Consider the following 55,509-nt stretch of genomic DNA (forward strand, 5'->3'; position numbering starts at 1 on the left):
CCCCAGCCCATACCCGAAATGCGAAGTGGCATTCCGCTTCTGTCCCACGACCAGGCGACGACGAGGCGAACCGCCGTTGCGTGATGACTAGCTGGTTTACAGTTCCCAGGTCAATACCCGTTACCTGGTGAACCTGAGAAGGAATCACGGATTATGCCGACTGAGACGTTCGAGTTTCAGGTGGAAGCTCGCCAGCTTCTGCAGATGATGATCCACTCGATCTACTCGAACAAGGACGTTTTCCTGCGTGAACTCGTCTCCAACGCCTCCGACGCACTCGACAAGCTGCGTCTCCAAGCGCTCCGCGACGACGCGCTCGGCGCGGACGTGTCCGACCTCCACATCGACATCGAGGCCGACAAGCAGGCCCGTACGCTGACCGTGCGGGACAACGGCATCGGCATGTCGCACGACGAAGTGGTCCAGCTCATCGGAACGATCGCGAACTCGGGCACCGCCAAGTTCCTGCGGGAGCTCAAGGACGCCAAGGACGCCGGGGACGCCGCCGCGACCGAAGGGCTTATCGGCCAGTTCGGCATCGGCTTCTACTCCAGCTTCATGGTGGCCGACGAGGTCACGCTGCTGACCCGGCGCGCGGGCGAGAGCCAGGGCACCCGCTGGACGTCGACCGGCGAGGGCACGTACACCATCGAGACCGTCGACGACGCGCCGCAGGGCACCGCGGTCACGCTCCGGCTCAAGCCGGAGGACGCCGAGGACCGGCTGTACGACTACACCTCCCCGTGGAAGATCAGGGAGATCATCAAGCGGTACTCGGACTTCATCACCTGGCCCATCAGGATGACCGCCGAGCCCGCTGCCGGAGCCGACGCCGAGTCCGGTACCGACGACACCGATGACGCGGCCGCGCGCGAGCCCGAGACCGTGAACTCGATGAAGGCGCTGTGGGCGCGCTCGCGGGACGAGGTGAGCGACGACGAGTACCACGAGCTGTACAAGCACATCAGCCACGACTGGACCGACCCGCTGGAGACCATCCGGCTGCAAGCGGAAGGCACCTTCGAGTACCAGGCGCTGCTGTTCATCCCGGCGCGCGCGCCGCAGGACCTGTTCATGCAGGGTTACAAGCGCGGCATCCAGCTCTACGTGAAGCGCGTCTTCATCATGGACGACTGCGAAGCGCTGATGCCGCCCTACCTGCGCTTCGTCAAGGGCGTCGTCGACGCGCAGGACCTGTCGCTCAACGTGTCGCGGGAGATCCTCCAGCAGGACCGCCAGATCCAGCTGATGCACCGGCGGCTGGCGAAGAAGGTGCTGTCCACCATCAAGGACATGATGTCCGGCAGCCCCGACCGCTACGCCACGCTCTGGCGGGAGTTCGGCAGTGTCATCAAGGAGGGGCTGCTCAGCGACTTCGAGAACCGCGACGCCATCCTCGGTGTCTCCTCGTTCGCCTCGACCCATGACGCGGACGAGCCGACGACTCTGCGGCAGTACGTGGAGCGCATGAAGGACGGGCAGCAGCACATCTTCTACATGACGGGCGAGTCCCGGCAGGCCATCGAGAACTCGCCGCACATGGAGGCGTTCCGCGCCAAGGGCATCGAGGTCCTGCTGCTGACCGACCCCGTCGACGAGGTGTGGGTCGGGGCCGTCCCCGAGTTCGACGGCAAGCAGCTGCGCTCCGTCGCCAAGGGTGAGGTGGACCTCGACACCGAGGAGGAGAAGAAGGAGGCGGAGTCCGAGCGCGAGAAGCGGCAGCAGGAGTACGCGGAGCTGCTGACGTGGATGACGGACCGGCTGAGCGAGGACGTGAAGGAGGTACGGCTCTCCTCCCGCCTCACCGTCTCACCGGCGTGCGTCGTCTCGGACACGAACGATGTGACCCCGGCCCTGCAGAACATGTACCGGGCCATGGGCCAGGAGGTCCCCTCCGCCAAGCGCATCCTCGAACTCAACCCCGGGCACCCGCTGGTCAGCGGCCTCAACAAGGCGCACACCGAGCAGAAGGACGACACCGGTCTCCAGGAGGCCGCCGAACTTCTCTACGGCATGGCGCTGCTGGCCGAGGGCGGCGAGCTGACCGACCCCTCGCGCTTCGTCGCGCTGATGGCGGACCGCCTCGAACGCACCTTGTGACTCTCCGGCCCTCCGCTCCTGTCGCCACGGCAGGGGCGGAGTGCCGCGTTCCCAGGTCGGCCATCGTGAGCCGGATAACGGGTAAGCGGTAAGCGGTAACCGCTCAGGAAGCCCGGTGCGGTCCAGCGGGGGCAGGCGGGCCACGCTCTCAGTTCTCTGAGGCATGGTGCGCCTGCCCCCGCAACCGGTCCCAACGTCACCGTCATGGACCTCGCCTCCGCACGCCCGCCGGCCCCGCACGTCCCGCCGACATGGCCCTCACCGACGTGGAATGGCGCCGTGCTTCGCTTACCCCGTGCTTCGCTTGCCCCGTCCTGAACATCCTGAACGCCGTCGTCGCAGGCCGGGCCAGGGTCAACTACGCTGCTAACGTTCGCTCCTGAGCGAGGGGGCGGAGACAGCAGATGACATCGACCACGTTCCGTATCGGCGGAGACCTGTGCGTGCGACGGCTCGGGTTCGGCGCCATGCGGCTGCCCACCGAGCCGGGCCCGGCCCGCGAGACCTCCCTCGCCGTCGCCCGGCGGGCCGTCGAACTGGGCGTCACACTGATCGACACCGCCCACATGTACGGCTGGGGAGCCAACGAGGAACTCCTCGCCGAAGCGCTGCGTCCCTACGCGGATGACCTGCTCATCACCACCAAGGTCGGCGTCGCGCGATCGGGCCCCTCCGCCGAGTGGAGGCTCGACGGGCGGCCGGACGTCCTGCGTGATCAGGTCGAACAGGCCCTGCGCCGACTCCGCGTCGAGCGGATCGAGTTGCTTCAGCTGCACCGCATCGATCCGGAGATCCCCCTGGCCGAGCAGCTGGGCGCGCTGCGGGAACTCCAAACCGAGGGCAAGCTCGGCCGGATCGGGCTGTCCGAGGTCACCGTCGCCGAGCTCGGTGAGGCGCGGAAGAGCGTCGACGTGGCGAGTGTGCAGAACCGGTACAGCCTGCTGGACCGCGAGCACGAGCCCGTGCTCGCGGCCTGCGAGGCGGCGGGGATCGCGTTCCTGCCGTGGCGGCCCGTCGCCGGAGCCGCGACAGACGCGACGGCTGAGATCGCCGCCGTAGCGGCCGAACTCGGCGCCACCTCTGCTCAGGTCGCCCTCGCATGGCTCCTCGACCACTCTCCGGTCATCCTCCCGATCCCCGGCACCGCCCGGATCGACCATCTGGAGGAGAACGTCGCCGCCGGGCGTCTCCACCTGACCTCCGTTCACTAGGCAAGCCACATGTCGAGTTTCAGCTTGTCGAGATTCGTATCACGAGCGTATCCGCCCCTACGTCTTGCACCGGGAGGTCGGCGTCCGTCATGGACACCTCTGACGATGTGCTCATGCTGGGCGACGTCCTACTTGGGATGTGGTCAGCGCGTGACCGGCTCCAGAAGGCGGGGCTGGCGACGGACAGGAGCAATCCGATCGGCGGCCTGGCACAGTCCCTCACCCCAACGGCCCTCTGGCCGAGTGTGTCCGTGCCGGCGGCCTGCAACCGAGCCCGAGCCGTACGCACTGGATTCGACGAATCCGGTGAATTCGGTCCAGCCATAGGCGGATGGAACGGTCCCACAAGCTCTCTGACGGTCGACCTGGCTGTCCCCTGGGCCTCCGTCATTCAACGGGTTCCCGGCCTGGCCGCGTTCGCGCGACAACGCCGAGGCGAGCGGTGGGCGTGGGACGCGTGCGCGGGCACTGCGCCGTTCACTGATGCAGATGGGCCTCCGGAGGACCGGTACTGCGGGCTGGCCCGCGTGCGAGTCAAGGCCCGTTCCGCACCTCAGGCCCCGGACGAAGGCTCCTTGGAGGCGACCAGATACGAGGACGTCCGTGGCGAGACGACTTCCCTGAATGATCTGCATGTGCTGGTTCTCTTCGCGCGGGTGGACGAGGAGTACGGCGATCTCAGGGGGTCGAATTTCGTGTGGACGGGAGTCATCTTCACGGACGAGCGCCTGAACGGCATGGGACGTGAAGCCAGTTCAGACATGCTTCGGTGGCGCCAGATCCACTCCTGGTGGGATCGGTTGCCTCGTGGTGCACATGACGTTACTGCGTTGCTTCGTGCTGTCCGGATCCCCGGGTGGTGAGGCGTCGGTCGACCGTGAATGCGGTTCCCCATGGCCGTCTGCCTCCGATTCCGCGAGCAGGGACGGGTACGTTCGCGGTGTCGAATCTTGAGTGGAAGGCTGGTGTAAGCGTGGCGCAGAGCTCTGACGGGCGCGCCCCCTACCGGGGGCTGATCTTGGACTTCGTGGGGGTGTTGACCGACGAAGTCGAGTCCGCTCACCGCTCATGGTGCCTGTCCCAGGAACTTCCCTCGACCGCGTGGGGCGACACTCTGGAGGACCATCCCGAAGGGCGCGCGCTGTATAAGGCGTTGGAGATCGGGCAACTGCCGCAGGCGGAGTGGAACCGCTGTACCGCCGCGCTGATGGGCATTGCGGACCATCACAATCTGATGGGCCAGGCGTGGGCAGCTGTTCGCCCGGCTGCCGACATGATCGCGCTCGCGCGGGCCGCTCGCAGGGCCGGGTACACCGTGGCCATGCTGTCGAACTCCTTCGGCCTGGCCCCTTATGACCCGTACCGGGCACTGGGCGTTTGGGAGCTGTTCGACGTCACGGTGATCTCCGAGCGGGAAGGCGTGGCCAAGCCCGATCCGCTGATTTACCAGCGCACGCTGGAGCGCATGGGCCTGCCCGGCAGCGCGTGCGTGTTCGTCGACGACAACCCGGTGAACCTGCCCCCGGCCGCCGCACTGGGGATCACCACGGTGCACGCCGACGGTCGGGCCGACACCGTCGCGCGACTGGCCGGGCTGCTGGACGTTCTTCCTGCCCCAGCGTGAGTGCGTGACCGCCGATCACCCGCGGCGACCCGGACCCGATGGAGTGGACCTTCTACCCGCTGGAGGTGAATGCGCGTACCGTCGCCTGTGCGGCCAATCGCGGAAGTGGGGCTTGGGCATGGGCAGTTGGGACAACTACTCCACCGGCCAACGGGTCAAACTGCTGCGGGGCACCGACTTCACGCAAGAGTCGCTGGCAGAGGCCGCCGGGGTGTCGGTCGGCACGATCCGCAAGATCGAGCAGAACGGCACCGTGAGCCTGCCGACGCTGATGCGCGTCTCGGAGGCCCTGCACTCGGATGTGTCGGTACTGCTCGGGCAGCAAACTCCGCGCCGCGCGATGGCGGCGGCCGACCGCGCCGCGATGCGGCAGCTGTCACTGGCCGTCCACGACACCGCCGCCGGGATCGGGACCGACGCCCCTCCCCCCGACGAGCAGGCGCACGCCGCCGCGCTCGCAGCGGCGTGGAAGCTGTACCAGCAGGGGGACTACTCCGGGGCGGCGCGCATGGCCGCGCCGCTGGTGGGACAGGCCGCCGCCGCAGTGGCCGCAACAACGACCGACCGGGTGTGCGCGGCACGTGGCGTGCTGTCGGACTGCTACCGGCTAGCCGCGTATTGCGCCAACCTCATGGGCGCCCGCGATCTGGCGTACGCGGCCGTGGGGCACGCCCAAGCCCAGGCCGATCAGGCGTCCGACCCTCTGCGGGAGGCGCTGGTGGCCTCGGGGCGTTCCTGGGTCTACCTGCGCGATGCGCGCCTGGAGCAGGCCCAGCAGGTCGCCGAGCGGGCCGCCACTTCCATCGAGCCCCGTTACAGCGACAGCGACCCGAAGCGGCTGGCCGTCTACGGTTGCCACATCGCCTTCGCCGCGGTGGTCGCTTCTCGCAGGGGCAACGCCGACGGGGCCGGAGACCTGCTCAGCCACGCCCACGCCGTCGGTGCGCGGATGGGCGGCGACCTGACCACGAACGGCGTGTCCTTCGGACCCGTGTACGCCGCCGCCCAGGCGGTCGGCATCAACGTCGCCCTCGGCCAGGCCGGCAAGGCCCTCACCTTGGGCAAGAGCATGGGCGACCGCTCCGCGCTTCAGCAGGCCACTCAGAACCGGCTCGCGCTGGATCTGGCCGCGGCTCAGTGCGACGCGCGGACGTGGGACGCCGCCTTGGACAGTCTGATGGAGGTGTGCACAGAACACCCGGAATGGGCTCGGCACCAGGCCCTGCCCGTGATCGTCGGGCGACGTATCGGGCAGGCGAACAAGGGCGCGCTGCGCAAGCTCGGTGGCGTCCTCGGCGCCGATCTGCTGGCCGGGTGACCCGCCGCGACTACCACGCCCCGTAGTACCCAGCACCGACCCGGTCGCGCTGCTACCGAGGAGCGTCGCGCCCAGCCCGGAACGACTTTGGCCACTGCCACCCGGCGTGCATTCACTTGTGGTGATCGTTTCGTGACCCTGAGGGTATGTCGATTGCTCTGTTTCCCCGCCGCCGGGTTCCGGTTGCTCTGTACATCTGTGCCGCCGAGGACGACGCCGCGGCGTTGATCGCCGAGCATCTTCAGCAGTACGCCCACGCCCGCGACTGGCCTGTGACCGAGACCATCCGCGACGAAGACGGCAGCCAGCCGCTTGAGTACCGTCTCGGGTGGATGCGTGCGGTGACCCTGGTGGCAGAGGGAACCGCACGGGGAATCGTCGCTTTCTCCCTGGCCTCGCTTGCGACTGGCCAGGACGCGTTCGCGGCGCTGTGCCGCCGCATCGCCGCCGACGGCGCGTTCCTGGTCGCCGCCCACGCCAGCGGCGTCACACCGCACCGCACCGCCCAGGACGCCGCGCGCCGCCGCGAGTTGGCCGAAGCCGCTGCGGGCTGGCTCGTCGAGGAAGGGCCCGCTCCCTGATCGGGACGCGCTCCCGCCACCGCATCTACGAGCGAAAGGACGTGCTGCGATGACGCCCGCCGTACACCCCGCGCGACCCGGGAGGAGAAGGTGACCGCCACCGTGACCGATCACGCACCCGCCTCCGCCCCGGCTGACGTCCGCCACGGCCGCCGCAGTCCCCGCCCGTGACTTCGCCGAAGTGCAGCCATCCCATACAGCGATCAACGCCATGGCGACGCCCGATCACACCGCTGGCCTGGCTCACGGTCCGCAGACGCGCGCCTGCCGCTGCGCCACTCCGCGTCAACCCCTGATCGCCGGTGGCCGCATGGACGTCCCTCCACGGCCCGCACGATCACTGGACGAAACGCCCGGCCTGGCACCCCCGTGAGCACCATGCCGGACCGAGTCACCGTCCCTCGGTCGAGAAACCTGGACAGGTCGAACGGCCGAGGGGCGTGACCACCTGGTGGTCGTGGCCAGCAGCACAGCATCCCGACTCCCCCTGCTGGTCACTGCCGCTGATACCGCACCAGCAAGCCGTACGACAAACCGACCGGCCACAGAAGGCTGAATCTCAACCTTGGCCAGAGGGCCGCATGGCGCAGCGACACGCACACCGACATCATCACGGTTTCGCGTACACGCACCACGAGGAGACCAGCCACATGACCGAACTGCCCGACGAGAACCAGGCGACCGAGCTGCGCAACAAGACCGTCGACCAGCTCAAAGAGGACGGCACGATCGTGTCGCCCGGCGTCGAGGCCGCCATGCGCAAGGTGCCCCGGCACCTGGCCGTACCGGAGGCGTCGCTCGACGACGCCTACAGCACCTACAACGCCGTGGTCACCCAGGAGGACGAGCACGGCAATCACACCAGCTCGGTGTCCGCTCCGCAGATCCAGGCGATGCAGTTGGAGCAGGCCGACATCCGTCCCGGCGACAACGTGCTGGAGATCGGCACCAACGGGCCGAATGCTGCGTACATCGCGGAGCTTGCGGGAGCCACCGGACAGGTCACCACCGTCGACATCGACCCCGCGCCCGCCGCCCGCGCCGAGCGCTTCCTCTCCGAGGCGGGCTACACCGACGTCAACGTCGTCGTCGCTGATGCCGAGGACGGCTATGCCAAGAACGCCCCCTACGACGCGATCATGGTGACCGTCGGCGCCTGGGACATCCCGCCCGCCTGGATCGACCAGCTCAAGGACGACGGCCGGCTCGTCGTGCCGCTCCGCATCAACGGCCTGAGCCGCACCTACGGGTTCGTCCGGCAGGGCGACCACCTGGTCGCCACCAGCGCCCATGTGTGCGGTTTCGTTCCGGTGCAGGGTGCCGGCACCCACTCCCAGCAAGTGATGCAGCTGCCCGGAGACAAGGGCGTCACCCTGTACTTCGACGAGGGGCTGCCCGCCCAACCCTCGCTGCTGGACGGCGTGCTGGACACCGACCGCGCCGAGACGTGGACCGGGGTGACCGTCGCCAGTCAGGAGCCCATCGGCACCCTCCAGATGTATCTGGCGGCGCACGTGCCGACGTATTGCAGCATGTCCATCGACCCCGAACTGGCTACCGGCGCGATCGGCCCCACCAACCTCGGGTTCTCGATGGTCGCGATCGACGGCCCGGACTTGGGGTACATCGTGGTGCGCCGCGACGCGGAGAAGAAGACCGCGGAATTCGGGTTCCACGCCTACGGCCCTGGGGGGGAAGCCTTCGCCGAGCGGCTGGCTGACATCGTCCGCACCTGGGGCAGGGAATACCGCGGCGGTCCCGGCCCGCGCATCGCCGTCTACCCGGCGAGCACGCCCGATGACCGGATCACCGGCGACCGGATCATCGGCAAGGAGCACAGCCGGATCTCGATCTCCTGGCCGGTCGCGTAGAACGCGGCGCTTGGCCAGGTCTCTCGCACCATCCCATCGGAACAGAGAGTGGATCACATGACTACTGCCGTACTCGACAGCGTCACCGCCCCGGCCGGGCTGCCGATCGAGGACCTCGCCGACGACGACTTCCAGTTGGATGTCCGCGTCGTCGTCTCCGAGAGCCCCGTCTACAACTTCAACTGCCCGACCAGCGACGGCTGCGGCAACACCTGCACCAACGGGGCCAGCTCCTGCGCCTCCACCATCGAGGACGCTGCCTGACGCGTCCCTCCCGTCGCCGGGGCGGCAGCCGGTCGGCTGTCGCCCCGGCGGCACCTGTTGCGCACTCCATCCCATACGAGAAGGGGACCAGTGGCACGCAGATCACCCATCACCTACCAGTGGCAGCCCGGAGCGCTGCTGCGGGCCTCCACCGCCTCCCGCCAGATACCCATTCCGGATCTCGACCTGTACGGCGACAACGTCCCCGCCCAGGGCCGCCAGTGGCTGGCCGCGGTGTGGCACGACCCAGTACCCGACGCGCTGTCCGCCGCCAGCCCCGTGCTGTGCCAGCGCGTCACCGAGATCCTGAACGGCACCCTCACCGACGCCCGCCGAATCCGCCGGGCCGTCCGGTCCGTGGCCGCCTACCTGCTGCGCTGGAACCACCGCCCCACACCGTTCGGAGTGTTCGCGGGAGTCTCTCCCGCACGGCCGGCTCACACCGCACGAGTCCAGTGGGGAGACGGTTACCAAACGATCCTCCGGCCCGATTCCGACTGGATGACGGACGTGATCACGCAACTGGAGACCAGCCCCGCCCTCCTCGCCAGGCTGAGCGTCGTCGCCAACAACACCGGCCGCACGCGCGGAAACCGGCACGTGGTGGACGGAAAACCGACCGACGCGCACACCCCGCACGTCGCCCCCGTCGAGCTGTCCATCCGCCTCACCCGCCCCGTGGCCACCGCGCTCACCGCCGCCCACACCCCGATCCCGTACGGCGAGCTGGTGCGCCGCCTGGCCGGCCAGTTCCCCACCGCGCGCCCCGACCAGCTCGCCGACCTGATCGCCGACCTGCTGGACAAGCACATCCTGATCAGCAGTCTGTGGCCCCCGATGACGTCAGTCGACCCGCTCCCCCACGTGTGCACCCAGCTGGACAAAGCCGACGCGGCCAGCATCCCCGACGTCGCCGACCTGGCGTCCCAGCTTGCTGCCATCCGCGACCGGATCGACCAGCCCACCGGCACAGCCTCCTGGGCATCCGGCTCTGTCCTCGTCCAGGACATGCAGCGCCTCAGCTCCGTCGCCCCGGTCCCGCTGCTGGTCGACGCCGCACTGGACTGCACCCCCGATATCCCCGAGGCCCTGCTGAACGAAGCCGCCGAAGCAGCCCAGGTCACGCACCAGCTGTCGCCGCACCCTTACGGGTATCCGCGGTGGCGCGACTACCACCAGCGTTTCCTCGACCGGTATGGCACCGACTCCGCGGTGCCGGTTCGTGACCTGGTCGCCGACAGCGGCCTCGGCATGCCCGCGGGCTTCCTGGGCTCCGACCGCACCCGGCCGCCGTATCAGATGACCGACCGGGACGAGAAGATCCTGCGCCTGCTCCAGGAGGTGACGCTCGACGGCCGCCGCGAGCTCGTCCTCACCCGGGCGACGATCGCCGATCTGACCGGCGACCACACCGAACCACCCCTGCCCGTACCCCGGGCAGAGATCGCCGTGGAGATCCACGCTCCCACCCTGGATGCCGTGCAGCGGGGCGACTACCAGCTGTTGGTCACCGGAGCGCCCCGCCCCGGCAGCAGCATGTTCGGCCGCTTCGCGCACCTGCTTCCGCGGCCCGCGCAGTCCGCGCTCACCGACTCGTACGCAACCGCAAGCCCCGGCGCGATCCCGGCGCAGCTGTCGTTCACTCCGCGGCGGCGTCGCAACGAGAACGTCGCCCGCACCCTGCAGGTCCTGCCGCACACCATCCCCCTCGGTCAGCACCACGAGCCCGGTCCCGGCGTGATCCCGCTCGACGACCTGGCGGTGATCGCCGACTCCCGCCGGTTCTACCTGATCCGCACCTCGACCGGGCAGCACGTCGAGCCGTGCGTCCCCCACGCACTGGAGGCGTCCGTCCATACGCCGCCGCTCGCCCGGTTCCTGGCGGAGATCACCACCGCCCGCAGCGCCGCCTACAGGACGTTCACCTTCGGCGTCGCCGCCACCCTGCCCTACCTGCCGCGCGTCCGGTACAAGCGGACCATCCTCGCGCCCGCCCGATGGCTGCTGACCGCCGGGGAACTGCCCGCCCGGTCCGCGCCCATGGCCGAGTGGGACAAGGCGCTGGACCGATGGCGCGACCGGCTTCGCGTCCCGGACCGCATTGCCCTGGTCGAGAACGACCAGCAGCTGCCCATCGACCTTGACCAGCAGATTCACCGGGCGCTGCTGCGCGCCTGCGTGGAGAGGACCCACCTTGTCGAGCTGCGTGAAACCACCACCCCACAGGACCGGGCGTGGATCGGCCGCCCCCACCAGCTGCTGATTCCTCTGGCGAACTCCGCCCCGGCCGGCACGGTCCCGCGCCGGCCGGGGCCCGCAGTCGCCGGCCCCCTGATGCCGGGCCGCTCCACTGTCCTGTACGCCCGCCTGTTCGCGCACCCCCAGCGGCATGACGAGATCCTGACCGGCCACCTGCCCGGTCTGCTCGACCAGTTCGCCACCGTGCCGACCTGGTGGTTCCGGCGTCACCGCGACACCACCCGCCCGGACTCCGGCCAGCACCTGGCCCTGTACCTTCACCTGCCCACCCCGGACGACTACGGCCCGGCCGCCCAACTGGTCCACGCCTGGGCCAATTCACTCCACCGTCAGCGCCTGGCCTCCCACCTGGAGCTGGCCACCTACCTGCCGCACACCGGCCGGTACGGACACGGCCCGGCCCTGGACTCCGCGCACCAGGTGTTCGCCGCGGACTCGTCCGCCAGCGTGGCGCAGATACGTGCCGCCGCCGACGACCCAGCCACGGGGCAGGCACTCACCGCCGCGAGCATGCTCGACCTGACCGTGCAGTTCACCGGCGACCCGCGACAGGCGGCCGACTGGCTGATCCGCACCCTGCCCCAGGAGCACGGCCCCCTCTCCCGGGACCGAACCACGCTGGCCCTGGAACTGGCCGATCCCGAGCACACCGCCCTGCTGGCCCTGCCCGGCGGCCCCGATGTCGCCGCCGCCTGGCAAGGGCGCGCTGCCGCCCTGACCGCATACCGGGAGCAGTTGGCCACCCAGCGAGACCCCGACAGCATGCTGCGGTCGCTACTCCACCAGCACCACATCCGGGCGCTGCCCGTCGACCCCGATCACGAACGCGCCACCGGCCGGCTCACCCGAGCCTGCGCCCTGCGACACCGGGAGCGGCAGCCGTGACCACGACAACCAGCCCGGCCCTGCTGGCAGATGCCTTCGCCCGCCATCTGGCCATCCCCGCCCCGCCGCCCGAAGACCAGCCCTGGGCGGCACAGGCCCTGGCCACAGGTGCCACCGGAACCGCGCTCCTCCACATCGAGCGCGCCCGTACCGGACACGGCACCTGGCAGCAGGCCCACGCCTGGATCAAGACCGCCGTCGCCACCGACATCAGCGCCGCCGACACCAGCGGCCTGTACCTGGGGGCGCCCGCCGTCGCCTTCATGCTCGACTGCGCCGTCACCCCCGACGCACCCCGGTACCAGGACGCGCTGTCAGCCGTGGACCGGCACATCACCGAACTCGCCCACCGGCGAGCCGACGCGGCCCAGGCGCGCATGCGCAGCGGGCGCCCGGCCAGCTTCCATGAGTACGACGTTTTCTACGGGCTGACGGGTATCGGCGCGTACCTGCTGCGCCGGTCCCCGTCTGGCTCCGCGATGGAACCCGTCCTGGCCTACCTCGTGCGGCTGACCCTCCCCATCAGGGACGGCGGCCAGGGATTTCTGCCCGGCTGGTGGGTCGACCACCAGCCCGACCTCACCCCGTCCGCCGTCCCCGACGGGCACGCCAACTTCGGTACAGCACACGGCATTTGCGGCCCACTACTGCTCCTTGCCCGCGCCCTGCGCCAAGGCGTGACCGTCGACCGCCACGAAGACGCCATCGACACCGTCCTCCACTGGCTCGACACGTGGCGGCAGGACGGGCCCGCCGGACCTTGGTGGCCCGAACACCTCCACCTCGACGAACTCCGCGCCGGCCTTCCCGCCCAGCGCGACCCGGCCCGGCCCAGCTGGTGCTATGGCACCCCCGGCATAGCCCGCGCCGGACAGCTCGCCGCCCTCGCCCGCCGCGACGCGGCACGCCAGCACCTGTACGAGACCGCCATGGCCCGCTGCCTGACCGACCCCGGCCAGCTGTCCACGATCGTTGACACCGGCCTGTGCCACGGCTGGGCCGGCATCTACCAGACCGCCTGGCGCGCGGCCCGTGACGCCGCCGCCCCTGCTCTGGGCGCCGCACTGCCCGGCCTGGCCGACGCCCTTGCCCGTCACGCCGGCCCGGGCCCTGATCCCGGTCTGCTGCAGGGCGACGCCGGAACCGCCCTCGCCCTGACCACCGCTGCCCACGCCACGGCACCGACCTCCGGATGGGACGCATGCCTGCTGATCGACTGAACCCGCTCGCCCCGCTGGAAGCGGCGCTGGCCGCCGTAGGGGACGTGCTGGCCGGAGCCAGCCCGGACACCACCGCCGCCCGCGCCGGACTCGACCCTGCCGACCTGGCCGCTGCCGTCGCCGTCTATCAGCAGGCCGGACAGCAGGCTCTCGCCCGCCAGACCCACATCCCCGCCTGGCGTCAGCTGTACGTCCAGTTCACCGACTGGGCCAAGGCCGAACAGACCGTCGCCGACCACATCGCCCCCGCCCTGGACCTGGCCGAACACGACGGGCTGATCACCGGATGGTGGTTCATCCGCAAGCACCCCTGCTGGCGGATGCGCCTACTCCTGCCCGACGGGGCGCAGTTACCTCCAGCGATCCCCGCCGCCCTGGACGAACTCGCCGCCGACGGACGAGTCGGACGCTGGTGGCCCGGCATCTACGAACCCGAGACCGCGGCCTTCGGCGGCGACACCAGCATGGCCATCGCCCACACCCTCTTCCACGCCGACAGCCGCGCCATCCTCACCACACCCCACGGCGACCTGGGCCGCCGCGAGATGTCCCTGCTGCTGTGCGCCACCCTGATGCGCGCGGCCGGACTGGAGTGGTACGAGCAAGGCGACGTCTGGCACCGCGTCGCCCAGGAACGCCCACTGCCGTCCGACGTACCGTCCGCCAAGATCCACACCATGACCGCAGACCTGCGGCACCTCCTCCTCGCCGACACCCGCCCCACCGGCCCGATGCTCCAGTCCGATCAGACCCTCAAGCGCGCCGCCGACTGGGTCCACGCGTTCCGCCACGCGGGCTCGGACCTCGGCACCGCCAACCGCGACGGAGCCCTTGACCGCGGACTGCGCCAAGTCGTGGCCTACCACGTGATCTTCCACTGGAACCGCATCGGCCTGCACGCCCGCACCCAGAGCGTCCTCGCGCACGCGGCCACGGCCACGGTCCTGCACCACGACCCCGACGCTCCGGAAAGGCCCACACCGTGACGACCATGCCCCCACCGACCGCAGCCCACCGGGCCGCCGCACGGTTCCCGCTGGTCTGCCGACCCCACCTGGTGTATCCCAGCCTCACCGCCCGCATCGAGGAACTGCGCACCTGCGCCGATAAGTCCGTTCAAACCGGCCCGCTCAACGACCGGATCAACGCCGCCTGCGCCACCTGGAACCTGTCCGCGCTGATCGCCTCCGACTGCGGGTTCCCCGACTTGGCCACCGACCTGTGCGTCCGCCAGCTTCGCCTGTTCGAGACGGCCTGGCCCGTCAACGGCGACGTCGCCATCGCGGCGCTCCAGCCGATGATCAACCTGCTCCGCCTGACCGCCCGCTCCGGCAACCCAGACGCCGCCTACCGACAGTTGGCCGACCTGCACCAGGCCGTGCACCACGGCGGCACCGTGACGCTCCACGGGCAGTGCATCGACCTCACCCGGTTCACCACCCCGGCCACCGTGCGCCACATCCAGCCGTGGCTGCGGTTCGTGATGACGGACGACGGCACCCGCCTACTGGCCGCCACCGGCCAGTGGGCCAAGGCCGCCCAGCACGCCACCGCGTACGACGCCGAGCCCGACCGGCTGTTCGACAGCAGGCAGGCCCGTATCGTCGCCGCCTGGCACGCGAACGACCCGGACACCGCCGACGCGCTGCTGGACGAAGCGCACATCACCGAACCGTGGGAGGGGGCCGTGCGCCAGCTCCTTCGGCACGGCACCGCGACCATCGCGGGCCGCGCCCGGGACGGACTTTTCGCGACCGTCCTGGACACCGCACAGGCCGCCGTTGAGGCGCCCGCACCGTATACCCGGATGTTCCGCGTACGGCTGGCGCGGACGGTCATCACCCTGGCCCCGGCCGACTCCCAAAACCTGACGGAGCTGCTGTCCCGTACGGTGGTTGACGACACAGACGAAGCGGGCGACGCCTTCGCCGCACGGGAGATCCTGCGCAGCCCGATCCCCGTGGCCAACGACCAGCAACGCAAGAACCTCGAGGCCCTCGTCCATGATGCCGGCCTCGGCCAAGGCGCTATCCCGGCCCCCGCCCTGACCACCATGAACGATGCCCTGGCCGCTGCCGGGACGAGCTTGGCCAGCTGCCTCGCGCAGCAGGGCGCCTGACCACGACCCCTGTTCGACGCCGCAGGAACCACGGCCGAGCATGGCCCTTTCCTACGATGGCCTTGTCAGCGCCGATCCGGCAGCCTGGTGACGCCAGAGGAGCCCTCGAGCTCGGCCTTGGTTTGAGCCAGTTCGAGGGAGAGCTCTGCGATGATCATCCGGAGGGTTTTGGTCCTCGTCTGTTCCTGGCGGAGCTCATCCTTCAACCCGCCGATCTCGGAGATGAGTTGCCGGTTCTCCTCGGCGAGTTCCTGCATCGCGATCGGGGTGGAGTCCTGGGCCTTGGCACGGGCTTGAAAGTCCTGGATGAGATCGGTGTGCCGGTACACCACGTCCCGCCGCAGCTCGCTCTCGGTGATCAGCTGGGAAGCGGTCAGCTTGCCGGACTGCGAGCGCAGCGGGGTGCCGGCCAGGAGCCGTTCGGATGCGGCCCGGATCGCGGCCCGGTCGGCTTCCTCGTCACGCGGTCGGCGCCCCATCACCCCTCCTTCGTCGTCGGATTGATATCGGCCGGGTGCGCGTAGTGATCTTCGATGATGGCCCTGCTGTTGTCCGCCAGCGCGGCTGCCCGGTCGCGCAGGGGGCGCGGGCTGAGCCGGTCGGCTGCCGCGGCCGTCCACTGTCTCTGGAGGCGCCGTTGCTCGACGATGTTCCGGTCGGTGTAGACGAGATTGGCGCAGCTCGACAGGCACTCCCCTTCGTTGGGACCGTCCTCGGCGGGCAGCCCTGCTTCCATCCCCGCCTTGCGGCAGGCGGCCGTCTCAAGTCGCCACACACAGGTCATGGCCTCGCCGTGATGGATGTCCGGGTTCGTCTGATCGAGCAGCCGCTGGACGCTCCGGCCGGCGGTGACGACGCGGCCCGCGAACCGGGCTTGTCTGCGCACGCGGCGGCGATACTCGTCGGCGGAGGGTCCGGAGACGCGTTCGCCGCTCTCCAGCAGACGCGCGTCCTCCTCGTTCTGTTCCAGCACCATCTCCAGGGTCTCCAGCTGGATGTCGTCCATCCAGGCCGAATCGTCCCGGCCTGCATAGTTCAGGGTGACTTTGGTGTGGACATGGGCGTACTGCAGTGCGGCGGCCACCAGTCCGCGGGGGCGCCGGACGATGAAGTACGCCAGGGTCCTGCGGAATCGTGACGCATGAAGGTGCTTGGTCGGATCTGAGGGAATGGGGACCTCGGCGCCGGGGCCACCGAAGGCGCCGTTGACCCACTCCACGAAGTCCTCCAGATCCTTGTTGATCGCCGCGCCCCGCCGGGCGTTGAAGTCGTTGGGCCTTGCGGTGTGGGGGTAGATGAAGCTGGCGGGGAACAAGAAGGGGTAGTCGCCGAGGCTCTCCAGCAAGGCGATGGCGTCATGCACGGGGGCGACGACCACCCAGGGCCGCTGGTCGACCTCCTCCTCGGGCTCTGGGACATCCCGGAGTGAGGCGCGGTCGTAGCCCTTGCCGCGGCGGCCGACGATCAGCAGTTCCCCGGTCTCCTCGTCGGTGTCCCGGCAGCCGGGCCGCAGATTGAGCACCTCTCCGGGCCGCGCCCCACTGAGGTCACAAATCACTATGAAACGGGCAGCGGCCACCATGCGTACGAGAAGGCGCAGTTCGGAGACGGCGATGGGTGAGTCCTGCCAGGGGCGGCCTTCTATCACGCCCGTGACCTGCCCGATGTAGGTGTCCTCGGCGACGGGCAGCCCCGACTCCCGCAGGATGCGCTTTTGCCTCGCGGTGAACGTGAGGACATGGAGCACTCGCTGGATGGCTCCGAAGTTGATGCCCTGCTGCCCACTGTCGGGATGGTGCCCGGGCAGCGGGGTTCCATCTCGCCGGCAGCAGGCGATGTACCGCATGATGCGTTCCTCCTTCGACAGGCCGTCGAATTCGGCCTGGGAGGCGTGTGTCCCGGTCTGCATCTGCTGGTATGCGACCCATGCGTCTCGTACTTCGGGGCCGACCGCCTCGATGACGTGCAGTGCCCAGGCGAGCAACGCGGTCATGGTCGCCGGTGCGATCCGTGGCCACTTGTTGGACCGGCCTCCAGAGGGGCTTTTGAGCTCCTTGTCGGTGGCACCGGGCCAGGGGTAGCCGGTGGCCAGGCGCCCTTCGGCCGGCAGATGCCTTCCGTACAGCCACAGGGTGCGCACCGCGGCCAGGATGTCCACCTTCCGCCCTGGCTTGCGGGGCAGGGCCAGGACATGTGCACGGTAGGCGTCGAGGTGCTGCTCGGTGACATCGCACAGGCGCGAGATGCCCGCGCCGACGAGCCACTCCGCGAAGACCTGCAGGTCGATGAATCAGTAGCGGAACGTGGCGACGCCCGCGCGTTCATTGCCGCGCTGCACGATGGCCGGGCTGCTCGGATTGGGGTGGTCGAGCGCGGCGAGGAAGAACGTCTTGAAAGGCAGTTGGAAGTCGGTCGGGTAGTAGGCCCAGGTCAGAGGTGTGATGTTGATGTGTGCATCGGGGTGGGCCGGCTTGATGTGCCAGACGCCGTCGCCGAAGCGCGACAGGGCATCCCGGTCGGTTCCGGCGCGCAGGATTCTGTTGCGAAGGACCACGGTGTCGGCGGCCGGCCATATGTCCTCCGGTGCCGCGCGGAAGGCGGCTGCGGTAGTCATCGCAGGTCCAAGCGGCCGTCAAGAAGGTCATCAACCAGGCTCTGTTGGTCGACGCCGAGATCGGCTTGGGCCTGCTCGCGCTCGGCATCGGTGAAGTGCTTGATGATTTCCTCCAGTTGCTGGAGCGGAGCGAGGAACCGGGCTTGCCACACCGGCGGGTCGAGGTGGGGACGGCGTTGGCGGATGCCGTCGCGCACGGCCAGTTGAATGGGGAGGTGATGTGGCAGTGCCCGGGCGTTCTCGCAGGTGAGGCACTGCAGGAAGGACGCTGGGCATGGTTGGCCGGGCTCGGCGACGGGGCTCGCGAGGTGGTCTACACAGGCGACAGCGGCGGTGTCCCGCTGGGCGTCGAGAAGGTCCTTGAGCGTCCGGGGTTCCAGGCCCGACTGGGCACGGGCCTGCCCAGGTTCTCGCGGGCCCAGTCGACGAACTCGGTGGTGAAGACCGGGACTGACTGGATCACGCGGGCCTTGGCGACCTCCTGGCGAAGGGCCGCGCCGACGACTCTCCGGCTGTCGACCCGTACTGTGCCGCTGCCTTTGAGGTAGACGTCGTTGAGGGTGCGGCGCGAGTGCGCTACGGGGTGCTGGCGGCGTTCTAGTGCCGTCTGTCGGATCCTGACCGTGTCTACTTCTGGATTGCCGGGAGTGGCGTGCCGGGCCGCCCGGAACCCGCGGGAGCGCGCCCAGTTGAGGACGTCGTGGGGCACGATTCCTGTGCCCCAGCGGTCCGCCTGTTGGCCCGGTTGGCTGCCGGTGGGGTAGAGCGAGACGAAGGCTGCGTGTTCCCCGCTGTGGCGCCGCGGCAGCTCTGAGAGCGAGAGCAGGAGTGCGTACAGGCGCAGCGGCGATCGCATGAGCGGGGCTCGTCGGCGCCGACCCCAAGGAGATCCGCCACGTCATCCGGCAGGTGCTCCAGAGCCGCGATCATGTGTTCCCGTTCGGGGCCGCGCCGGGGTTTGGACTCCTCGACCAGGACGACCCGCTCGTCGTCCCGGGCCCCCTCCGGGTGGAAGTGCGCGGCTGGCCATGTGGCGATGGTGCCGAAGTTCTCCTGGGTCAGCGCCGTCAGCAAAATACAGAACGCGACCGCATCAGCCCTGGTCAGACACAGTTTCGCCATGAGGCGGCGAGAGCCACGGCACCGCTGCACCGTGCGGCTGTAGTCACCCGAGCGAGACCCACGTGGCAGATCGGCGGTCCGGTCGAACATGTCCAGGAGTCCGCCCTCCTCGACTTCGCGTCGACCGAGGTCAAGATCGCCGGCGCGCCATCGCGCCAGGAGCCGGCGTCCCGCTTCGATCCGCTCCCGAGCGAGGCGGACGTCTCGGCGCGCCGCCGTCATGATCACCTGCCAGTCCTCGTCCTCGTAGGCGCCGGGGCTTATTTCCTCGGGCTTCTTCACACGGATGTCGAAGAGACTCTGGCGGAACTCCTCAGGGATCTCCGGATCGTCCCGCAGTACGGTCCGCAGACTCTTGAGCGCGGAGTGCTGACGCTTTGGACGGTCCTCGTAGGACTCCACGTACGCGCGGATGTGCGCACCGGCAAGCTCCTGCGGGCAAGTCGGCGGAGTCTGCCCCTGGTTGAGCACTCGGGCGAATCCCCGCAGGGCATCGAAGTGCCCGTTCGCGGCCCTGAGGCGCTTGGATGACGTGCGGGCCGTGCCAACCCGACGGCTGAAGCACCGGGCCAGCCACTGCTGCAGCTCGGGCGCTCCCTCGCAGGTGCTGAAGTCGTACGTCCTGGACCCTTTTCCCGACTCCTCCAAGAATCGCACCAGCGTGCCGGACCCCTCCGGCACGATGCCGCGCTGCGGTGGCTGCCACGAGGCCGGCGGCAGACTCGCTCGCTGTCCGCCCCGGCTCATCGGACATCCTCCACGGCCCTCAGGGCCACCCCGGTGGCAGCTACAGCGGTCCGGACAAGAGCGTCCATCGCCGTCTGCTCGTCCTCGTCGAGCAGCGCCATCAGGTAGTCGACGTGGAGCCCGGTGAACGGCGCCAGGTAGTGATCTCGCGTCGTGTCCGGGTGGCTGTGTCCCAGCAGGATCGACAGCGCGTACCAGACGTCGCCGAACTGATCCCGGAGGTCTTTGAGCTGCTCGTCGGTGTATCCGTCCAGGTGAGGCTCCCACACCATGGACAACACCAAGTACCAGCGCAGAGCGAAGGAGTGGCGCAACATGTGGGCCCGGGCCCACACCGGGCACTGTGACCGGCGGCGCTCGCGTTGCTCAGGCGTCAGCTCTTCCGCCGAGAGGTCGGCCCACAGGTCGGCGATGCGCTCGTTGGCGTCCCGGAAGGTGTCCTCCCACCCTCCGACCTTCTTCGGCAGGCCGTCATGCGAGAGCCACACCGCGAGAGGCTCCAGCCCCTTGGGAGTCCTGCGGAACAGCCGCAGGCGCTCGTCGGGCCCGAGCACGTCCAGGGAGATCGGCACCGAGGCCCCGGACGCCGACTCGATGTGCAGCTCCCGCGTGCGCGCGCTGTAGCCCGTCACGATCCGCAGCCCCGGCAAACGGTCGTAGCGCCCTGCCCGCTGGGCCCGGCGGATCACCTCCGTCCGCGACCCCTCCACCTCGTCCATATACGAGGCAATCGAGTCCATCAACACGCGCCGCGGGGTCCTGTAGTAACGGCCCTCCTCCGGACAGCCCTTGATGCACGCGGCGGCCAACCACGTCCGCAGGTACCGCCCTCGTGCGCCGAACGGCAGCTCGACGTCGAGAATGCTGGCCCACTCCTGAAACCGCACCCCGGTGCCGTACAGGCCATCGACGAAGGCGACGTCCCGGTCCTCGTTGTACCCGCGCCACCCTGGGCGTCTCAGGCCGTCGAACCCATAGCCGCGCAGTCCGATATTGCGCCACTGCTCGAAGCCGCTGCGCAGCAGCCACTTCACCTGGCGTCGACGGCTGGCCGCCGGCCTCAGGGGATCACGCCCGTTCCTTGCCGTCGGCTTCCCGTCCCTGTCGACCAGACCAGACGGCCTCGACGCATGAGCCTCGCGGGGCACGGAGGGCACCGGGTTGATCGTCCGGTAGCGGGGAGCCGCCTAGGTGTAGAAGCAGTTGAGCGCGGCGCGGTCGGTGTCGAAGCTCGTGCCCTTGACCCGCTCGTGATTGCGGACGTCGGTGATCCGCCAGTCTTTGTACGCCTCGATGTCGCTGGGCATCGCCTCGTCCCAGTGGCGGTCGAAGACGTGGAGGAAGGTCAGCCACACCGCAAGGGAGTAGGCGTACCGTCGCATCGTCTTAATCGACGCGCCCGCCATCGAGCCGGTCCGGAAGAAGAGGTTGATCCTCGGATCTGCGTGGCCTGTAGGTAAGTTCAGGATCGGCGTGCCATGGCGGGCGCCGTAGCGAGCGGCCCGCTCGTGAAGATCACCGATCCACGAGAGCTCCTCAGGAATGACAAGCGGAACAGCTTCGACCATGTTGTAGCAGTCGACGGTCCAACGATCGTTCGCCCCCATAATGCCTCCATGCTGCGTAGGTTATTTCTACAACATGCGAGTGCCTGGAGAACCCCGGCCCACCGCCTCGACCGGTCATCCGAGCCGGTCTGAGCCCACCGGCCCCCGTCGCCCGGACGGCGCTCCTCTCGCACCGGAAGGAGCACCTTCTGGATGTCCGGGTGTCCCCCTCCGATGAGGAACCGCAGGCGTAGGCGCCGCCCTGGCCCGACGTACGCCGTCCTGACCGGCCGGCCACGGGCACCCGCGGCGACGTCCACCCCTGCCGCTGCGGGGGCTCGCTGACGACCACGTCGTAGCGGCCGCACGCACTGCGCTTTCGGTCGAACTCCTGTCCTCCGGACGGCCCCGCACGGTGCTGCCCCTGCTGGCGGCCACCCGTCTGCCGACGGACAATGCCGTCACCGAGAACCTTCCGCGGTTACAGGTCGTTTTCCGTACATCTCGCTCATCCTCACTCAGCGGCTGAACGCCACGCTGCGCCCATCCGTATGGGATCACTGAAGCGTCGCCGGACCAGGAGGCACCACCATGACGCAACGGGCAGACTCTGAGCGGGGCGCCACCCGCCGCACCGTCGTCGCCGCTGTCGGAGCGGCCGGGCTCGCAGCCGCGATCGCCGCCTGCGGTGGATCTGATGACAACGAAGGCAGCGGAGAGAGCGGCAAGGAACTAGGGGAGGCGAGCGCGATCCCGGAGGGTGGTGGCGTCGTCTACAAGAAGCAGAAGGTGGTCGTGACCCAGCCCGCGGCGGGCGAGTTCAAGGCGTTCTCGGCGATCTGCACCCATAAGGGCTGCCCCGTCGCGGCCGTGGCTGACGGAACCATCAACTGCAACTGCCACGGCAGCAAGTTCGACATCGCCGACGGCAGCGTCAAGCAAGGCCCGGCGACCAAACCCTTGCCCGCGGCGGACGTCACCGTGGCCGGCGGCAAGATCAAGCTGAGCTGAGCTGAGCAGTGCCGAGCTGAGCCGAGTGGAGGCAGCTAGCCCGGCGGGCGCCGGGTGCGGGCGGTCTGCCCGGCCCGGCGCCCGCCGGGCCGCTGCTCGGGGCACGTACGACGCGTACGAGTGGTGGCGCGGGGCAGGGCCAGGGGACACAGGCCGCACGCCGAACGGTGCCGCCGAGTCGCTGAGCATCGGCGGCGGCCCCGGCGTCAGCCCGCTGATGGCGCCGCCCCCGGCGCCCCCCTCACGAACTGGCGCCTGACGAACCGGCGTCCGGCCTGTGACAGTCGACCGCCCGCCGCCGAGCCGCCCGGCACCGACTCGGCCCAAGGCCCCTGGCCTGTCTGTCCGGTGCTCCGCACCGCTCCCCGCTGCTCGGAGCGGGCGACGGGCGGCGCCCAGGGCATCCGGCCGGAGGCGCCAGTCGCTCGCGGCTCCCGCGCTCTCCTGAGCGCCTCAGCTCACCGCGCCCTGGTGCGTGGGCGCCGCCGCCAGCACGCGATCAGGTCGTCGGTCGTCGTGATGGTGGCGACCAGGGCCAGGGTATGGCGGACCATCTCTCCGGTGTACTCCCGTGGTACGCCCGCGATGGCGTCGGCGGGGACGACGACGGTGTAGGCGAGGTTGACCGCGTCGAAGACGGTGTTCGGTATCGCCACGTTCGCCGAGACACCGGTGACGATCAGCGTCCGGCAGCCGAGGTTACGCAGCAGTGCGTCCACCCCCGTCCCCGCCAGCGGCGACAGCCCGTGCAACCGCCGCACCACCAGGTCGTCGGCCGTCACAGGGATGGGCTCGGCGATCCGCACCGCCGTACTTCCGGCGAGCTGCTGCACCGGCAGCCGCTCCGCGGCGTGGAAGAGCCGCGCGTTGTGGTTCGCGCCTCGGCCGTCGGGCCGCCGCTCGGCCACCGCGTGCACGACCTGGACCCCGGCCTGGTGGGCGGCCTCCGTCAGGCGTGCGACGTTACGCAGGGCTCCGGACCCGCGCGCCGCGTGCGCGAGGTCGGGCATGGCGCTGTCCGGTCCGACGACGCCTCGCTGGCATTCGACGGTGAGCAGCACCGTCGTCGACGGGTCGACGAGCGTGGGCAGTTGAGCTGCGGATGACGCCATGCGGTCCCTCCCGCTACGAGTCTCGGACGAGCCGGTCGACCCGGCGCGGCCGTGTGCGGCCGTGTGCGGCCGTCTGCGGCCGTCTGCGGCCGTCTGCGGCCCATGTGCGGCCGGTCGCCATTGCACCGTCACGGCGGAAACCCCATGATGCGGGAAACACAGCAGCCGGTGGACGGCAGCCGAGGGAAGGTGGACACCGGATGGTCGCCACACAGCGACGGGCCCGACGGATCATGATGACGCCGCAGGAACTGGATGCCTTCCTCGGCACGCAGCGCACCTGCCGGATGGCCACGGTCTCGGCCGAGGGGCGGCCGCATGTGGTGCCGTTGTGGTTCGCCTGGGTCAGCTCCACGCTCTGGCTCTACTCCCTCACCCGCAGCCGCCGGTGGGCCGACCTGGCGCACGACCCGAGGGTGTCGGTCGTCGTGGACGACGGGCACGACTACGGCGAGCTGCGCGGGGTCGAGCTGAGCGGCGCTGTGGAGATCGTGGGCGAGGTCCCCCGGCGCGGTGAGCCCCACGCGGAGCTCGACGTGCCGGAACGGCTCTTCGCGACCAAGTACTTCGGGCTCGACGCGCTGCCGTTCGACGGGCGGCACGCCTGGCTGCGGCTCCGCCCGGAAGCCGTCGTCTCCTGGGACTTCACCAAACTCCCCCGCTGACCCGGAGCCCACAGCTCTTTCGTGTTCTTTCGCCCTCCGTCGGCCTGCACCCTGCTCCTTCGGGCCCTTCGTGCACCTTCGCTGTCTTTTCCGCCCAGTCGGTGCCCGCCCGACTCGACGCGGTGCGCTCAGCCGCAGGCCCGCGACCGCCACCCGGCGGGCGGACGCGTCAGGCGTCGATCTCACGCGCGGAAGCGCGCAGCACGTCCACAGCCGCGCGGATGGAGGGTCGGCGGTCGGCGTCCGCGCGCCAGATCGCGTAAATGTGCCGACGCATCGTGTGGCGTACGGGCACCACCCTCACCCCGTCCGGCACCGGGCCCCGGCCGAGCCGTGGCGCTACGGCGACGCCGAGTCCGGCGGCGATCAGCGCGAGCTGGGTGTGATGCTCCTCCGCCATGTGCGAGATGCGCGGCTCGATGCCAGCGCCCCGCAGCGTGAGCATCAGCCAGTCATGGCAGAACTCTCCCTTCGGCCAGGAGACCCACTCGTCGCCGGCGAACTCCTCCAGGTCGACCTCGTCCCGGTTCGCGAGTGGGTGCGACGCGGGCATCGCGACATCGGCCGGGTCGTCGAGCAGTGGCGCTTTGACGAGCCCGCCGGGCATGGGCAGCGGCTTGTTGTACCAGTCGAGCACCACCGCGAGGTCCACGTCACCGCGCACCACGCACGGTACCGCTTCGTCCGGTTCCATCTCCTGAAGCCGGGCGCGGAGCTGGGGGTGGTCCACGCGCAGCCGCGCCAGCGCGTTGGGGAACAGTCCGCGGGCGGCGGTCGGGAACGCGCCCAGAAGCAGCTCGCCGACGGCCTGGCCGCGCTGGGCCTCCAGGTCGGCCTGGGCCAGCTCGACCTGGGAGAGGATGCGTGAGGCGTGGTCGGCGAGGAGCCTCCCCGCGTCGGTCAGGCGCACGCCGCGGCCGTTCTTGGCGAGGAGCTGCTGGCCGGTTTCCCGTTCGAGCTTGGCCAGTTGCTGGGAAACGGCGGAGGTGGTGACGTGCAGCCCGTCGGCTGCGGCGCTGACGGAGCCGTGGCGCGCGACGGCGTACAGCGTCCGCAGGCGGTCCAGATTCAACATGTAAGCAATGCTACGCGATGCAGCGGACGAAATATCGATTGTCCTAAGTGGTTTCAACCACCATGGTGATGTCTATGCGCACACCCTCCGCCTCTCGCGCCCTCACGGTCCCCTCCGTCCCCAACTCTCTCTCCTCCCCCGCCGCCACGGACGCGCGATCGGCCTCTCCCGCGGCCCCGGCCGATTCAGCGGGCACCGCGACCGCCCATGCCTCCGCCGACCCCGCGCCCCGCGCGCAGCGGAGCGAAGACCAGGCCACCGGACAGCGGCCCCCCACCGTGGGCGCCGCCGACGGGACCACCGCGCCCACCGGGAGGCGCCGCGCCCTCCTCGACTGGCGCCTGCGCTTCGCTGTCCTTTCCCTCATCTGGGGTTTCAGCTTCCTGCTCATCAAGGTCGGCACAGACGGCTATCCACCGCTGTATGTCACCCTCGGGCGGCTGTTGTTCGGCTCGGCCGTCCTGCTCTCGGTGCTCGCGGTCAAGCGGCAGCGGCTGCCGCGGGACGCCCGCACCTGGGGTCACCTCGCCGTCGCGGCCTTCCTCCTCAACGCCCTGCCGTTCACCCTCTTCGCGTACGCGGAGCTGCACATCTCGTCCACCCTGGCCGGGATCTGCAACGCCACCACGCCGCTGTGGGGCATGGTGCTCTCGCTCGTCGCCCTGTCGGAGGACCGGCCGACCCGGCGCCGGATCGCGGGACTGGGGATCGGCTTCGTCGGCGTACTGACCGTGCTGGGCGCCTGGCAGGGCTTCTCCGGGCAGGACCCGGCGGGCACGGCGATGGCGCTGACCGCCTCCCTCAGTTACGCGGTCGGCTGGATCTACGTACGCCGCACGCTGGCGAGCTCGCAGAACTCCAACCTCGCGATGGCCGGTGGTCAGCTGCTGCTCGGCACCGCTCAACTCGCCGTCGTCACTCCGGTCTTCGCCCCCTTCCCCTCCTCGTTCCCCGTCGTTCCGCTGCTGTCCGTCCTCGCGCTCGGCGCGCTCGGCACCGGGCTCGCCTTCCTTCTCCAGTACGGACTGGTCGCCGAGGTCGGGCCCACGACGGCGACGCTGGTCACCTACTTCATCCCCGTCATCGCGACGGCGGCGGGCGTCGCCGTCCTCAATGAGGCGCTGACCTGGAACACCCCGGTCGGCGCGGTGATCGTGCTGGCGGGCGCGGCACTGACCCAGCGCACCCCGCGGAAGGCGCGAAGCGGTCGGTGAGGTCCGGGGCGCCGACAAGCCACGGTGCGCCGTTCCTCACGGTCACGCGTAGCCAGCCTGGACAGGCGCCGTTCCTCACGGTCACGTGCCGCCGACCCGGTCAGGCGCCGGCCGTCACGATCGCGCGTCGCCGACCGGTCAGGCGCCGGTCCGGTGGCGCGTGGCGCGTGGCGCGTGGCGGGAGCTGTCAGCCGAAGCGGCCGGCGAGGGCCGGCCGAATCGCGGACGCCACGGCGTCCGCGATCGACTCGATCTCCTCCGGGGCGACCGTCGATATGGTCAGCCGTATCGCCTGGGGGGAGTCCACCCGGAAGCGCGCTCCCGGGGCGACCGACCACCCGGCGCGCAGCAGGCGGGCCACCGCGCCGGTCTCGTCAGGAACCGGCACCCACACGTTCATCCCGCTGCGGCCGTACGCGGCTGTCTCCCGCTCCCGCAAGGCCGATATCAGGGCATCCCTGCGCTCGCCGTACGCGGCGGCGACCCGCTCGGGCCGCACAGCGCCCGTCTCCCACAGCCGCACCACGGTGTTCTGCAGCAGATGGCTCACCCAGCCTGGGCCAAGGCGCAACCGGCCGCCCAACCGGTCCACCGTCACCGGGTCTCCGGTGAGCACCGCGAGCCGCAGATCCGGTCCGTACGCCTTGGCGGTCGAGCGGACGAGCACCCACTGATCGGTGGCTCCCGCCAGCGGGTGCAGCGGGAGGTCGACGATGCCGTGCCCGTGGTCGTCCTCGATCAGCAGCACGCCCGGCTGTGCGGCCAGCACGGCGCGCAGCGCTCGGGCACGCCCGGCGCTGACCGCGGCGCCCGTGGGGTTCTGCGCGCGGCTGGTGATGACCAGCGCCCGGGCGCCCCGGCGCACTGCCGCCTCCACCTGGTCCGGCAGGGGGCCCTCGTCGTCGACCGCCAAGGGCACAGGGCGGAGCCCGAGCGCGGGGATCAGGTCCAGCAGGCTCCCCCAGCCCGGGTCTTCGACCGCGACCGCGTCCCCAGGCCGCATATGGGCGGCCAGCACACGCTCGATGGCGTCGAGCGCCCCCGAGGTGACGGCGACGGGCCCGGCGGGCACGCCATCGGCGTCGAAGGCGGCGCGCGCCAGCCGCCCCAGCTCGGGGACGATCAGCGGCGCCCCGTAGAGAGCGGGCCGTCGCGCGTGACGCCCGGCGGCCACCGCGAGGGCGTCATCGAGCGCGGGCAGCAGCGCGGGGTCCGGGTTCCCCGTCGCGAGGTCCCTGGTCCCCTCGGGCGTATCGACGCCTATCTCCTCGCGGGCCGTACTCGCCGGGCGCGGGCGCACCCGGCTGCCCCTGCGCCCCGAGGTCTCTATCACTCCACGGTCGCGCAGGGATCGGTACGCGGCCGCCACCGTATTGGGATTGACCCCCAACTCGACCGCCAGCTCCCGCATGGGCGGCAGCAGTTCACCGGGCCCCAGGCTCCCTGAACCGACCGCCCGCTCCACACTGGCGGCGATATCAGCGGCACGCCGCCCCTCAATCCGATACTCTCCTAGCACAAACGAAAGTATGCACTAATACAATGGAGAGCGCAATGGCTGCCGACGCTTCTCTCACCGCCTCGTCCCTCGCCGGTCCGGCAAGCGACGCACCAGGCGCGGACGACGCTCACGCCGGGTATACGCCCACCGACAGGACCGTGCCCACCCGCTCCCGCGAACGCGCCTCGTACGACCGCGATCTCGTCCACGCGATCCTCGACGAGGGATACGTGTGCCATCTGGGCTTCGTGCGTGACGGGGCGCCCGTCGTGCTGCCGACCCTCTACGGCCGCGTGGGCGAAACACTCTACGTACACGGCTCGACCGGGTCGCGGCCGCTGCGCATGGCGGGCGCGCCCGGCGCCTCCGAAGCGGACCGGGAGCCCGGACTGCCGGTGTGCCTCACGGTCACCCATGTCGATGGCCTCGTCCTCGCGCGCTCGGCGTTCCACCACTCCGTCAACTACCGCTCCGTGGTGGTGCACGGCGTCGCCCGCCAGGTCACCGACGACGCCGAGCGCGTCGCCGCCCTGGACGCCCTGGTCGATCACGTGGTGCCGGGCCGGGCCGCCGACTCACGCCGCCCGAACGCCAAGGAGCTGGCGGCCACCACCGTGCTCCGGCTCGATCTCGCCGAGGTGTCGGCCAAGGTCCGCGAGGGTGGCCCCGACGACGAGCCCGAAGACCTCTCCCTGCCCTACTGGGCCGGAATTCTGCCCGTCACCAAGGGAATCGGCACGCCGCTGCCCTCCGCCGACCTGGCAACCGGTATCGCCCTCCCCGGCTACCTCGCCGGCAACTGAACGAAGGACAGTCCACGCCATGCTGATACACCCCTGGGACGCCGCCCACGACGACGCCGAGTGGCGCGAGTGGCTGGCGGAACACGACTTCGGACACCTCGCGGTGAACGGCCCGGCGGGCGAAGCCCCGCTCGTACAGCCCACCCACTTCGCGTACGACGCGTCGCGCGGTGAGGTGCTCATCCACCTGGCCCGCCCCAACCCGGCGTGGCCCGCCATCGAGGCGCGGCCGACCGTGCTGCTGAGCGTCGCCGACGACTACGTCTTCGTCCCCGGCCCGTGGCTGGCCGCCGGCGACATCCCGCCCGAGCACGGCGTGCCCACCAGCTTCTACGCCGCCGTGCAGCTGACCTGCGTGGCGCATATCGTCGACGACCCGGATGAGAAGGCCGCGCTGCTCACCAGCCAGCTCGCGCACTTCCAGCCGGAAGGGGGCTCCGCGCCCGTCGCCGCCGGTCAGGAGCCGTACGGGCACAGCCTCTCGGGCATCCGCGGGCTGCGGCTCGAAGTGACCGGCGTGCGCGCCAAGTTCAAGTACGCAAACCACAAGCCGGAGGAGACCCGGCGGCGCACGGCGGACGCGCTGGCCTCGCGCGCGGCGCCGCGCGACGCCGAGGCACTCGCCCACCAGCTGCGGCGCGGCGGCTGGTCGGTAGCGACCGGCTGAGCCAGCGGCGGCAACGGCGCGCCGCGCGCACCAGGCGTAAGGAACCTGGTGCGCGCGGCGCATCGGAATGGCGTGACCAAGCTCGTGCTCCGGAGCAGCCGCGAGCGCGGCGGACCGTCCGGCTTCAGCTCGCCTGCGCCGCCGCCGCGCCACGAGCCGCCGCCGCCTCGCGCGCCTCCGCCACGGCCAGCGCGGCGACCGCGCACAGCAGTACGGCCGTGCCCACCACGGTCGCGGCGGTCAGTTCCTCATCGAGCACGACGACAGCGATGGCCGCCGCGGTGACCGGCTCGATGAGCGTGATCACCGAGACGGTCGTGGCGCGCACGACGGCCAGTCCGGTGAAGTACAGACCGTAGGCGAGCGCGGTGGGCACCGCGGCGATGTACAGCATCAGCCCCAGCGTCCGCCCCAGGTCGTGCGCCTGCGGCCAGAGGCCCTCCGCGGCCGCGAACGGCAGGAGGCTCACGGTGCAGACGGCGAAGGACGTCAGCGTGGTGGTGTACGGGTCAGCGGCGCCGCCGTCCCGGCCGAGGTGCCGGGTGTACACGGTGACGGTGGCGTACCCGGCGGCCGAGAGCAGCGCGAAGGCGACACCCGCCGGGCGTACGGCGCCGGTGCCGTCGCTTCCGAGCACCAGCACCAGAAGTCCCAGAAGTGCTCCGGCGATCGCGAACGCGCTGCCGAGTCCCAGCCGTTCGTGACCGGTGACCTGCCCGGCGAGCGCCACCATCACCGGGGCCGCGCCGAGGGTGACCACGGTGCCGACGGCGAGGCCGGTCGCGTCGACCGACTGGAAGTAGGCGGCCTGGAAAACGGTGAGCGCCAGCCCGGTGACAAGAATCCGGACCGCCTTGTTCCGTCGTGACTCGCGCGGGCGCGGGGCGGCGGGGGACGTCCTGCGGCGTGCGCGCAGCAGCACCACAGGCAGCAGCAGGACCAGCCCGCCGAGGGTGCGCCAGAAGGTCAGCGCCAGGGGGCCGAGGCCACTGCTTCCGTACAACAGTGCGGCAGCGGCGCCCGCGGTGCCCCAGGTGGTCGCGGCGAAGGTGACATAGGCCAGCCCCCGGCCCACGGGCAGGGCAGGGTGGAGAGGAGTGAGCACGAGTTGTTCTCCCACGGAAGACAGCTGAAAATCAGCTTGAGTTGGTCGCGTCGTCCCGTTCGCGGGCAGCGTCCAACCGCTCAGGGCCGCGCCCCGAACTCGGTCTTCCTGTGGTGGCCGCCCGCCTTACGCGGCAGGAGGCGGCAGAACAGTCATCGGCATGATCAGCACACTATGCGGTCCGGGAGTCGCCGGACAACTCCGTTTCGGCAGCTGGTCGGGGCTCGTCATCGTCCGTTCCCGGACGCCGCCCACCGTCCGCACGGCCAGGGACCACCCGGTCATGGGCGGCATGGCCGTGGTCCGCACCGTCGTTCACGGCATGGCCGTCGCCCGCACGGTCACCCACCGCCACCGCACTCGTCGGCGGCTCGCTGCCCGGTGCCCCGGATGACGGACTCGGTGACGGACTCGGCGACGCCCCCGCGACCGGCTCGGCGGCGGCTCGCTTGGGGACGGAGGTCTGCGCGATGAACGCGCCCGCCAGCACCATCGCCCCGCCCAGCACCTGCGGAAGGGACAGCCTTTCGCCCAGGAGCACCCAGGCCAGTACGGTCGCGACCACCGCTTCCAGGCAGGCCACGACGCCTGCCACCTGGGGCGAGAGGCTGCGTACGGCGAGAACACCGGTGAGGTAGGCGACGACGGTGGCGACCAGCACGAGCCACCCGAGCAGCAGCACCGCCGGGACCCTGACCTCGTTTATCTCCGCCCGGCCCGCGAGCACCGACCAGTCGAGTCCCCACGGCCGCGCCACAAGGGTCAGCACGAGCGCGCCGATCAGCAGGCCGTACGCGACGACGCCGAGCGGGTCCGCGGCCTCCTCCCCGTCGCCGCCGTGGTCGGAGAGGATGAAATAGCCGACCTGGCAGCAGGCGGCACCCAGGGCGAGCAGCAGCCCGATGGCGTCGAAGCTCAGCCCGGCCCACATCTCGACCACGCAGGCCAGTCCTCCGACAGCCAGCGCGACGCCGACGGCGGCGGCCCGCGACACCGGCCGCCGCTGCACGAAGCGGACCCATCCGAGGACGAGCGCCGGGCCGAGGTACTCGACGAGCAGGGCGACACCCACAGGGATGCGGGAGATCGCCGCGAAGTAGCACGCCTGGACGCCCGCGACGGCCAGCAGCCCGAACCCGGCGAGGAGCGCCGGGTGCCGGGCGACCATGGCCCGGCGGCTCCAGGCGACCGGCAGTAGGAGCAGGGCCGCGCCCGCCGCGCGCAGCCAGGTCACGTGGAGCGGTTCCAGCCCGGCTTCGATGAGTGGTTTCGCGGCGATGCCGGAGCTGCCGAATGTGAGCGCCGACGCCACGGCGAGTCCGAGGCCGACGCTCCTTCCCTTGGACGCGTGCATCGGCACATCATGTCAGCTCACGACAGGACCGTCACCCAGTTCACTCCTGGCACTGTCCGGGGCAAGCCGTGCGGCCAGCGACTCCAGGTCCACGCCCGCCCGCTGCAGCACATCCACCGCGCGGCACTCGCGGTCGTCGGTGAGCGCGGCCAGCAAGTCCAGCCCTCCGGCGACGGCCGCGCCGCGCGACCTGGCGCGCTCGCTCGCTCTCGCCATCGCCGCGTCCACGGCGGGCGACCACTGCGCGTCGCCCTCGCGCACGACGGGAACGGCTCCCGAATCCTCCACCGTTCCGTGCCAGTGCAGGCCGTAGCCGATGGTTCGCTGCGCGAGATAGCCGAGCAGCCGGGCCACCTGCGGCGGACCGCCGTCGAAAGCCGACGTCACCCGCGGACCCGACTCCAGCAGGGTGTGCAGCAGATGAGCGGTGTCGATCTGCCGGTCACCGTCGCGGTGGGCGCGCCTGCGGGCGCCGGCGACCACCGAGGCCAGCTCGTCGCCGAGCGCGGCGCTCACGGCGCCCGCACCGGCGACACCGGCACGATCCGGGTCGTCCGGCCCGCCGGTGGGGCCGACCGGGCCGGCCGTTCCTGCCGGGCTGGAGGAGGGAATACGACTTTGCACACTCTCACCCCATCAGCCCCTGTCGCCCGAAGCATCCGCGCGGGGGAGCATTTACGCCTCCCACGGTGGTTGGGGACCGACGACCAGGGGGTCATCCTTACGGAGGAGACCGGAAGCCCCCTCTCGGGACTTCCGGGCGCTCGGGTACCCACGCGAGTCGCAACCATCCCCGTCCGGCCCACGTCCCCACTCACGGGCGACGGCCCGCCGGGGTACGTGGCCCGCGCCGCCTCCCGCGCCGCTCGCGACCAGGCACCGCCCGGCCGCCAGAGCCGACAAAGCCGACTGAGCCGACTGAGCCGACAAAGGAGAGCCGAGGAGACCCTATGACTGTCCGGCCACTGCTCTTCCTCGACATCGACGGCGTCCTCAACCCGGTGCTGCCAACCGCCGGTTTCACCGCCCATGAGGTGCGGGAGTTCACCGTGCTGCTGTCCGACGAGCACGGGCGCTGGCTACGTGAGCTGTCCGGCTCATACGACCTGGTCTGGGCGACCACCTGGGAGCACGAAGCCAACCGCCTCATCGCGCCGCTGCTCGGCTTGCCGCAGCTGCCGGTCGTGGAGTTCACGCATTACCGGGCGCAGCCGGGCGACCCCAAGCTGCCCCCGCTCGACCTGTTCGCCGGTCGCAAGTGGGCCCCGCTGCTGCGCTTCGCGGCGGGCCGTCCGTTCGCCTGGGTGGACGACGTCATTCCGGAGCGCCTCGTACGCCGCAGCCGCTGGCGGCGGGATCAGCTCCTGCTGCCCGTGGACCCGGCGCACGGGCTCAGCCGGGAGCACGTCGAGCGGCTGCTCGCCAGGCCGCCCGGGCCGCGACGACTGCCGCTGACCCGGACGTCCCGCGGGTCGGTCAGCCCTCGTCGGCGAGGATCAGGTACAGCTTCTTGCGCGCCTCGCCGATGACGGCGAGCGCCTTCTGACGCTGCTCCTTGCTGCCGGTCTTCCATACCTGCCCCAGCGCTTCCATCAGCTCGAAACCGGCCTGCCGGATCTCGTGCGCGGTCTCCCAGTCAACGCCTCGGCCCGCCTCTTCCCACGGCGCCTGCGGGCCGGCTTCGGCCTCAGAGCGTCCTTCGTCGGTCAGTGTGAAGAGCTTTTTGCCGCCCTCGCTGACGCTGGTGATCAGACCCTCGTCCTCCAGCAGTTGCAGCGTCGGATAGATGGAACCCGGGCTGGGGCGCCAGGCGCCGCCGCTGCGCTCGCCGATCTCCTGGATCATCTCGTAGCCGTGCATCGGCCGGTCGCGCAGCAGTGCCAGAATCGACGCCCGTACGTCTCCGCGCCGTGCCCTGCCACGCGGCCCGCCACGCCCCCGGCCGCCGAAGGGCGGGCCCCCGAACGGCGGGCCGAACGGCCCGAACGCGCGACGCCCCTCGGAATCGCCCCAGCCGCCACGGCCGGGCCCGTGATGCTCGTGTCCATGTCCATGTCCATGCATGGTGGTGCTCCTTTTCGTATCTCTGCTCACGTTTCTGTGTATCGCTCACCCACCAACGTCGCATCGTTGATCGGTCGCGATACGTCAACGATATATCGGGATAGCTCGTCCGGCAACACCCTTCTCCGCCTCTCCTCCTCGCCCGCCCCGCTGGCCCTCGCACGCGTTACCTGACTAGAGTCAGAGAATGGATGGGGCGCAGATCGACCAGGTGCGGCGTTTCAACCGCACCGTCACCGAACGCGTGGGAGTACTCCACGACCACTACATGGGCCGCGACCGGCCCGTCGGCGCGGCCCGGCTGCTCTGGGAGATCGGCGAGCAGGGCCAGGACGTACGGCTGCTGCGCGAGCGCCTCGGTCTCGACTCCGGGTACGTCAGCCGCCTGCTGCGCACTCTGGAGGCCGACGGCCTGGTGACGGTGGAGCCGCAGCCCCGCGACAGACGGGTGCGCACCGTCCGGCTCACCGCCGCGGGCCGCGCGGAGCGCGCCGTGCTCGACGGTCGCAGCGACGAGCTGGCCAGTTCGCTCCTGGAGCCGCTCAACGCGTCCCAGCGCGGCCGGCTGGTCGCCGCCATGGCCGAGGTCGACCGGTTGCTGACCGCCTCGACCGTCACGCTGGACGTCGTCGACCCGGACCACCCCGACGCCGAGCGCTGCCTGCGGTCCTACTTCGCCGAGATGCGGGAGCGCTTCGAGACCGGTTTCGACCCCGCGCGGAGCCTGCTCCCCGACGCGGGCGAACTGCGCCCGCCGCACGGCCTGTTCCTGGTCGCCCGGCTGCACGGCCGGGCCGTTGGCTGCGCGGGCCTGAAACTGCCGACCGGCGCCCCGGCCGAGATCAAACGCATGTGGGTGGCGCCCCAGGCCCGCGGCCTCGGACTCGGCCGCCGGTTCCTGGCCGAGCTGGAGGCACGGGCCGCCCAGCACGGCGGCGGAGTGCTGCGGCTGGACACCAACAAGGCACTCAGCGCCGCGATCAGCCTGTACCACTCCTGCGGCTTCCAGGAGGTCGAAGCCTTCAACGACGAGCCGTACGCCCACCTCTGGTTCGAGAAGCAGCTGTCTACGTGACCCGCCGCCGGTCAGGCGCCGAGCGGGCCGATGGGGCCGGTCCGCGCCGGGCGCTCAGAAGGCGGCGATGGTGGAGGGGGCGCGTTCGGCGCGGCTGAGGGCTCGTAGGACGTCGGTCGCGCCGTGGCGGCGCACGGCCAGGCGGGACAGCAGGTCGATCACCGTTTCGACGGCGCTCGGTGGGAACACGGGTGTCTCGATGCCCACGCTGACCGAAAGGTCGTCCGAATGAACGGCGAGCTCCATCATGCGGGTGACCAGCATGTCGTCGAGCAGCAACGACCACGGGCCCCACAGCGGGATGCGCACCGGCCGGTCCGCCACCGATGCCAGGCTGTCCGCCAGTTCCGCGACGGCGGACTCGACGCTCGCCGCCAGCGCTACGGGCCCCTCGGCGGCGGCCTCCTCGCCGCCCTGCCGGATACGGACGTTGATCTGGTCATCGAGACCGGCGCCGATCCAGCGCACCCGGTCGTAGTGCCCCAGGAGGGAGACCGTCTGCTCCTCCGGCACCGGCCCGGTCAGGCACTGCGGAATGGCCAGGACCTGGTAGGCCAGATGAGCGGCGAGACCGCCCACGCTGAACTCGGGCAACGCGCTCGGCCCGCTCCAGGCCGCGCCGACCGCCGGCTCGCGCAGCAGGGCCGCGGCCGAACGGGCCATGGACAGGAAGTCAGCTCTGATACCGGTCATCCCCGCACCCTCCCTACGCCGCCCGCCCGCTTCCGCCCCGGCGGCCGGACCGCTCGTCGCGCCCCCGGGCGCCCGGCGTACAGGATCTCATCCGGCTGGTGTCGGCTGCTGTCGTCTTCCCCTGATACCGCGGAACGATCAGCGGTCAGCGGAGTCGTGAGAGTTTCGCGTCGCTGGCCAGGCCCCGCGGACCGGGCCTCCACCGTCACAGACAGGGTGGTGGGCGTGACCCGCGTTCAGCGGGCCAACCCCAGCGCTGGGCGGCACCAGTTGAGGCCAATGACCGGAAGGCACCCGCCCTCAGGGCCATTGCTCGGCTATTGACCTTGGCGTACGCCTCAAGTGGACGTCTAACGTGCCCTCATGCGCTTGCGAATCGTTGACGCCTTCACCAACCGTCCCTTCTCCGGCAACCCGGCGGCGGTCGTCCTCCTCGACGCCGACGCGTTCCCCGACGACGCCTGGCTCCAGCGGGTGGCCGCCGAGGTCAACCTGTCCGAGACGGCCTTCGCCCATCCGCTGAGCGACACGCGGGACGCCGACTGGGCGCTGCGCTGGTTCACTCCGACGGTGGAGGTCGCCATGTGCGGTCACGCCACGCTGGCCACCGCCCACGTGCTGACGTCCACGGGCGCCGCCCAGGGCACGGTCCGGTTCGCCACCCGCAGCGGGGTCCTGACCGCGACCGCCCCGCATCCCCTCCCAGCGGCCGGGGCGGCTGCCCGGATCACGCTGGACTTCCCGACCGCGCCGCTCACCGCGATCGAGGTCCCGGACGGCGTGCGGGCCGCACTGGGCGCGCGGCCGCTGGCCTGTTACGACACCGGACCGCAGGTCGGCGACCTGCTGGTCGAGCTTGCGGATGAGCGTACGGTGCGAGAGCTGACCCCGGACCTGGCCGCTGTGGCGCGCTTGGAGCACCGGGGCGTGATCGTCACCGCGTCCGCCGCGGACCCCGACAGCGGCTATGACTTCGTCTCCCGCTTCTTCGGCCCGGCCTCCGGCATCGACGAGGACCCGGTGACCGGCAGCGCGCACACCGCCCTGGCTCCCCTGTGGTCCCCCCGGTTCGGCCGCGACGAGCTGACCGGACTCCAGGTATCGGCCCGCACCGGACGGGTACGCACCGTGCTGCGCGGCGAGCGTACGCAGCTGGAAGGCGAGGCCGTGACCGTCATCGACGGAGAACTCCTCGTCTCCCCCTGACCTTCCGCTCCGGGCGACCGGATTCCCGTAGATCCTCGTTGACAGGCGCCCCGGGAAGAGCGGGGGCGGGGCGGCGGCTGGCCTGTGGCCGGGCTCGGCGCGGCGGGGGTTACCGGACGGCCGGTGCTCTTCGACGCGGGCGCCGGCGGTCACCACGGCGTGGCGCCGGGCCCCGCGCCGTCACGACACGGGCAGCCAGCTGACCTTGCCTTCCAGCAGGCCGTATCCGGCGAAGGCCACGATGTCGATCAGGGCGTGCGCGGCGACCAGTGGCCCGACCCGTCCCCACCGCCGGTACAGCAGCACGAAGATCACTCCCATCGCCATGTTGCCGAAGAACCCGCCGATGCCCTGGTAGAGGTGGTACGAGCCGCGCAGCACCGCGCTCGCGGCGAGCGCGGCCAGCGGTCCCCACTCCAGCTGTCCGAGCCGTCGCAGCAGGTAGCCCACCACGATCACCTCCTCCAGCACGGCGTTCTGCACGGCTGAGGCGACGAGCACCGGGTACTTCCACCACACGTCGGGCAGCGACTCGGGCACCACGGTGAGGTTGGCCCCGGCGGCCCGGGCACCGATGTAGAGCAGCAGTCCGGTGCCGCCGATGCCCGCGGCGACCGCCGTGCCCCAGCCCAGGTCGAACCGGCGGGCGCGCAGGTCGAACCCGATGGAGCGCAGCCCCGCGCCCTCGCGCAACAGGAGATGGGCGACGAGGGCGACCGGCACGAGCGAGGTGGAGATCCCGAACAGCTGCCAGGCGAGGTCCAGCCAAGGGCGGCCCGGGGCCTCGGACGCGTTCAGATTGGCGGTCTGGTCACTGAGCCCGCCTGGCTCGGTCGCCGAACCGATGAAGTCGATCAGCGCGGACAGCCCGCTCGCCCCCAGCGACAACGCCAGCACGAGCAGCGTCTCGGTGCCCAGCGTCCGCCGCGACAGCCCGTCCTCCGGGAGCGAGCTGGTCACCTCACGCGCCTGCGGCCGCACGACTGCCTCCAAGACCTCAACCTGTTACGGAGATCGCGTGACGCGACTCGCCGAAGCGTACGGTGCCATCTCACCCGGGAGGTCTCAGCTTGCCTGACGCCCACGGTCCCTACGACACAGGGTCACCGGCGGGGCCGGGCGGACGGCGCTCATCCGCCTCGCCCGGCGGTCCGCCCACCAGCCCGGCCGCCCGTCAGTCCGCGATGCCGACCGGCCAGGCGTGCACTGGTTCGCCCGTCCGCATCAGAACGGAGTAACGGCGTGTCATGGCCGCCAGCGCCTCCTCCCGGTCCATCCCGGCGGCCAGTGCCCGGTGGTAGGTCGAGGTCTGCCAGGAGGCCCCGTTGACGCGTCGGCGGCAGCGTTCGGCGATCACGCCGAGGTAGCGGTCCCGGTCCGCGGGCTCCACCCCCCAGGCGTCCAGCCCCGAGGCGGCCAGCGGCAGCAGTTCGTCGAGGACGAGCCGCACGGCCGATACCCGGGCCACTCCCCCGGCACGGCCCGGCAGCGGCCAGCGCAGCTCGGTGTCGATGCCGTAGCGGCATGCCTCGTCGAAGTTCTCCGCCGCCGTGGCGAACGGGAGCCGGGTCCACAGCGGGCGCGGCTGCTCGGCGAGTGCCCGGACGAGGCCGTAGTAGAAGGCCGTATTGGCGATGACGTCGGTGACGGTGGGGCCGGCGGGCAGCACCCGGTTCTCGACCCGGAGGTGCGGGACGCCCTCGGACACCGCGTACACCGGACGGTTCCAGCGGTAGATGGTGCCGTTGTGCAAGGTCAGCTCCGGCAGGCCGGGCGCCTTGCCGTCGTCCAGCAGCAGCAGCGGGTCCTCGTCGCCGCTGATGGGGAGCAGGGGTGGGAAGTAGCGCAGGTTCTCCTCGAAGAGGTCGTACGCGGAATCGATCCAGCGCTCTCCGAACCAGGTGCGTGGCCGCACACCCTGCGTGGTGAACTCCGGCGGTCTGGTGTCGGTGGACTGCACGAACAGCGGCGGCCGGGACTCGCGCCACAGCTCCCTGCCGAAGAGGAAGGGGGAGTTGGCGCCGACGGCGATCTGTACGGCGGCGACCGCCTGCGCCGCGTTCCACACGGCCGCGAACCGGTTCGGCGTCACCTGGAGATGCAACTGCACCGACGTGCACGCCGCCTCCGGCGCGATCGACGCCGACGTGCAGGTCAGCCGCTCCACCCCGTGGATGTCGATCGCGAAGTCCTCGCCCCGCGCGGCCAGCATCTCGTCGTTCAGCAGCCGGTACCGGTCGGCCAGGGAGAGGTTCGCCGACACCAGGTCGTGCGCGGCGAGCGTCGGCAGAATGCCGATCATCACAATGCCGGCGGACACCTCACCGGCCTTGCGGTCGGCGTACCCGAGTCCGGTGCGCAGCTCCTCCGATAACTGGTCGAGGACACGGCCGTGCATACGGTGCGGAACGATGTTGACTTCCAGGTTGCACTGGCCTAGTTCGGTCTGGAAATCATGGCTCGCTATACGCTCAAGGACTTGAGCGTTCATCATCCTCGGCAAGCCGTCGGAGCCTACAAGATTCAATTCTATCTCCAGGCCCATGAGATTCTTTGGGCGCTCGAATCGCTTCTCCTTCAACAGCCGCGCGAGCGCTTCGAGGCACTGCCGTAGTTTCTCGCGGTGCCGCTGCCGATCGGACAGGTCGAATCCGCCTGCCGCGATCTTCTCCCCCATAGAGCCGTCCCTCCTAGACCGGGTCGCGGCCGCGCCGGCCGCCTGGGGCCTGGCTCCCCCGGCGGAGCCAGGGGCAGTCACGGGACGATGATGCCCAGGCAGTGTGATCGATAACGCCCCGTCAGGCCGCAGGAGGGATAACCTCTGTGAATAGGCAATGTGGCACAGTCCTTTGGCATGCGCTGTGCATCCGGGCGAGGCACCAGCGCGGCGTACCAGGTCGGCCCAATTTTGGTGGCGTAAAACACAGGTAACTTTCAGCCGTCTGCGTCCACGCTAAAAGCCACGGTCAGGCTCGCAATCCACGGCACAGAAACGGATCAATCGCCACAACATAAGGTCCGGATATCCCCTTGCCAAGATAAGCGCGGCCGCACACCGAAACATATAGGGAACATGTGCCGTATAAACTCTCCAAAAGAGGCAGAGAGTCGGCGCCCTGCACCCCGTCACGGCCCCCCTCTGACCCCGCACGCTGACAGCGACGTCCGCACCCCCGCCAGCACCCCTGTCTCGAAGTGAGAGGCGAGCCCATGCCGCTGCATGTCCCCCCGGCTCCAGCGCCCGCGTTACGCAGCATCCTCACGGCCCTCGGTTCCCCCACCGCGGTCCGCGAAGCCCGGACTCCGGCCCTGCGCTCGCATCCAGGTCCACTGACGCCTGAGCGACCGCTCCCCGTCCATACGCTCGACCATGTGTCACCGCGCGGCGGTCACGGCAAGGCTCCGACCACCCGGCTCACCGGCTGGCGCTTCCTGATCAGCGGCGAGGACCGCGCCGTGGCCGCGGCTGAGGCGATGCTGACGCCGGACGGCTGGGCCTTCTCGCACTTCAGTGAGGGACCGTATGTGGTCTCGACCGAACGTGCCCTGCGGCATGCGGAGACGCTGTCCTCCACGTACCAGCCCCGGCTGCTGTCCGTGCCCGAGCTCTACATGGTCACCCTCTGGCTGCACTGTGACCCCGCGGCTGACGCCGCCACCGGCCGGCCCGCACCCGCCGACCTGCTGGTGCCGCTCGCTCCTGCGCCACCGGGCATCGCGGCCCACCGGCCGCACCGTGTCGCGGAACTGCTGCCCATGCTGACGCTCCGGCTCACGCCCGCCCCGCTTCTCGGGTCACCTGCCTGAGAGCACCCGGCCACCGCACCGGCCACCGCACTGCCGTGCCCCGCGACCTTCCTGGTCGCGGGGCACGTCACCGTACGCGACGACCGGTACACGGCTGGGCGGAAAGACTAGTTACGAGTGACTACACCGAACCACCCGAAGGGGCGGTCTGCTGGGCGGCAACCGCCCGCACGGGTGACGCGTCTTCATCTAGTGAGGAGCGCTGCCGCTAAATGCCTGCGGAATCACGCCCGCAGGGCAAGACTGAGACCAATCAACAGTTACGGGGGAGCGGATATGAGTACCGCACCGAGCCGCAGGACAGCCACCACACCACAGCGAAAGATCTCTTCCATGTGCCAGCACCAACCAGCGTGCCCGACAGCCGACTCAGCGGACAGGGAGGCCGCCCATCTCGTGGCGCACCATCCTGAGCAAGGCTGGAGCCTGCTGTGCAACGGGGTCCTCCTCTTCGAGGACACCGGGGAGCTGCTGCCGGACGGGCAGGTCATCGACCCGCACCGGCCGCTGGGCACCGAGCACATCATGACCGCCGCCTAGCCGACGCTGAGCGCACCGGTCAGCACCGCGGCGCCGCACGTCGGCGGCCGCACCACGGCCGCAGCCGTACGGCTCCCGGCGCCGGGAAACAGGCGCCAAGAACGATCCACTGAACGTCACGCACCAAGCATCACGCAACAAGAACCATGAGGGGCCGGCCCGGCGTCACCGCCGAACCGGCCCCGTCGCATGTCCCCCGCGCCCCGGCGCGAGGAGTCCCGTCAGCTGTCGTACTCGTCGAGCGGCGGGCAGGAGCAGACCAGGTTCCGGTCACCGTAGGCGCCGTCCACCCGGCGCACCGGCGGCCAGTACTTGTCGGCCGCCGAGACACCGGCCGGGAAGACCGCCTCGTCACGGGTGTACGCGTGGGTCCACTCGCCGGTCAGCGTGGCCGCGGTGTGCGGCGCGTTGCGCAGGGGGTTGTCATCCGCCGACCATTCGCCGGAACCGACCTTCGCAATCTCCGCCCGAATGGCGATCATGGCCTCGCAGAACCGGTCAAGTTCCGCCAAGTCCTCGCTCTCCGTCGGCTCGATCATCAGCGTCCCCGCGACCGGGAACGACATGGTCGGCGCGTGGAAGCCGTAGTCGATCAGGCGCTTGGCGACATCGTCCACGCTCACGCCCGTCTCCTTGGTGAGTCCGCGCAGGTCAACGATGCACTCGTGCGCGACAAGACCGGCCGGACCCGTGTACAGCACCGGGTAGTGCGGCTCCAGCCGCTTGGCGATGTAGTTCGCGCCGAGCACAGCCACCTGAGTGGCGCGGCGCAGCCCCTCGCCGCCCATCAGCCGCACGTACGCCCAGGAGATCGGCAGAATGCCCGCCGAGCCCCACGGAGCGGCCGAGACCGGGCCCACGCCCGTCTGAGGACCGGCGGTGGGCTGGAGCGGGTGGTTCGGGAGGTACGGGGCGAGGTGCGCGCGCACGCCGACCGGGCCGACGCCGGGGCCACCGCCGCCGTGCGGGATGCAGAACGTCTTGTGCAGGTTCAGGTGCGAGACGTCGCCGCCGAACTTGCCCGGCCTGGCGACGCCGACCAGGGCGTTCAGGTTGGCCCCGTCCACGTACACCTGGCCGCCGACGTCGTGCACGGCGGCGCAGATGTCGCTGATGTGCTCCTCGAAGACGCCGTGCGTGGAGGGGTAGGTGACCATCAGGACGGCCAGCTCGTCGCCGTACTGCTCGATCTTGGAGTGCAGGTCGTCGGCGTCCACCTCGCCGTCCTCGCCGGTCTTGACGACGACGACCTTCATCCCGGCCATCACGGCGCTCGCCGCGTTCGTGCCGTGCGCCGAGGACGGGATCAGGCAGACGACACGCTGGTCATCACCATTGGCACGGTGGTACGCCCGGACGGCCAGCAGCCCGGCCAGCTCGCCCTGCGAGCCGGCGTTCGGCTGGAGGGACACCTTGTCGTAGCCGGTGACCTCGGCGAGCCGGTCCTCCAGCTCGTTGATCAGCGTCAGATAGCCCTGCGCCTGCCCGACTGGGGCGAACGGGTGAAGCGCGCTGAACTCCGGCCACGTCACCGGCTCCATCTCGGTGGTCGCGTTGAGCTTCATCGTGCAGGAGCCCAGCGGGATCATTCCGCGGTCGAGCGCGTAGTCGCGGTCCGCGAGCTTGCGCAGGTAGCGCAGCATGGCCGTCTCGGAACGGTGCTGGTGGAAGACCGGGTGGGTGAGGTAGTCGTCGGCGCGCAGCAGTTCCTGCGGCAGCGCGTCGCTGACCCCGGCGTCGAGCGTCTCGATGTCGGCGTGCACGCCGAAGGCGGCCCATACGGCGGCGAGCTGGGCGCGGCCCGTCGTCTCGTCGCAGGCGATGCCGACCTGGTCGGCGTCGACCTGGCGCAGGTTCACCCCGGCGGCGCGGGCGGCGGCCGCGATCTCGGCGGCCCGGCCCGGCACCCGCGCGGTGAGGGTGTCGAAGTACGTGTCGTGTGCGAGCTCCACGCCACCGGCCCGCAGCCCCTCGGCGAGCACCGTGGCGTAGCGGTGGGTGCGGCGGGCGATCGCGGCGAGGCCGTCCGGGCCGTGGTACACCGCGTACATCCCGGCCATGACGGCGAGGAGTACCTGGGCGGTGCAGATGTTGCTGGTGGCCTTCTCGCGGCGGATGTGCTGCTCACGGGTCTGGAGCGCCAGCCGGTAGGCCTTGTTCCCGTCGGCGTCGACGGAGACGCCGACGAGGCGGCCCGGGAGGCTGCGCGCGAACTTCTGGCCGACGGCCATGAACCCCGCGTGCGGACCGCCGAAACCCATCGGCACGCCGAACCGCTGGGTGGTGCCCACGGCGATGTCGGCGCCGAGGTCGCCGGGCGAGGTCAGCAGCGTCAGGGCGAGCAGGTCGGCGGCGACCGTGACGACCGCGCCCAGCTCGTGCGCGCGCTCGATGAGGACGCGCGGGTCGCGGACCGCGCCGGACGCGCCCGGGTACTGCAGGAGGACGCCGAAGACGCCGCGCTCGGCGATCTCGTCCGGGATGCCCTGGGACAGGTCGGCGACCACGACCTCGACCCCGGTGGGCTCCGCGCGGGTCTCGATGACGGCGATGGTCTGCGGCAGGCAGTCGGCGTCGATGAGGAAGACGCCCTCCTTGACCTTGCCCACGCGCCGGGAGAGCGCCATGGCCTCGGCGGCCGCCGTGCCCTCGTCGAGCAGGGAGGCGCCGGAAGTGGGCAGCCCGGTCAGGTCGGCGACCATGGTCTGGAAGTTGAGCAGCGCCTCAAGGCGGCCCTGCGAGATCTCCGGCTGGTACGGCGTGTACGCGGTGTACCAGGCGGGGTTCTCCATCACGTTCCGCAGGATCACCGGCGGAGTGAAAGTGCCGTAGTAGCCGAGGCCGATCATCGGGGCCAGCACCTGGTTGCTGTCGGCCAGCTCACGCAGCTCCGCGAGGACCTCCGCCTCGCTCCTGGCGCCGGGCAGCCGCAGGGCCTCGGCGCTCTTGATCACGTCCGGAACGGCGGCCGCGGTGAGCTCGTCCAAGGAGCCGAAGCCGACCTGGGCGAGCATCTTGGCTTGCGCCTCGCGGTCGGGTCCTATGTGGCGCGCTTCGAACGGAGTGCCGCGCTCCAGTTCGGTGAGGGAGATGCGGTGTGCAGTCATCTGCGGAGGCCTCCTGGTCATACGACCTTCGGGGGGCACCAAGGCGCTGGTACCCGGACGGCCTCCCCCTCTGTCATCTCAACCTGAGAGCTTCACCGGCCCGCTGCGGCGGACCGGCTTTCACCGTCGGTGAGGAGGGGCTCCGGAATGATGCCAGTCCGTGACCCGCCCTGCTTTCCAGAGTGACCTCGCCCGTACGGTACGTGTGCCTGAGAGATTCCGGGGAGGATTTGCTCCTTCGGCGCCCCCGTCCACCTGCGGCGGAGGGCTCTCCCGTATGGGGTCTACAGCCGCTGGCCAGCCTACCAGCGTCGATCCCGGCTGTTCGCTCAAGTGGCCAGTCGGCATGATGTGGCCTTACGTAGGTGTCACAGGCAGTCGTGACCTGTAGGAGGTGATGGACCGTGCAGACCGACACCGATCCGCGGCACCTGATCGGCCGGAAGGCGTTCGACCGCAGCGGCACGAAGATCGGCACCGTGGACGAGGTCTATCTCGATGACGCGACCGGCACGCCGGAGTGGGCGGCGGTGCGCACCGGCCTCTTCAGCCGGGACGTCTTCGTCCCCCTGGAGCCCAGCGAGGTCGTCGACGAAGTGCTGCGGGTCCCGTTCGACCGCGCGCTGATCAAGGGCGCCCCCGACTTCGGCGTGGGCCGCCATCTCTCCCCCGAGCAGGAAGTCCAGCTCTACCGGCACTACGGGCTCGACGCCGCGCATCGCGGTGGCACCCCCGCCCCGCCGCCCGATAAGGACTTCGGCCACGTCGCGGGCCCGGATGACTGATCCTCGGCGGGCCGCACCAGCGGCAACGGGTCGGCGGGCGCCAGCGCCGGGTCGTCCACGGGGAAGGTCCGCACCCGGCCGGGCGGCGACCACGGCTGCTCGAACCGTATGGTCACGCGGCCGACGCCGCTGCCCTGGACCCATCCGGCGCCGTACTCGGCGTGGCGGACGTCGTGGCCGGGCAGCCAGCTCCTGGGCCGCTCAGGGGCCGCCGGCTCCGCCACCGGCTGCTCAGCGCCCCCGTCGGGGCCCCCTGGGCTGACCCACTCCTGGGGGCCGGTGTCACCGGCTCTGGCCTCCTCAAGAGCCCGCTCCGTCGCCGCCTGCGCGAACAGGTCCTCCTGCGTGTAGTCCGCGAGCCCGGTCACGCCGACGCCGAGCAGCCGTACGCCCTCGGTGGTCTCCACACCGTCGATCAGCCGTCTGGCCGCCTCCCGCACCACGGAGGGCTCGTCGGTCGGCCCGCGCAGGGTCTCCGAACGGGTGAGCGTCGAGAAGTCGTAGCGCCGGACCTTGATCACGACCGTGCGCCCGGACCTGCCCGCCGCCCGCAGCCGCTCGACACACCGGTCGGCGAGCCGCGTGATCTCGGTCTGGACCCGGACGCGGTCGGTCAGGTCCACATCGAAGGTGTCCTCGACGGACACCGATTTGGTGTCCCGTTCCGCGACGACAGGACGGTCGTCGCGGCCACTGGCCAGTGCGTACAGCGACGCGCCGTGTGCCTTGCCGAGGAGCCTGACCAGCTCGGCCTCCCCCGCCGCCGCCGTCTCGGCGACCGTGTGGAGGCCCGCCCGCCGCAGCGCCTCCGCAGTCGCCGGTCCCACACCGGGGATGGCACGCACCGTCATCGGGCCCAGCAGGGCCATCTCCGTGCCCGGCTCGATCAGCACAAGGCCGTCGGGCTTGGCCTGCTCCGAGGCGATCTTGGCGAGCATCTTCGAGCCGGCGAGCCCCACCGAGCCCGCCAGCCCGGTCGCCGCGGCGATCTCCCGCCGCAGCCGCTCACCGACCTGCCGCGCGGCCCGGGACGACGCCTCGACGCCGCCCGCTTCCAGATCGACGAAGGCCTCATCGAGGCTGAGCGGCTCCACCAGCGGCGACAGGGCCGCCAGCAGTCGCATGACGACTTCACTCACCTGGCGGTACAACGAGAAGCGCGGCGTGAGATACGCGGCGTTCGGGCAGAGCCGCCGGGCCTGCGCCATCGCCATCGCCGAGTGCACGCCGAAGACCCGCGCCTCATACGACGCCGTGGCCACCACGCCGCGTGGCCCGAGGCCGCCGACGATCACCGGCTTCCCGCGCAGGCTGGGCTTGGCCGCCTGCTCCGCCGCGGCGAAGAAGGCGTCCATGTCCAGATGCAGGATCGTCGGCGCACCTCTCACACTCAGAGATGGTGCCGTACGCCTCTGACAATCGCGCTAACCAGCGCGGTTGCGGCGCCGCGCGAGCTCGTCGGCCGGATTGTGCCGGGCCAGCGTCTCGCCGGTGTCCACCCGCTCCCCCTGCAGCTGGGACAGCGCCGACTCCACGTCCCGCCACACCACGCCCACGGCGATCCCGAAGACTCCCTGGCCGCCCTGGAGCAGGCTCACGACCTCGTCGGGCGAGGCGCACTCGTAGACCGTCGCGCCATCGCTCATCAGCGTCATCTGCGCGAGGTCCGCCACTCCGCGCAACCGCAGATGCTGCACGGCTGTCCTGATGTTCTGCAAGGACACGCCGGTGTCGAGCAGCCGCTTGACGATCTTGAGAACGACCACATCGCGAAAGCTGTACAGCCGCTGGCTTCCCGAGCCGTAGGCGGGCCGCACGCTGGGCTCGACCAGGCCGGTGCGCGCCCAGTAGTCGAGCTGCCGGTAGGTGATCCCCGCGGCCGCGCACGCTGTAGGGCCGCGGTAGCCGACGTCGTCCGACGCGGGCTCTTCGGGTGTCGCGGCACGTGCCGCGCCGGAGTATCCAGGCGCCTGACCGGCCGCGCCCCCGTGAAGCGGATACGGACCGCCTGCCGCCGTACCGTCGCCGGTGCTTCTCACGCCGACCTCCGTCCTTGACCTGCCCTCACGACGGTAGGCAGTCACTCGGGGTGCGTCAACGATCGCCACACTCGGCACGCCGAGTGATAATCACCCTGCGAGTGGTTTCTGGTGACGCTGTTCCGGGAAGGGCTTCTCGAATGCCGTGTCAGCGATGTCCGACATCGCTGCTGCCAGCGGCTCACTGGCTGTTCGTGTCGAAGTCTTCCGGAGAGATCTGGTCAAGGAACTCGCGGAACTTCTCGACCTCGTCTTCCTGCTCGTCGGGGATGGCGATGCCGGCGTCGTCCAGCACCCCGTCACTGCCGTAGATCGGTGTACCCGTGCGCAGCGCCAGCGCTATGGCGTCCGACGGCCGGGCACTGACCTCCACGCCGCTGGCGAACACCAGCTCCGCGTAGAAGACACCCTCTCTCAGGTCCGTGATCCGGACTTCGGTGAGCTCCTGGCCCACCGCCTCCAGCACGTCCTTGAACAGGTCATGCGTCAGTGGTCGCGCAGGGGCCATGCCCTGCTGCGCGAAGGCGATGGCGGTCGCCTCACCCGGCCCAATCCAGATGGGCAGATACCGGTCGCCTCCTACTTCACGCAGAAGCACGATCGGCTGGTTGGAAGGCATTTCCACCCGGACACCCACGACGTCGAGCTCATTCACACAGCAACCCTAGGACCTGGCCGACCGGTTTGGGTAGTCGGGCACCCTGGCACTCAGTGCGTCCTGACTTGTAGAGCCGTCTCTACAAGAGCCGCATGGAGCCGTATGGACAGTGTTGCCAGCTCCCGCGCGGTTGCTTCCGCGTGAGCTCTGGTCTGCGGGTTACGGTGCCGCCGAAGGGGTGCGACCAGCTGTTCGATCAGGCCCGCCTCACGATCGGCGGCGGCTTTGATCGCCCGCAAATGGCGCGGTTCGAGTCCCGCCTGGCCAAGATCAGCGATGAGCCTGGCCACGCTGACGGCGCCCGCGTCGAATGCGCCGTCCGGGGTAGCGCTGAGCAACCCGTACGACTCCCATTCGGCCAGGTCGGGCTCGCTGACCTCGGCGGCGGCCAGCAGCTCGGCACGGCCCAGCCGGGCCGCCGTGCGCTCCTCCCGCTGCTCCCCGGCGTCGTCGCCAAGCAGCTCACGGGACTGGGCGGGAGCGGGCAGCCGCACCCGCTCACCTCGGGCGAGAGCGTCAAGATGCTCCCTGATCACCTTCAGCGGCAGATAGTGATCGCGCTGCATGCGCAGCACGTGCCCCAGCCGCTCGATGTCCTCCTGGGCGAACTTGCGGTACCCCGATGGGGTGCGCCGCGGCTCCACCAGGCCCTCGGCCTCCAAGAACCGGATCTTGGAGATGGTGACCTCGGGAAACTCGTCACGGAGCAGGCTCAGCACGGTGCCGATGCTCATCAGCCGGCCATCCGCGGAGGCGGTGCCGTTCCCGGCACCGCCCGTCGGTGATTGACGCATGAACCTTCCTTGACGCCTCGGTTCTGTCAGATGCCGACGCCTCGCTGGCTCGCGTAGAAGACCAGCCGGTACTTGCCGATCTGCACCTCGTCGCCATTGGCCAGCACGACCGCGTCGATACGCTCCCGGTTGACGTACGTGCCGTTGAGGCTGCCGACGTCAGCGACGGAGAACCTGCCGTCGGGACCGCGCCGGAACTCCACATGGCGGCGCGAAACGGTCACGTCGTCCAGGAAGATGTCGCTCTGCGGATGACGGCCGGCCGTCGTCAGCTCGCTGTCCAGGAGGAAGCGACTGCCTGAGTTCGGGCCCCTGCGGACCACCAGCAGCGCCGATCCCAGCGGCAGCGCGTCAACGGCGGCCTGCGCCTCCTGCGAGAGCGACGGCAGCTGGGTCTGTCCCGTCGTCTCGGAGTCGTACGCCTCCAGCCCGGAGATCGAGATGGTCGAGGTGGTCTCCGAGGCCCGCTCGGCCGACGCCCCGGCCCGCAGCGGCGCGCCGCAGTTGGAGCAGAACTTGTTGGCCTCGGCGTTCCGGTGCCCGCACCTGGTGCAAACAGGCAAACCGAACCCTCCACCCGTACTTGAGGTTGATGGTTCTCCGAAACCTATGCGGCCGGACGCAGCGGGGTCAACAGACGACGCGCCGTGACCGCCGGGCATGTCGCCACCCTCGGGACCCAGCTGGTCCCGGAACAGCGGGCGCTCTTCCTGCGCCCCGCTCTCCTCAGCGGAACGCTGCGCACGGTGACGGGCATTGCCACCGTCCTGGCGTGCGCTCTTGCCGAACAACTTCGCAAACAACTTCACGGGCGATTCCCCTTGACTGAAACAGACCCGCCCGTGGGGCAGGACAAACCCTCGATGCACACACCGGCCGACCCGGACACCCTCACAACGTCCGTGACCATCAGACAGTTTCCCTCACGCACCACGGTTCTGGTGCGCCGACCCCCCGCAACCTCGCGCCCCTGCCACGGGCCCCCCATAAGTCCCCCGCTCATCACGATGACGACCGAGCGTAGTCAGGCCGCTTCGCCGACCGCAAGGCGTCCACAACGATCTTCTCCTGACGCTCCACCGACACAGTGGCCCGCTCCTTCTCCAGAGTCTGCACCACTCCACCAGGAATGTTCAGCGCGGGCTCCAGGTCCTCGGGCTTGCCGATCACCTTGAACTCGTAAGGCTGAGTCACCTTGTGGCCGTCGATGTCGACTCCGATCCCCGAGTCGGCGAAGTACGTGTCCGCTACGACCCGTACATCGTTGATCTGGATCGCCTCGGCGCCCGCGGCCCGCAGCTCCTGGATGGCGTCAAGCAGCATGTCAGCCTTCACCGTGCCCCTGGTGTCATCTATGCGAAGGGTGATGCCGGGCCCCTGGGCGGCGACTGTGCCCGCGAGCACGCCCAGTTGCCGCTCCTTGAGCTTCGTCTGTTTACGGGCCTCTTCCGCCTGGTCGGAGCTGTTCTCCAGCTCCGTGCGCTGGCCGACAAGCCGCTGCTTCTCGTCCTCCAGGCGCTGCGTCCGGTCATCCAGCTCGTCGAGGATGCGCACCAGGTCCTCCTGGCGGGCACCCCGCAACACGCTGTTCTCGTTGGTCGAGCGCACCTGGATCGCCAGGCCGAGTCCCAGCACGCACAGCAGCACGGCGGCGGTGAGCTGGGGCCGGGACAGCCGGGGCGGCCACAGGCCCGCCAGTAGACGCTGACGGCCCGTCAACGGCTCGGCGGTCGAGGTTGCTTCCGGCGGAACCTGCTCGGGCTCGCCCGCGGGCGGCGCGGGCTCCTCCGCGGGCGGCTCCGGGGGCAGCTCCTCGCGCGGCTTCGCGGGGCCCTCCCCGGGCTTCGGCGGCTCGGACTTGTCGGGTGTCTCATCGCTAGGCATCGGCCTCACGCCCTGAAGATGTGCCGCCGGATCGCGGCGGCGTTGGAGAAGATGCGGATACCGAGCACCACGACGACGCCCGTGGAGAGCTGGGCGCCGACGCCGAGCTTGTCTCCCAGGAAGACGATCAGGGCGGCCACCACCACATTGGACAGGAACGAGACGACGAAGACCTTGTCGTCGAAGATTCCGTCGAGCATCGCCCGCAACCCGCCGAACACCGCGTCCAGCGCCGCGACAACGGCGATCGGCAGGTAGGGCTCGACCACCGTCGGCACCACGGGGCGGACCACGAGTCCGACCACGACTCCCACGACGAGGCCCAGTACGGCGATCAAGATGTGCCCTTTCCAGTGTCGGTGCCGCTCTTCTTCGCGGCACCGGCCTTCGGCTCCGCGGTACGTACGATCAGGCTTGGGGCCACGGGAAGCCGCAGCTCGTCCTCGACGGACATGCTGGTGCGGATGTCGTACTTGTCCCGCAGTACGCGGAGGTACCGCCCGTCGGCGCTGTCCTCGAACGCGGCACGCAGCCGCTCTCCGTCGCCCACCGCGTGCACCGTGTACGGCGGCACCAGTGGCTTGTTGTCGACCAGTATGGCGTCCCCCGCCGCCCTGATCGCCGAAAGGGCGGTCAGCCGCTGCCCATTGACGGCGATGGCCTCCGCCCCGGACTCCCAGAGCCCGTTGATCACACGCTGCATGTCCCGGTCGCGCACGCGTCCCGTGTCGGAGAAGTCGTTGCTCTCGCGGGGACCGCCACCGTCCTGGCCGGTGCCTTTGGCGTCGTCGACGACGAGTTCGACGCCGGGGCCGCGCACTTCGGTGGCTCCGGCGAGCAGCGCGACGAGTTCGCCCTTGTCGCCGCCGTACTTCCGCAGCGCGTCACGCTGCCGCTTCCCGACCTCGTCGCGGAGCGAGTCGACGTTGTCCTCCAGCGCGTCGGCCGCCGACGTCTCCGACTCGATGCGGTCGATCAGCTCTTCGCGTTCCTTGGCGACCGTGGGCGCCGCTATCCGCGCCTCGGCCGCCCCGATGGTGACCACGCCCGCGGCCAGTATCAGCCCGACGGCCAGCCACAGCCTGGCGCTCACCGAGCGCGGCAAGCCCTGCTTTCCCTCGGCCTTCCGCCGGGCCGCGGCCTCGGCGTAACCGTCATCGAGACTGTGCTCCGTGACGTTGGTCAGCAGCGACATGGAGGCATCGGGACGCGGGCGAGGCGAAACGGTGCTCCGAACGGGGGGCTGCTGCGGCATGCCGCACATCGTCGCACGTCGGGGGCGCCGTCACCCAATGGCCCCACCGGCGCGCCGGTTCGGACCGAGGGAGACGGCGCCCCCGGCTTGGTCAAGCCGTGCCAAGCCCGCTCAAGCCAGGCGAACCTCCGCCGACTTACGCGGCGACACGCCGCGGGCATGGCCGTCGCGGGTCAGCGACCCGCGGTGTCCACGACGTGCGCCCACTCGTCCAGCAGTGCCGCGGCCGACGCGTCGTCCGGGCCTTCCGCCCACAGGTGCGTCACGGCCTCGGCCGGGTCCGGAAGCACCATGACCCAGCGGCCGTCGGACTCCACGACGCGTACGCCGTCGGTCGTATCCACCGACCGGTCGCCCGCGGCCTCCACGACGGTGCGCATGACGAGCCCCTTGACCGCCCACGGTGTGGCCAGATCACGCCGCAGCACATGGGCTCTGGGAATGCGCGCGTCGATCTGGCTCAACGTCAGCTGCGTACGCGCCACCAGGCCGATGAGACGCACGAACGCGGCGGTCCCGTCGAAGACGCTGCTGAACTCGGGAATGATGTACCCGCCGCGTCCGTCGCCACCGAAGATGGTGGTGTCGGCGCGGCCGACCCGGGTCAGGTCGTCGGGCGATGTCGTCGTCCAGTCGACCTGCGTACCGTGATAGGCGGCGACCTGCTCGGCGATACGTGTCGTCGTCACCGGCATCGCGACCCGCCCGCTGCGCCGCTCGGCGGCCACCAGGTCGAGCATGACCAGAAGCGCCCGGTCGTCCTCCACGATGCGGCCGCGTTCGTCAACGAGCGACAGCCGCTCACCCACCGGGTCGAACCGCACACCGAACGCCGCACGCGCGGACGCCACGATCTCCCCGAGCCGCACCAGTCCGGCGCGGCGCGTGTCCGCCGTCTCCGTCGGACGCGACTCGTCCAGGCCGGGGTTGATGGTGAGGGCGTCGACGCCCAGCTTGCCCAGGAGGCTGGGCAGCACGAGCCCGGCGCTGCCGTTCGAGGCGTCGACCACGATCTTCAGCCCTGCCTCGGCGACACCGGTGGTGTCCACGGCACGCGACAACGAGCCGGTGTACGAGTCGAAGACGCTGGAGGGGAACCGCAGGTCACCGATCTCGCCCGGGAAGGCACGGCGGTACTCCTGCCGCGCGTACACCCGGTCGAGCTTGCGCTGCCCGCCTTGGGAGAGGTCAGCGCCCCGCTCGTCGAAGAACATGATGTCGACGGAGTCGGGGACGCCCGGCGTCGTACGGACCATGATGCCGCCGGCGCTGCCGCGCGCGGTCTGCTGCCGGGCGACGGGCAGCGGCACGTTCTCCAGGTCCCGCACATCGATGGCGCTGGCCTGCAGGGCGGAGATGACGGCACGTTTCAGCGCCCGCGCACCACGGGAGTGGTCACGAGCGGTGGTGACGGTCGAGCCCTTCTTCAGCGTCGTCGCGTACGCACCTGCCAGCCGCACGGCCAGCTCGGGGGTGATCTCGACGTTGAGGATGCCGGAGACGCCGCGGGCGCCGAACAGATGCGCCTGCCCGCGCGACTCCCAGATCACCGAGGTGTTGACGAACGCGCCCGCCTCGATGGTCTTGAACGGATACACCCGGACGTTGCCCTGGACGATCGATTCCTCGCCGATGAAGCACTCGTCGCCGATGACGGCTCCGTCTTCGATCCGCGCGGCTCTCATGATGTCGGTGTTCTTACCGATCACGCAGCCCCGCAGATTGCACTGCTGCCCGATGTAGACGTTGTCGTGCACGACGCTCTTGTGGAGGAACGCACCGCTCTTGACGACGACGTTCGAGCCGACGACGGTGTGCTCCCGAAGCTCGGTGTCGGCTTCCACCTTCGCGTAGTCGCCGATGTAGAGAGGTCCGCGCAGCACCGCGTCCGGGTGGACCTCGGCGCCTTCGGCGACCCACACTCCAGGGGAGATCTCGAAGCCGTCGATGTCGACGTCGACCTTGCCCTCCAGGACGTCGGCCTGCGCCTTCACGTAGCTCTCGTGAGTGCCGACGTCCTCCCAGTAGCCGTCGGCGACATAGCCGTAGATCGGCTTACCTTCCTTCATCAGCTGGGGGAAGACATCACCTGACCAGTCGACGGAGACATCCGCCTCGACATAGTCGAACACCTCCGGCTCCATGACGTAGATGCCGGTGTTCACCGTGTCGGAGAAAACCTGACCCCAGGTGGGCTTCTCAAGGAAACGTTCCACCCGGCCTTCCTCGTCGACGATGGTGATGCCGAACTCCAGCGGGTTGGGCACCCGGGTCAGGCAGACCGTGACCAGCGCACCCTTTTCCTTATGGAAATTGATCAGCTCGGTGAGGTCGAAATCGGTAAGGGCGTCTCCGGAGATGACGAGGAACGCATCGTCCTTGAGTGCCTCTTCCGCGTTCTTGACACTTCCGGCGGTGCCGAGTGGCTTTTCCTCATTGGCGTAGGTGAGCTCCATACCGAGCTCCTCGCCATCCCCGAAGTAGTTCTTCACCAGCGAGGCGAGAAACTGGACAGTCACCACGGTCTCATTCAGACCATGCCGCTTGAGCAGGCGAAGCACGTGCTCCATGATCGGTCGATTGACGACCGGCAGGAGCGGCTTGGGCATGCTTGAGGTCATTGGGCGGAGGCGAGTTCCTTCGCCACCGGCCATCACGACGGCCTTCATGTCGGAAGCGTCCTCCTTGAAGAGACGGTCAGCCGACTTCGCCCACCCGGCTACCCCAAAGGCTTACGCGAGGGCGATCCCGGCTTTTGCAGTGCTGGCGCATCAGTGAGCTCAGCCGGCTGCGGGGTCCGCCTTGACGAGACGGCGGACCTGTACTACGTACAAGATTCCTGCCCACCAGTAGAGCGTTGTACCCCATCCGGCGAACGCCCATCCGAAAATAGCAGCGAATGTGGCGAGCCAGCCACTTCCGTCGCTCAGAAGGAGCAAAGGAAAGGCATACATGAGGTTGAAGGTCGCGGCCTTGCCGAGGAAGTTCACCTGAGGCGGCGGGTAGCCGTGCCGCCGGAGGATGCCCACCATCACCAGCAGCATCAGCTCGCGCGCGAGGAGCGCGGCGGTCAGCCACAGCGGCAGGATCTCCCGCCAGGTGAGACCGACGAGTGTGGAGAGGATATACAGCCGGTCGGCGGCCGGGTCCAGGAGCCGGCCGAGCTTGCTGATCTGGTTCCAGCGCCGGGCGAGCTTCCCGTCGAGGTAGTCGCTGATGCCGCTCAGCATCAGGACGAGGATGGCCCATCCATCGCTCTTGGGGCCACCGAACTCCGGCAGCAAAATGAGCCACAGGAACAGCGGTACGCCGAGGAGGCGCGCCATGCTGAGGATGTTCGGGATGGTGAGGACACGGTCAGTGTGGACGCGTGTCTCCTGGACCTCCACCCGGGGGCCTCCTGTGGGAACGTGCCAATGATGCGTGCTGACTTTACCTGTACGGGACGCGCCCGCGCACAGCGGGTCCACCGGCGCTGTGCACCGAATGTCCGGTGATCTCCTTATCCGGGAATCACGCACCGCGCGTGACCGCTGCCGGCAAACGCAAGAAAGCCCTGTCGGGGGCCCCGAAAGGGGCTGCCCGACAGGGCTTTTGCAATGATTGTTCGGCG

Annotated in this window: 50 protein-coding genes and 2 riboswitches; of the genes, 23 read left to right on the forward strand and 27 right to left on the reverse strand. The window is 70.2% G+C overall.

Annotated elements, in window-relative coordinates; translation table 11 throughout:
- Window positions 1–153 precede the first annotated feature (153 nt).
- The 11 genes from htpG to AC5P1B_RS20685 all read left to right on the forward strand — a co-directional run bounded on the left by htpG (window position 154) and on the right by AC5P1B_RS20685 (window position 15,452).
- Window positions 154–2,100 (forward strand): molecular chaperone HtpG, encoded by a 1,947-nt coding sequence (gene htpG, locus AC5P1B_RS20635; protein ID WP_493888786.1) that lies wholly within the window; start codon window positions 154–156, stop codon window positions 2,098–2,100.
- A 404-nt stretch (window positions 2,101–2,504) separates the two neighbouring features.
- The gene (locus AC5P1B_RS20640) at window positions 2,505–3,311 is read left to right on the forward strand and encodes an aldo/keto reductase (protein WP_493888787.1); all 807 of its coding nucleotides are present in this window, start codon (window positions 2,505–2,507) and stop codon (window positions 3,309–3,311) included.
- Window positions 3,312–4,251: 940 nt separating this feature from the next.
- Window positions 4,252–4,935 carry an HAD-IA family hydrolase gene (locus AC5P1B_RS20645; protein ID WP_493888788.1) on the forward strand — a complete coding sequence of 228 codons (684 nt, stop codon included), beginning with the start codon at window positions 4,252–4,254 and terminating at the stop codon, window positions 4,933–4,935.
- A gap of 118 nt (window positions 4,936–5,053) precedes the next feature.
- On the forward strand, window positions 5,054–6,253 hold the full coding sequence (locus tag AC5P1B_RS20650; protein ID WP_493888789.1) for a helix-turn-helix domain-containing protein: 1,200 nt from the start codon (window positions 5,054–5,056) through the stop codon (window positions 6,251–6,253).
- A gap of 146 nt (window positions 6,254–6,399) precedes the next feature.
- Window positions 6,400–6,834 (forward strand): hypothetical protein, encoded by a 435-nt coding sequence (locus AC5P1B_RS20655; protein ID WP_493888790.1) that lies wholly within the window; start codon window positions 6,400–6,402, stop codon window positions 6,832–6,834.
- Between the two features lie 650 nt (window positions 6,835–7,484).
- Window positions 7,485–8,705: a methyltransferase, FxLD system gene (gene fxlM / locus AC5P1B_RS20660; protein WP_493888791.1), complete on the forward strand. Its 1,221-nt coding sequence runs from the start codon at window positions 7,485–7,487 to the stop codon at window positions 8,703–8,705.
- Window positions 8,706–8,762: 57 nt separating this feature from the next.
- Window positions 8,763–8,969 carry an FxLD family lanthipeptide gene (locus AC5P1B_RS20665; protein WP_493888792.1) on the forward strand — a complete coding sequence of 69 codons (207 nt, stop codon included), beginning with the start codon at window positions 8,763–8,765 and terminating at the stop codon, window positions 8,967–8,969.
- A gap of 90 nt (window positions 8,970–9,059) precedes the next feature.
- Window positions 9,060–12,113, forward strand: coding sequence for a lantibiotic dehydratase (locus AC5P1B_RS20670; protein WP_493888793.1), 3,054 nt, complete (start codon window positions 9,060–9,062; stop codon window positions 12,111–12,113).
- The gene (locus tag AC5P1B_RS20675; protein WP_493888794.1) at window positions 12,110–13,333 is read left to right on the forward strand and encodes a lanthionine synthetase C family protein; all 1,224 of its coding nucleotides are present in this window, start codon (window positions 12,110–12,112) and stop codon (window positions 13,331–13,333) included. The genes AC5P1B_RS20670 and AC5P1B_RS20675 overlap by 4 nt, the downstream gene beginning before the upstream one ends.
- A complete protein-coding gene (locus AC5P1B_RS20680) occupies window positions 13,315–14,319 on the forward strand; it encodes a thiopeptide-type bacteriocin biosynthesis protein (protein ID WP_493888795.1) in 1,005 nt (334 codons plus the stop codon). The genes AC5P1B_RS20675 and AC5P1B_RS20680 overlap by 19 nt, the downstream gene beginning before the upstream one ends.
- A 5-nt stretch (window positions 14,320–14,324) precedes the next feature.
- Window positions 14,325–15,452 (forward strand): hypothetical protein, encoded by a 1,128-nt coding sequence (locus AC5P1B_RS20685; protein WP_493888796.1) that lies wholly within the window; start codon window positions 14,325–14,327, stop codon window positions 15,450–15,452.
- 65 nt (window positions 15,453–15,517) lie between these two features.
- Here AC5P1B_RS20685 and AC5P1B_RS20690 read toward each other — a convergent pair whose 3' ends face one another.
- The 3 genes from AC5P1B_RS20690 to AC5P1B_RS20700 form a co-directional block, all read right to left on the reverse strand.
- Window positions 15,518–15,931, reverse strand: coding sequence for a hypothetical protein (locus AC5P1B_RS20690; protein WP_493888797.1), 414 nt, complete (start codon window positions 15,929–15,931; stop codon window positions 15,518–15,520).
- Window positions 15,931–17,610: a site-specific integrase gene (locus AC5P1B_RS20695; protein ID WP_493888798.1), complete on the reverse strand. Its 1,680-nt coding sequence runs from the start codon at window positions 17,608–17,610 to the stop codon at window positions 15,931–15,933. The genes AC5P1B_RS20690 and AC5P1B_RS20695 overlap by 1 nt, the downstream gene beginning before the upstream one ends.
- Window positions 17,611–17,742: 132 nt before the next feature.
- Window positions 17,743–18,066, reverse strand: coding sequence for a hypothetical protein (locus AC5P1B_RS20700; RefSeq protein ID WP_493888799.1), 324 nt, complete (start codon window positions 18,064–18,066; stop codon window positions 17,743–17,745).
- A gap of 44 nt (window positions 18,067–18,110) precedes the next feature.
- Between AC5P1B_RS20700 and AC5P1B_RS20705 the strand changes: the two genes are divergently transcribed.
- Window positions 18,111–18,614, forward strand: a complete 504-nt coding sequence (locus tag AC5P1B_RS20705; RefSeq protein WP_493888800.1) for a hypothetical protein — start codon at window positions 18,111–18,113, stop codon at window positions 18,612–18,614.
- A gap of 79 nt (window positions 18,615–18,693) precedes the next feature.
- On the opposite strand, the gene AC5P1B_RS20710 is transcribed toward AC5P1B_RS20705, so the two are convergent.
- The 3 genes from AC5P1B_RS20710 to AC5P1B_RS20720 all read right to left on the reverse strand — a co-directional run bounded on the left by AC5P1B_RS20710 (window position 18,694) and on the right by AC5P1B_RS20720 (window position 21,542).
- Window positions 18,694–19,935 (reverse strand): hypothetical protein, encoded by a 1,242-nt coding sequence (locus tag AC5P1B_RS20710; protein WP_493888801.1) that lies wholly within the window; start codon window positions 19,933–19,935, stop codon window positions 18,694–18,696.
- On the reverse strand, window positions 19,932–20,969 hold the full coding sequence (locus tag AC5P1B_RS20715; protein ID WP_493888802.1) for a hypothetical protein: 1,038 nt from the start codon (window positions 20,967–20,969) through the stop codon (window positions 19,932–19,934). The genes AC5P1B_RS20710 and AC5P1B_RS20715 overlap by 4 nt, the downstream gene beginning before the upstream one ends.
- A gap of 153 nt (window positions 20,970–21,122) precedes the next feature.
- Window positions 21,123–21,542 (reverse strand): site-specific integrase, encoded by a 420-nt coding sequence (locus AC5P1B_RS20720; RefSeq protein ID WP_493888803.1) that lies wholly within the window; start codon window positions 21,540–21,542, stop codon window positions 21,123–21,125.
- 531 nt (window positions 21,543–22,073) lie between these two features.
- Here AC5P1B_RS20720 and AC5P1B_RS20725 point away from each other — a divergent pair.
- A complete protein-coding gene (locus AC5P1B_RS20725; protein ID WP_493888804.1) occupies window positions 22,074–22,493 on the forward strand; it encodes a Rieske (2Fe-2S) protein in 420 nt (139 codons plus the stop codon).
- Between the two features lie 458 nt (window positions 22,494–22,951).
- Here AC5P1B_RS20725 and AC5P1B_RS20730 read toward each other — a convergent pair whose 3' ends face one another.
- Complete coding sequence (locus AC5P1B_RS20730) at window positions 22,952–23,605, reverse strand: cysteine hydrolase family protein (RefSeq protein ID WP_493888805.1); 654 nt, start codon at window positions 23,603–23,605, stop codon at window positions 22,952–22,954.
- 200 nt (window positions 23,606–23,805) lie between these two features.
- Here AC5P1B_RS20730 and AC5P1B_RS20735 point away from each other — a divergent pair, with 200 nt between their 5' ends.
- Window positions 23,806–24,270, forward strand: coding sequence for a pyridoxamine 5'-phosphate oxidase family protein (locus tag AC5P1B_RS20735; RefSeq protein WP_493888806.1), 465 nt, complete (start codon window positions 23,806–23,808; stop codon window positions 24,268–24,270).
- A 169-nt stretch (window positions 24,271–24,439) separates the two neighbouring features.
- Here AC5P1B_RS20735 and AC5P1B_RS20740 read toward each other — a convergent pair whose 3' ends face one another.
- Window positions 24,440–25,345: a LysR family transcriptional regulator gene (locus tag AC5P1B_RS20740; RefSeq protein WP_493888807.1), complete on the reverse strand. Its 906-nt coding sequence runs from the start codon at window positions 25,343–25,345 to the stop codon at window positions 24,440–24,442.
- A 74-nt stretch (window positions 25,346–25,419) separates the two neighbouring features.
- On the opposite strand from AC5P1B_RS20740, the gene AC5P1B_RS20745 reads away from it, so the two are divergent.
- Entirely contained in the window at window positions 25,420–26,559 is a 1,140-nt protein-coding gene (locus tag AC5P1B_RS20745; RefSeq protein WP_493888808.1) for a DMT family transporter, read from the forward strand.
- Window positions 26,560–26,746: 187 nt separating this feature from the next.
- Here the strand turns inward: AC5P1B_RS20745 and AC5P1B_RS20750 are convergent, their stop codons facing one another.
- Window positions 26,747–28,078, reverse strand: coding sequence for an aminotransferase class I/II-fold pyridoxal phosphate-dependent enzyme (locus AC5P1B_RS20750; RefSeq protein WP_493888809.1), 1,332 nt, complete (start codon window positions 28,076–28,078; stop codon window positions 26,747–26,749).
- 35 nt (window positions 28,079–28,113) lie between these two features.
- On the opposite strand from AC5P1B_RS20750, the gene AC5P1B_RS20755 reads away from it, so the two are divergent.
- Together AC5P1B_RS20755 and AC5P1B_RS20760 are read left to right on the forward strand one after the other, a co-directional pair.
- A complete protein-coding gene (locus AC5P1B_RS20755; RefSeq protein ID WP_493888810.1) occupies window positions 28,114–28,863 on the forward strand; it encodes a pyridoxamine 5'-phosphate oxidase family protein in 750 nt (249 codons plus the stop codon).
- A gap of 19 nt (window positions 28,864–28,882) precedes the next feature.
- The gene (locus AC5P1B_RS20760; RefSeq protein WP_493888811.1) at window positions 28,883–29,530 is read left to right on the forward strand and encodes an FMN-binding negative transcriptional regulator; all 648 of its coding nucleotides are present in this window, start codon (window positions 28,883–28,885) and stop codon (window positions 29,528–29,530) included.
- Between the two features lie 124 nt (window positions 29,531–29,654).
- On the opposite strand, the gene AC5P1B_RS20765 is transcribed toward AC5P1B_RS20760, so the two are convergent.
- The 3 genes from AC5P1B_RS20765 to AC5P1B_RS20775 all read right to left on the reverse strand — a co-directional run bounded on the left by AC5P1B_RS20765 (window position 29,655) and on the right by AC5P1B_RS20775 (window position 32,613).
- Window positions 29,655–30,650 carry a DMT family transporter gene (locus AC5P1B_RS20765; protein WP_493888812.1) on the reverse strand — a complete coding sequence of 332 codons (996 nt, stop codon included), beginning with the start codon at window positions 30,648–30,650 and terminating at the stop codon, window positions 29,655–29,657.
- 157 nt (window positions 30,651–30,807) lie between these two features.
- Entirely contained in the window at window positions 30,808–31,989 is a 1,182-nt protein-coding gene (locus AC5P1B_RS20770; RefSeq protein ID WP_493888813.1) for an EamA family transporter, read from the reverse strand.
- Window positions 31,990–32,001: 12 nt separating this feature from the next.
- Complete coding sequence (locus AC5P1B_RS20775; protein WP_493888814.1) at window positions 32,002–32,613, reverse strand: Clp protease N-terminal domain-containing protein; 612 nt, start codon at window positions 32,611–32,613, stop codon at window positions 32,002–32,004.
- 326 nt (window positions 32,614–32,939) lie between these two features.
- Between AC5P1B_RS20775 and AC5P1B_RS20780 the strand changes: the two genes are divergently transcribed.
- Window positions 32,940–33,518 carry an HAD domain-containing protein gene (locus tag AC5P1B_RS20780; protein ID WP_493888815.1) on the forward strand — a complete coding sequence of 193 codons (579 nt, stop codon included), beginning with the start codon at window positions 32,940–32,942 and terminating at the stop codon, window positions 33,516–33,518.
- On the opposite strand, the gene AC5P1B_RS20785 is transcribed toward AC5P1B_RS20780, so the two are convergent.
- The gene (locus AC5P1B_RS20785) at window positions 33,466–34,053 is read right to left on the reverse strand and encodes a PadR family transcriptional regulator (protein ID WP_493888816.1); all 588 of its coding nucleotides are present in this window, start codon (window positions 34,051–34,053) and stop codon (window positions 33,466–33,468) included. The two genes, AC5P1B_RS20780 and AC5P1B_RS20785, sit on opposite strands and share 53 nt — an antisense overlap.
- 187 nt (window positions 34,054–34,240) lie before the next feature.
- On the opposite strand from AC5P1B_RS20785, the gene AC5P1B_RS20790 reads away from it, so the two are divergent.
- A complete protein-coding gene (locus AC5P1B_RS20790; protein ID WP_493888817.1) occupies window positions 34,241–35,128 on the forward strand; it encodes a bifunctional helix-turn-helix transcriptional regulator/GNAT family N-acetyltransferase in 888 nt (295 codons plus the stop codon).
- Between the two features lie 54 nt (window positions 35,129–35,182).
- Here AC5P1B_RS20790 and AC5P1B_RS20795 read toward each other — a convergent pair whose 3' ends face one another.
- Complete coding sequence (locus tag AC5P1B_RS20795) at window positions 35,183–35,821, reverse strand: maleylpyruvate isomerase N-terminal domain-containing protein (RefSeq protein WP_493888818.1); 639 nt, start codon at window positions 35,819–35,821, stop codon at window positions 35,183–35,185.
- 363 nt (window positions 35,822–36,184) lie between these two features.
- On the opposite strand from AC5P1B_RS20795, the gene AC5P1B_RS20800 reads away from it, so the two are divergent.
- Window positions 36,185–37,027: a PhzF family phenazine biosynthesis protein gene (locus tag AC5P1B_RS20800; protein ID WP_493888819.1), complete on the forward strand. Its 843-nt coding sequence runs from the start codon at window positions 36,185–36,187 to the stop codon at window positions 37,025–37,027.
- Window positions 37,028–37,207: 180 nt separating this feature from the next.
- Here AC5P1B_RS20800 and AC5P1B_RS20805 read toward each other — a convergent pair whose 3' ends face one another.
- Both AC5P1B_RS20805 and AC5P1B_RS20810 read right to left on the reverse strand, forming a co-directional pair.
- Window positions 37,208–38,020 carry a CPBP family intramembrane glutamic endopeptidase gene (locus tag AC5P1B_RS20805; RefSeq protein WP_493888820.1) on the reverse strand — a complete coding sequence of 271 codons (813 nt, stop codon included), beginning with the start codon at window positions 38,018–38,020 and terminating at the stop codon, window positions 37,208–37,210.
- 181 nt (window positions 38,021–38,201) lie between these two features.
- Window positions 38,202–39,704, reverse strand: coding sequence for a glutamate-cysteine ligase family protein (locus AC5P1B_RS20810; RefSeq protein WP_493888821.1), 1,503 nt, complete (start codon window positions 39,702–39,704; stop codon window positions 38,202–38,204).
- A 533-nt stretch (window positions 39,705–40,237) separates the two neighbouring features.
- Between AC5P1B_RS20810 and AC5P1B_RS20815 the strand changes: the two genes are divergently transcribed.
- Entirely contained in the window at window positions 40,238–40,834 is a 597-nt protein-coding gene (locus AC5P1B_RS20815) for a hypothetical protein (RefSeq protein ID WP_493888822.1), read from the forward strand.
- Between the two features lie 333 nt (window positions 40,835–41,167).
- The gene (locus AC5P1B_RS20820) at window positions 41,168–41,374 is read left to right on the forward strand and encodes a DUF5999 family protein (protein ID WP_493888840.1); all 207 of its coding nucleotides are present in this window, start codon (window positions 41,168–41,170) and stop codon (window positions 41,372–41,374) included.
- 221 nt (window positions 41,375–41,595) lie between these two features.
- Here the strand turns inward: AC5P1B_RS20820 and gcvP are convergent, their stop codons facing one another.
- Window positions 41,596–44,481, reverse strand: a complete 2,886-nt coding sequence (gene gcvP, locus AC5P1B_RS20825; RefSeq protein ID WP_493888823.1) for an aminomethyl-transferring glycine dehydrogenase — start codon at window positions 44,479–44,481, stop codon at window positions 41,596–41,598.
- Window positions 44,482–44,541: 60 nt separating this feature from the next.
- Window positions 44,542–44,668, reverse strand: a riboswitch (glycine riboswitch).
- Window positions 44,669–44,767, reverse strand: a riboswitch (glycine riboswitch).
- A gap of 118 nt (window positions 44,768–44,885) precedes the next feature.
- On the opposite strand from gcvP, the gene AC5P1B_RS20830 reads away from it, so the two are divergent.
- A complete protein-coding gene (locus AC5P1B_RS20830) occupies window positions 44,886–45,266 on the forward strand; it encodes a PRC-barrel domain-containing protein (RefSeq protein WP_493888824.1) in 381 nt (126 codons plus the stop codon).
- On the opposite strand, the gene AC5P1B_RS20835 is transcribed toward AC5P1B_RS20830, so the two are convergent.
- The 10 genes from AC5P1B_RS20835 to clsA form a co-directional block, all read right to left on the reverse strand.
- Window positions 45,179–46,654 carry a DNA polymerase IV gene (locus tag AC5P1B_RS20835; RefSeq protein ID WP_493888825.1) on the reverse strand — a complete coding sequence of 492 codons (1,476 nt, stop codon included), beginning with the start codon at window positions 46,652–46,654 and terminating at the stop codon, window positions 45,179–45,181. The genes AC5P1B_RS20830 and AC5P1B_RS20835 overlap by 88 nt on opposite strands.
- A gap of 36 nt (window positions 46,655–46,690) precedes the next feature.
- On the reverse strand, window positions 46,691–47,305 hold the full coding sequence (locus AC5P1B_RS20840) for a MerR family transcriptional regulator (protein WP_493888826.1): 615 nt from the start codon (window positions 47,303–47,305) through the stop codon (window positions 46,691–46,693).
- A 181-nt stretch (window positions 47,306–47,486) separates the two neighbouring features.
- Window positions 47,487–47,960, reverse strand: a complete 474-nt coding sequence (locus tag AC5P1B_RS20845; RefSeq protein ID WP_014044725.1) for a bifunctional nuclease family protein — start codon at window positions 47,958–47,960, stop codon at window positions 47,487–47,489.
- 53 nt (window positions 47,961–48,013) lie between these two features.
- The gene (gene ftsR, locus AC5P1B_RS20850; RefSeq protein ID WP_493888827.1) at window positions 48,014–48,757 is read right to left on the reverse strand and encodes a transcriptional regulator FtsR; all 744 of its coding nucleotides are present in this window, start codon (window positions 48,755–48,757) and stop codon (window positions 48,014–48,016) included.
- A 26-nt stretch (window positions 48,758–48,783) separates the two neighbouring features.
- Window positions 48,784–49,626 carry a double zinc ribbon and FHA domain-containing protein gene (locus AC5P1B_RS20855; protein WP_493888828.1) on the reverse strand — a complete coding sequence of 281 codons (843 nt, stop codon included), beginning with the start codon at window positions 49,624–49,626 and terminating at the stop codon, window positions 48,784–48,786.
- Between the two features lie 133 nt (window positions 49,627–49,759).
- Window positions 49,760–50,641, reverse strand: coding sequence for a DUF881 domain-containing protein (locus tag AC5P1B_RS20860; RefSeq protein ID WP_493888829.1), 882 nt, complete (start codon window positions 50,639–50,641; stop codon window positions 49,760–49,762).
- A gap of 5 nt (window positions 50,642–50,646) precedes the next feature.
- On the reverse strand, window positions 50,647–50,979 hold the full coding sequence (locus AC5P1B_RS20865; protein WP_116210565.1) for a small basic family protein: 333 nt from the start codon (window positions 50,977–50,979) through the stop codon (window positions 50,647–50,649).
- Complete coding sequence (locus tag AC5P1B_RS20870) at window positions 50,976–51,896, reverse strand: DUF881 domain-containing protein (protein WP_493888830.1); 921 nt, start codon at window positions 51,894–51,896, stop codon at window positions 50,976–50,978. The genes AC5P1B_RS20865 and AC5P1B_RS20870 overlap by 4 nt, the downstream gene beginning before the upstream one ends.
- A gap of 173 nt (window positions 51,897–52,069) precedes the next feature.
- A complete protein-coding gene (locus tag AC5P1B_RS20875) occupies window positions 52,070–54,565 on the reverse strand; it encodes a sugar phosphate nucleotidyltransferase (protein ID WP_493888831.1) in 2,496 nt (831 codons plus the stop codon).
- Between the two features lie 111 nt (window positions 54,566–54,676).
- Window positions 54,677–55,285 (reverse strand): cardiolipin synthase ClsA, encoded by a 609-nt coding sequence (clsA, locus tag AC5P1B_RS20880; RefSeq protein ID WP_493888832.1) that lies wholly within the window; start codon window positions 55,283–55,285, stop codon window positions 54,677–54,679.
- Between the last annotated feature and the right edge of the window lie 224 nt (window positions 55,286–55,509).

The organism is Streptomyces sp. A01, assembly GCF_059026195.1.

Coding starts and splice junctions, on each gene's coding strand:
- htpG (WP_493888786.1), top strand. CDS start 154: ATGCCGACTGAGACGTTCGAGTTTCAGGTGGAAGCTCGCCAGCTTCTG.
- AC5P1B_RS20640 (WP_493888787.1), top strand. CDS start 2,505: ATGACATCGACCACGTTCCGTATCGGCGGAGACCTGTGCGTGCGACGG.
- AC5P1B_RS20650 (WP_493888789.1), top strand. CDS start 5,054: ATGGGCAGTTGGGACAACTACTCCACCGGCCAACGGGTCAAACTGCTG.
- AC5P1B_RS20655 (WP_493888790.1), top strand. CDS start 6,400: ATGTCGATTGCTCTGTTTCCCCGCCGCCGGGTTCCGGTTGCTCTGTAC.
- fxlM (WP_493888791.1), top strand. CDS start 7,485: ATGACCGAACTGCCCGACGAGAACCAGGCGACCGAGCTGCGCAACAAG.
- AC5P1B_RS20665 (WP_493888792.1), top strand. CDS start 8,763: ATGACTACTGCCGTACTCGACAGCGTCACCGCCCCGGCCGGGCTGCCG.
- AC5P1B_RS20680 (WP_493888795.1), top strand. CDS start 13,315: ATGCCTGCTGATCGACTGAACCCGCTCGCCCCGCTGGAAGCGGCGCTG.
- AC5P1B_RS20685 (WP_493888796.1), top strand. CDS start 14,325: ATGCCCCCACCGACCGCAGCCCACCGGGCCGCCGCACGGTTCCCGCTG.
- AC5P1B_RS20690 (WP_493888797.1), bottom strand. CDS start 15,931: ATGGGGCGCCGACCGCGTGACGAGGAAGCCGACCGGGCCGCGATCCGG.
- AC5P1B_RS20700 (WP_493888799.1), bottom strand. CDS start 18,066: ATGACTACCGCAGCCGCCTTCCGCGCGGCACCGGAGGACATATGGCCG.
- AC5P1B_RS20710 (WP_493888801.1), bottom strand. CDS start 19,935: ATGAGCCGGGGCGGACAGCGAGCGAGTCTGCCGCCGGCCTCGTGGCAG.
- AC5P1B_RS20720 (WP_493888803.1), bottom strand. CDS start 21,542: ATGGGGGCGAACGATCGTTGGACCGTCGACTGCTACAACATGGTCGAA.
- AC5P1B_RS20725 (WP_493888804.1), top strand. CDS start 22,074: ATGACGCAACGGGCAGACTCTGAGCGGGGCGCCACCCGCCGCACCGTC.
- AC5P1B_RS20730 (WP_493888805.1), bottom strand. CDS start 23,605: ATGGCGTCATCCGCAGCTCAACTGCCCACGCTCGTCGACCCGTCGACG.
- AC5P1B_RS20735 (WP_493888806.1), top strand. CDS start 23,806: ATGGTCGCCACACAGCGACGGGCCCGACGGATCATGATGACGCCGCAG.
- AC5P1B_RS20740 (WP_493888807.1), bottom strand. CDS start 25,345: ATGTTGAATCTGGACCGCCTGCGGACGCTGTACGCCGTCGCGCGCCAC.
- AC5P1B_RS20745 (WP_493888808.1), top strand. CDS start 25,420: ATGCGCACACCCTCCGCCTCTCGCGCCCTCACGGTCCCCTCCGTCCCC.
- AC5P1B_RS20755 (WP_493888810.1), top strand. CDS start 28,114: ATGGCTGCCGACGCTTCTCTCACCGCCTCGTCCCTCGCCGGTCCGGCA.
- AC5P1B_RS20760 (WP_493888811.1), top strand. CDS start 28,883: ATGCTGATACACCCCTGGGACGCCGCCCACGACGACGCCGAGTGGCGC.
- AC5P1B_RS20770 (WP_493888813.1), bottom strand. CDS start 31,989: ATGCACGCGTCCAAGGGAAGGAGCGTCGGCCTCGGACTCGCCGTGGCG.
- AC5P1B_RS20780 (WP_493888815.1), top strand. CDS start 32,940: ATGACTGTCCGGCCACTGCTCTTCCTCGACATCGACGGCGTCCTCAAC.
- AC5P1B_RS20785 (WP_493888816.1), bottom strand. CDS start 34,053: ATGCATGGACATGGACATGGACACGAGCATCACGGGCCCGGCCGTGGC.
- AC5P1B_RS20790 (WP_493888817.1), top strand. CDS start 34,241: ATGGATGGGGCGCAGATCGACCAGGTGCGGCGTTTCAACCGCACCGTC.
- AC5P1B_RS20795 (WP_493888818.1), bottom strand. CDS start 35,821: ATGACCGGTATCAGAGCTGACTTCCTGTCCATGGCCCGTTCGGCCGCG.
- AC5P1B_RS20800 (WP_493888819.1), top strand. CDS start 36,185: ATGCGCTTGCGAATCGTTGACGCCTTCACCAACCGTCCCTTCTCCGGC.
- AC5P1B_RS20810 (WP_493888821.1), bottom strand. CDS start 39,704: ATGGGGGAGAAGATCGCGGCAGGCGGATTCGACCTGTCCGATCGGCAG.
- AC5P1B_RS20815 (WP_493888822.1), top strand. CDS start 40,238: ATGCCGCTGCATGTCCCCCCGGCTCCAGCGCCCGCGTTACGCAGCATC.
- AC5P1B_RS20820 (WP_493888840.1), top strand. CDS start 41,168: ATGTGCCAGCACCAACCAGCGTGCCCGACAGCCGACTCAGCGGACAGG.
- gcvP (WP_493888823.1), bottom strand. CDS start 44,481: ATGACTGCACACCGCATCTCCCTCACCGAACTGGAGCGCGGCACTCCG.
- ftsR (WP_493888827.1), bottom strand. CDS start 48,757: ATGCGTCAATCACCGACGGGCGGTGCCGGGAACGGCACCGCCTCCGCG.
- AC5P1B_RS20860 (WP_493888829.1), bottom strand. CDS start 50,641: ATGCCTAGCGATGAGACACCCGACAAGTCCGAGCCGCCGAAGCCCGGG.
- AC5P1B_RS20870 (WP_493888830.1), bottom strand. CDS start 51,896: ATGCCGCAGCAGCCCCCCGTTCGGAGCACCGTTTCGCCTCGCCCGCGT.
- AC5P1B_RS20875 (WP_493888831.1), bottom strand. CDS start 54,565: ATGAAGGCCGTCGTGATGGCCGGTGGCGAAGGAACTCGCCTCCGCCCA.